The organism is Lysinibacillus composti (assembly GCF_016908465.1).
GTDB lineage: Bacteria > Bacillota > Bacilli > Bacillales_A > Planococcaceae > Ureibacillus > Ureibacillus composti_A.
Genome location: NZ_JAFBDY010000018.1, coordinates 1 through 57671, shown reverse-complemented (window position 1 = coordinate 57671; position 57671 = coordinate 1). Strand labels below are relative to the sequence as shown.

The window sequence follows — 57671 nt, the reverse complement described above, 5'->3', positions numbered from 1 at the left end:
AGAATGGGAAATAAAACAGATATCTGTGAAATCACTTGTGTTGATGGAGAAAAAGTAGCAAGTGTTCAGCAATTATTAAGTGATCAAAATCCTTTAGAAGTAGCGAAAGTTTTTAAAGCATTATCGGATGAAACAAGAATTAAAATTGCCTATGCTTTATCTATAGAAACGGAGTTATGTGTTTGTGATGTAGCCAATATCGTAGGAGCTACCACTGCAACGGCCTCACACCACTTAAGACTATTAAGAAATCTTGGCTTAGCAAAATATCGAAAAGAAGGGAAACTTGTATATTATTCATTAGATGATGAACACGTAAAACAACTAATACAAGTGGCTTTTGCACACCAAAAGGAGGGAGCGAAAGTTGAATGAAGTAAAAGAAGCAGACGATAAAATAATATACCGTGTTGAAGGGTTTTCTTGTGCAAACTGTGCTGGTAAATTTGAACGAAACGTAAAAGAGATTCCTGGAGTGAAAGATGCAAAAGTGAATTTTGGTGCATCCAAAATTTCAGTATACGGTGAAGCTTCTGTTGAAGAGTTAGAAAAGGCCGGGGCATTTGAAAACTTAAAGGTTACGCCAGAAAAAAAGAGACAAATCCCACAACATGTGGATGCAAATAAGGTATACCGTGTTGAGGGATTTTCTTGTGCAAACTGCGCGGGTAAGTTCGAACGAAATGTAAAAGGGTTACCCGGTGTAGCGGATGCAAAGGTGAATTTTGGTGCATCAAAAATTAGTGTAACCGGAAATGCAACAATTGAAGAGATTGAAAAAGCAGGGGCATTTGAAAATTTAAAAGTATTTCCAGATAGACTACCCCGACAAGAGACTGATTCTGGTTCTAGAGAGGTAAAGAAAGAAGTAAAAGTTCCATTTTATGAGAAACATCAAACGTTACTGTTCTCTGCTTTATTAATTGTATTTGGGTATATTTCTTCATTCATCAATGGAGAAGAAAATCTCATCACCGTGTTATTATTTTTAGCATCCATTGTCATTGGTGGGTTTTCATTATTTAAAGTAGGATTCCAAAATTTAAAACGCTTAGACTTTGATATGCGAACATTAATGACAATTGCCGTTATTGGTGCAGCAATTATTGGTGAATGGGCTGAAGGAGCCGTTGTTGTGATTCTTTTTGCCATTAGTGAAGCACTGGAACGCTATTCAATGGAGAAGGCGAGACAATCTATTCGCTCGTTGATGGATATAGCACCGAAAGAAGCCCTTGTACGCCGTAATGGGCAAGAACTATTGGTGCATGTTGACCAAATTGATGTTGGAGACCTTATGATTGTAAAACCTGGGCAAAAGATTGCTATGGATGGCACGGTGATCGGTGGTACCTCAACTGTAAATCAAGCAGCGATTACAGGAGAATCCGTTCCGGTTACAAAAACAATTGATGATGAGGTCTTTGCTGGGACATTAAATGAAGAAGGTCTTCTTGAAGTGAAAATTACGAAGCTTGTAGAGGATACAACGATATCAAAGATTATCGAACTGGTAGAAGAGGCCCAAGCAGAAAGGGCGCCATCTCAAGCATTCGTTGATAAATTTGCAAAATACTATACTCCTGTGATTATTGTGTTCGCAGCTTTAGTGGCGATTTTACCTCCATTATTATTCGATGGAGGCTGGTCGATGTGGGTGTACCAAGGACTTTCTGTTCTTGTAGTAGGATGTCCATGTGCGTTAGTTATTTCAACTCCCATATCCATAGTGTCAGCCATTGGGAATGCTGCAAAAAAAGGAGTTCTTATCAAAGGTGGCATTTATTTAGAAGAAATGGGCTCACTAAAAGCTATCGCCTTTGATAAAACAGGTACCCTAACAAAAGGTATTCCTGTGGTGACAGATTTTATCGTGTTGAATGATCGTGAAAATCAAGAACAATTACTATCAATTGTAACAGCATTAGAAAATCGCTCCGGGCATCCACTTGCTTCAGCTATCATGAAAAAAGCTGAGGAATCGAGTATTCCTTATACAAATGTTGTAATCGATGATTTTACTTCTATTACGGGCAAGGGAATTAAAGGTTCTGTTAATGAAAAGACCTACTATGTTGGAAGTCCAAAGCTTTTTGAAGAATTATCGATTTCACGTTTCACAGCTGAAAATAAACAATACGTATCGGGTCTCCAAAATGAAGGGAAAACCGTTATGATGGTTGGAACAGAAAATGAAGTTCTAGGTGTGATTGCCGTCGCTGATGAAGTTCGTGAATCAAGTAAACAAGTTATTCATCAGTTACATGAATTGGGGATTAAAAAGACGATTATGCTGACGGGAGATAATGGGGCCACAGCTAGAGCAATAGGCTCCCATGTTGCTGTTTCTGACATTCAAGCAGAATTAATGCCTGAAGATAAATTAAATTTCATTAAACGATTAAGATCAAAATATGGAAATGTTGCGATGGTAGGAGATGGGGTGAATGACGCACCTGCATTGGCTGCTTCAACGGTTGGGATTGCAATGGGTGGTGCTGGCACTGATACCGCGTTAGAAACAGCAGATGTAGCGTTAATGGGTGATGATTTAACGAAGTTACCATTTACAATCAAACTAAGCCGTAAAGCATTAACCATCATAAAAACGAACATTGCCTTTGCATTAGGAATAAAGGTAATTGCCCTGTTATTAGTCGTTCCCGGATGGCTAACTCTGTGGATTGCGATCGCTTCTGATATGGGTGCCACACTATTAGTTTCACTCAATAGTATGCGGCTTTTAAAAGTAAAGGAATAAAACGAAGAAGCATGTCTAGAGAGGAAACTAGGCATGCTTTTAGTTTGTTTTATTACAGCATTTATTAAGTTTATTTAAAGTATGTGTAAATAGGTAGGAATAGAGTCGATTTGTGTTGAAATAACTCTTTAAGATATAAATTGAGGAAAAGTGAGGAACTCCAATTATGAAAATTATCGCTCATCGAGGTTATTCTGCAAAATATCCAGAGAATACATTAGCAGCTTTTCGTGCGGCCGCAAAGTTGCCTATTTATGGAGTAGAATTTGATGTTCATTTAACAAAAGATCGTGAGCTTGTTGTTATACATGATGAAAAAATCGACCGTACCTCAAATGGTAGTGGCTTTGTGAAAGACATGACACTAGAGCAACTACGACAATTCGATTATGGTATTTGGTTTGGAGAAGAGTTCGCTGGAGAAAAAATCCCAACATTATCAGAGGTGCTAGAGGTTTTCGCAATTACGAACCTTCATATTAATATTGAAATTAAGTCTGATATTTTTATCTACGAAGGTATTGAGGAACTAGTATTACAAGAAGTGACTTCCCGAAAATTGGAAGACCGAGTGATTCTTTCGTCATTTGATCATGAGGCAGTACAGAAAGTGGCAGAATTAGCCCCAAATATAGAAAATGCTCCATTATTCGCAAATCCTGTATTAAATTTAAGGGATTATTTAATGCAAGTCCCTGCTAAAGCATTACATGTGTCTTTACCATCTGCCTTACGCTATCCTGTACGACAAGCCATCAAGGCAGGGGAAATTGTACGAGTTTACACAGTAAATGAGATTGAACATGCAGAACGCCTTCTACCATTAGGAGTTGACTCAATATTTACAGATGAGGTTGAGTTGATGCTCGAATTTATGAATAGGGAAGTTCGAGAACTGTAATGGGGAAAGGGAGTACAGCCATTTATCATATTTGTAAGGAATTGGGTTAAAATCCTAGGCTAAAGGTTAGGATAAATAATATATATAGTTAACCTTTATATTAATGAGGAAATAACCATACATGGAGCAAATATGGATAAAAAGTATAGTTTAAAAGTACTTCCAATTGTGAATTCGTTTGAAAAATCTCAATTTATTGGGGGCATTGCCGAACTATTTGATTTAAGTTTATTGGAAAATAGAACTGTTGTAATCTTGTGCATTGGAACTGATCAGTCAACAGGGGATTCGTTTGGTCCGCTTGTTGGAAGCCTGCTAGTTAAAGGACAATGTTTATTTCCGGTTTTTGGAACATTAGAATACCCTGTTGACGCATTAAACTTACAATATACAATTAAAAAGATTTATAAAAAGTTTGAAAACCCAATTGTCTTCGCAGTAGATGCTAGTTTAGGTAAAAAGGAACAAATAGGTACACTTTATTTCCGAGAAGGTAGTTTATGTCCAGGCAAGTCCACATATAAAAAGCTCCCAGCGGTGGGGGACTTTCAGTTATGTGCAGTCGTTAATGAGTGTGATTCACCTTTTTTTCCAAGCAAAATTAATGAGACTAGACTTTACCATGTTTATCTACTTGCAAACGAAGCGGCAAATATTATTATGCAGTGCTGTAAACTAACTACCAAAACATAAAAAATGAGCCACAATTAAGTGGCTCAAAGTCTGTTTATTGTTAATTAACTGTTTAGTTCGTAAAGCTAATCATCCCCAAGGTGTACCAATAACAACAAATAATAACCAAGCAACTAGTGGGGCAACAAGTACGAACAATCCTGCCATTACAAGAAGTTGACGGAAATAAGAACGCTCATCTTCTGGTCGTGCATTCGATAAAAGTAGGGCACCGTTTGTTGAGAATGGACTTAAATCGACGACGCTCGAAGAAACCGAAATAGCAGCAATAACGCCTGTTGATGAAACTGCTGGGTCTTGTAAGATTGGTGTAGCTAAAGGTATAATTGCTGATAAGAATCCAGTTGTTGAAGCGAATGATGAAATAATACCGCCAGTATAAGAAGCTACAAGTGAAGCAAGATATGAGTTATTTAAACTTGCAATAACATCCGTCATATATTGCAATGCACCGATTTCCTCTAAAACACTTACATAAGTGACAATACCCGTTACCATCAAAATAGCAGGCCAAGGCATTGATTTAATGACTTCACTTTGAATTTTAGGAGTCATAAATGCAAGAACTAGTCCAATCATAAATGCACAGAAGCCCATATTTAACTTTAAGACTAAAGCTAAAACAATTAATACAGCGATTGCTAATAAAGTAAATGTACGTTGCCAGTTTAACTTAACGTCTTTAAGATCTCCTTCTGCATCAGCTTCAACTGTTGCAGCCATACGTAACTGTACTTCTGAAGTACTTGAACGGAATAATTTCAGACCACCCATTGAGATATAGACGATTAAACCAATTAAGAAACAGAATAAGAAAGTATTTAAAAATAGAATAACTTCTTGATGGTCAAGTGCACGTGTTTCCATTACTCCACTAACAATAATACCGAATAGGTTCAATGGTGAGAATGCACCACCAGTGATACCGATAATTAACATGACACCCATCATTAATGCATTAATATTATATCGATAAGCTAATCGTAATACGATTGGGGCTAAAATAGATGCTAATGCAATTGCAGATGTACCAATTGATGCTAAAGCTGTTCCTAAGAAGAAAACTACCCATGGAATAAGACCAAGGTTTCCTCGTACTAATTTTAATCCCCAATTGGCAATTAAATCGATCGTACCAGTCTTTTGAACAATGGCGAACATGTAAGTAATACCAGCAAGTAATACAAATAAATCTGCTGGATATCCTGCAAAGATTGTATCAAGGTCAAGACCGCTAACCATCGTACCGATAATAAACGCAGCAACAAACCCTAACACCCCAATATTAATCGGGAAAATTGCCCCAATAACAAACATCAACAATAAAAAGATAATAGCGAACAATTCTAATGACATACTATTCCTCCCATCGCCCCATTATTTAATTAACTGAAACAGTATTTGTTGTATATGAAACGTTGTTTTTATATAATTCTTCAATTTCATCACTTGAGTAACCTAAACTTTTTAATATTTCAGTAGAGTGTTCGCCTAGAAGTGGTGGGGCAGAGTATACTTCACCAGGTGTTTCAGATAATTTAACTGGAATACCTGTTAGTTTTAACTCCCCAATTGTTGGATGCTGAACTGTTTGGACCATTTCACGATCATAAACGTGCTCATCTTCATATAAATCACTAAAGGTATTAACAGGACCTACTGGAATTCCTATTTCCTTAAATTTACTAATCCAATGTTTAGTAGTATTTTTCATAAAGATACTCTCTAATAAAGGAATGAGCTGATCTCGATTTTTGACTCTGGCTGCGTTTGTTGCGTATTGTGGGTCGACTTTAATGTGCTGGATATTTAATAAGTCGCATGTTTTTTCCCACAACTTTTCATTTGCAACACCGATGTTAAAGTATCCATCAGATGATTTGAATACTTGATATGGAACGATGGATGGATGAGCATTTCCTAAAGCTTTCGGATTTTCTCCGGTAGCAAAGAATCCTGTTGCTAAATAGGTTTGCCATCCAATAATCGTATCGAGTAGGGATGCATCAACCCATTGTCCTTTATTTGTCTTATTTCGTACTTGTAAAGCAGTTAAAATACCGATAATTGCCCACATACCAGATCCTAAGTCTCCCATTGAAAAACCAACTTTTACAGGTGGTCTACCTTCTTCACCTGTAACAGACATTAACCCTCCCATGCCTTGAGCAATTACGTCATAACCTGGTTCGCGAGAGTATTTCCCGAACTGACCAAAGCCAGAAATCGAAGCTAAAATAATTTTCGGATTAAGTTCTGATAAAACGTCGTAACCCAATCCTAATCTCTCCATTAGACCTGGGCGGAAGTTTTCAACTACTACGTCAGCTGTTTTAACTAAGTCTAAAAAGATCTTTTTCCCTTCATCAGTCTTTAAATTTAAAACTATACTCTTTTTGTTTCGATTGACACTTAAATAATAAGCGCTTTCATTTTCTAAAAATGGTGGGCCCCATTTTCGTGTATCGTCCCCACCAGGAGGTTCAATTTTAATTACATCTGCTCCCATATCTGCTAGAAACATAGTGCAGTATGGGCCACTTAGTATTCTTGTTAAATCTAAAACTTTGATCCCCTCTAAAGCTTTCAAGATAACACCCCCATAAAAATTTAACTATTCTGACATGTATACCATAATCAGGATATTTTGCTCCATTGTAAGATATGTAAATATTTTCTGTCAATTGTATATTTTCTTCTGTAATATGCATTATTATTCTAATCTAATGAGTTTTTGAGAGTGGGTTGGAAATTTAGTTTTAGTAGTAAAGTGATTTTGGAAGTTTTACATAGTAATGTCAGGTTTTTCCTATCAGAAATACTATTCTAAAATCGATGAGGAGTAAGCGAATTTCGGAATAAAGGTTATAATCAAATAATATAATTTCAAAAAAATTCTGAAAAAGGATTTTCGAAAATACATAAAAATAATCATTTTTAAAATACAGTCGACTAAATGTGAGTTTAGAAAAGATATGAAAATATTAATTTTTCGATTGAAATTAACTCTATTTTTAGTTAATATTGTTAAAAACACAGTCGACAGAATATTCGGAAACATAAAGGGTGTGAGTTTGATTGGATTATTTTAATGATGCACTAGATAATGCATTATCTAGTAAAGTTGCAGAAAAAATAATGGAACATATTTTGAATGGTGATTTAAAACCAGGGGATAAAATTGTTGAAGGTGTATATGCTGAAATGTTCAATACTAGCCGTTCTCCTATAAGAGAAGCAATTTATTTATTAGCCACTGAAGGACTAATAGAAAGAATTCCTCGAAAAGGTGCTTATGTAAAGGGTTATACGATTGATGATGTTCAAGATTTGTTAGATGTTCGGAATCATTTGGAATTATTAGCTGCACAAAGGATTGTAGAACCTCATACTAAAAAAACATTACTTGACGAGATGAAACGAATCTTACGGGATATGGATCGCTGTAAGGATAAAAAGGATTATACGCATTTAAATTATGAGTTTCATTTTACTTTATTAAAATTCAGCGAGAGTAGTGTTATTGAAGGAATTTATAGCAAAATTGTCCTTCCTCTTTTAAGAATTCAATCGATCCACTTTAAAAATGACCAAACCATTTCAAAATCAAGGGAAGACCATTATAAAATCTACGAATTTTTAATTAATAACCAAGTTGATGAGCTTGTTTCTATGTTAAGAAAACATACAGAAGATGTAATTCTTAATGTAAGAAATCAAGTATTTTGAGGTGATTAAAGTGAAAAGCGCCTTCTTATTTCCAGGTCAAGGCTCACAATATGTAGGCATGCTTCACGACCTGCCGAATAACAAAGAAGTTAAGGAAATTATCGAAGTGGCAACAGATTTATTAAAAGTAAAGATTAGTGACTTGGATAATGAAACTGCTCTTCGTAAAACGAAAGCAGTCCAACTTTCCCTTCTAATTTGTGGAGTTGCTTCATTTGAGATTTTTAAACAAGAGAGGGCGATTCCAGATTATGTTGCAGGTCATTCGGTAGGTGCATTTTCTGCTGCTGTCGCTTCAGGTGTACTTTCTTTTGAAGATGCATTGAAGATTGTTAGTTTAAGAGGAGAGTTAATGGAAACCTTTTATGATAGTGGTTTTGGAATGGGTGTTGTTTTAGGCCTCGATGAGAGTAAATTACAACAAATAGTAGAGCAGGTACATTCGGATCTGCAGCCTGTTTATGTCTCTAATCGAAATGCTCCTACCCAACTAACCATCTCTGGTTCGATTAATGGAATACAGAAAGTCATTGATTTTTCCCAAAGGGCTGGAGCAATGTCAGCAAAACTACTAAATGTTTCAACTCCTTCTCATTGTCCACTGTTTGACGAAGTAAGTTATGAGCTTTTAAAAGCGTTAAATGAAGTTGAAATTAATCGGCCTAAAATCCCATACTCTTCGAATTTAAGAGCTCGTTTATTAAGAAGAGGGGAAGATATAAAAGAAGATTTAGCTTTTAGTATTTCTCGACCAGTTCTTTGGCATGATGCTACCAATGTATTGTATGAAAATGGAGTCCGCTTATTTATTGAAATCCCACCTAAAGAAGTACTTAGTAAGCTAGCAATGAATGCATTTCCAGAAAGTCGATGCATGGCAGTTTCAAAAAGTGGATTTGATGATTGTATATATATTTTACAAAACTAATATCTAGGGGTGTATGGAATGGTTTTAATTAACGACTTAAATAAGAAATCATGGACAACAAGACACGACGCTAAGAAAAAACGTATTGAAAGTGTACAAAATTTAGTTGATGGTGTAATCATCCCGACTACTAAGATAGTAGAAGCTTTAGAGAAGCTTATACAACCAGGTGATCGCGTAGTTTTAGAAGGAAATAATCAAAAGCAAGCATCATTCTTGTCGCAATCTTTAGTACAAGTAAATCCCAAAAAAGTTCATGATTTGCATATGATTATTTCGAGTATCTCAAGACCAGAACATTTGGATATTTTTGAGGAAGGAATTGCAAGAAAAATCGACTTTTCTTATGCAGGTCCTCAAAGTCTTCGTATCGCACAAATGATTGAAGATGGGAAAATCGAGTTAGGTGATTTGCATACTTATATAGAGCTATATGGAAGATTGTTTGTAGACTTAATTCCTTCTGTTGCGTTAGTAGCAGCAGATAAAGCAGATAGACACGGTAATTTATATTCAGGACCAAATACTGAAGAAACACCAACATTAGTAGAAGCAACTGCTTTTCGCGATGGGATTGTCATTGTTCAAGTAAACGAAATTGTCGATGAACTACCTCGTGTTGATATTCCAAGTTCTTGGGTTGATTTCATTGTAGTAGCAGATCAACCTTACGAACTTGAACCGTTGTTTACAAGAGATCCCCGCCATATTACAGACATTCAAATTTTACAAGCAATGATGGTCATTCGAGGGATTTATGAAAAACATGGTGTCAAATCGCTAAATCATGGAATCGGTTTCAATACTGCAGCTATTGAATTACTATTGCCTACTTATGCAGAATCGTTAGGGCTTAAAGGAAAGATTTGTACTAACTGGGTGTTAAATCCCCATCCAACACTTATCCCTGCTATTGAATCAGGTTGGGTTGAAAGTGTTCATTGCTTTGGTGGAGAACTAGGGATGGAGAAGTATGTTGAAGCTAGAAGAGATGTGTTCTTTACAGGGAAGGACGGCAGTTTACGATCGAACCGAACATTGGCCCAATTAGCAGGACAATATGCTGTAGATTTATTTATTGGTTCGACTTTACAAATGGATGCGCTAGGCAACTCTTCCACAGTAACAAAAGGTAGAGTTGCGGGTTATGGGGGAGCTCCTAATATGGGTCATGATCCAGGTGGCCGTCGCCACTCATCAAATGCATGGTATGACTTAATGACTTCGGATGAGCCATTAGCGCGAGGGAAGAAGTTGGTCGTGCAAGTTGCGGAGACGTTCCAAGAAGCAAACAAACCTGTCTTTGTTGAATCTTTAGATGCAATTAAAGTAAAAGATCAAGCGAAATTAGCGGTTGCACCAGTCATGATTTATGGAGAAGACGTAACCCATGTTGTAACAGAGGAAGGTATCGCTTATTTGTATAAGTCGGATAGCTCAGCTGAGCGTCGAGAAATGATTGCTTCTATTGCAGGGGTTACTCCAATTGGAATGGAACATAATCCGAAAACAGCTGAACGCCTTCGCGAGAGAGGGTTAATAGCAACACCGGAAGATTTAAAGATTCGTCGTGCAGATGCTAAACGTTCGTTACTAGCTGCCAAAAATATCGATGAACTTGTGCAATTGTCAGGAGGCCTTTATACCCCACCAGCAAAATTCCGTAGTTGGTAAAAACGAAAGGATGAGGAGTATGGTAGATTCACATCAGTTATCTATGGCTTTAGCGGATTTAGCGGTTGAATCATTAATAGAGGAATTATCTCTTACTCCGAAACCTGGTCTAGTAGATCAAAATGATCAAGGGTCACATAGGGATTTAACTTATTCAATAATGATGACATCTGCTATTTCCTTACACGAAACGTTTTATCAAATGGCCAAGGTGTCCTTTAGCGAGGAGCCTTCTCAGTACTTACGAGAGAAAATTGGAGAAATTGGTCGTGCTGGGGAAAAGGTGATGTATGAAGCAACAAATGGTGTAAATACACATAAAGGAGCTATTTGGTCACTTGGATTATTAACGGCAGCAGCATCTATTCATAAAGGACAAGTAGATGAAACTAGATTATGTTTTACTGCAGGCGAGATTGCAAAATTTGAGGATCGCTTTATTCCAAACCAATTGACAAATGGAATAAAGGCAATCCAGAAATATAAAGTTCACGGAGCTAAAAGAGAAGCACAAATGGCGTTTCCACACATTCGTCAATTTAGCTTACCGATATTGAAGTCAAAACTATTGAACGGTTGTAGTTATGAAACAGCAAAAATTTATTCTCTACTAGCCCTCATTGCCAATTTAGATGATACATGTGTTTTGCATCGAGGTGGAATGGAAGGTTTACTTTTTTCAAAACAGTATGCACAAAGGTTATTAGACGCAGAAAATTTAGAGGAACTCCCTAAAATGAATGATGATTTTATCATACGTAATTTGTCACCAGGGGGAAGTGCTGATTTATTAGCTGCAACGATTTATTTATATAAATTAGCACAATTAAAAATAATCTATGAAGAAAATAATGTAAATGAAGTTTCTTTTAAATAACATGGGGGAGTGTGTTTGAAATGGACAAGTTGGTTTACTCATTTCCAGCAACAAAAAAAGTTAACAAAAGAGCACATGTCGGGGTTGTTGGTTCGGGAGATTTAGAAGTGCTAATCGAACCGACAAATGATCAAAAAACAGTGGTGGAAATTCGTACAGGAATTACAGGTTTCCAAGATACGTGGAAAAAGGTAGTTGAGCGTTTTGTTAGTCAGCATGATATTTCTGCTTTGATTACTATCAATGATTTCGGTGCAACACCAGGTGTTGTTTCAATTCGATTAGCACAAGCTGCGGAGGTGGTCACAAATGACATTATTCATTACTGAGAGTTTAGTAGAAAACCTAGCAAGAGAAAGAGCGTTTCAATTACTAGATCAAGACAGTGCTTATGAAATCTTAGGTCCATTTGATCGCCTAGAGTCTCCTCATTTAGCAGCACAAAATATAGTTCCACAATATGATGACGGAATGGTTATTGTAAAGGGAACATTAAATGGAAAACCAACTGTGGTGATTTCAATTGAAGGGAATTTCCAAGGTGGCGGTATTGGAGAAGTTTCGGGAGCAAAGTTTGCAGGGGCTTTAGAAAAAGTATTGAAAGAATGTAAGCAAGGAAACATTATATATCCTGTTATTATCTATGATACAGGTGGAGTGCGTTTACAAGAAGCGAACTATGGACTTCTATCCATCGCAGAGATTAGTGCGGCCATTGTTGAACTACGCAACTATGTACCGGTTGTAGGGGTAATACCTGGTAAGATTGGATCATTCGGTGGAATGTCTTTAACTGCTGGATTATGTAGTGCGTTAATTATGACGCGTGAAGGGCGACTAGGTATGAATGGTCCGGAAGTAGTTGAACAAGAAGCTGGTCTCCGTGAATTAGATGCAAGAAATAAACAACTAATTTGGCAAATGATTGGTGGCGCAATTCGGAAGGAAACTTTACTAGCTGATCTCATAGTTGAAGATGATGTATCGAAATTTAAAGAAGGTATAATAAAAATATGGGATGGAGAAATCCCGTTGCAACATCGAACGGAAAAATATAATGAGTTCTTGAAGCTCTTTAAATCATTATCAATAGAAGATAAGATTTCACCTGAACAGGCAAAAGAAATTTTATTAAATATGAACGCTGTAGAGGATACAGAGTTATCTATTCCGACTGAAATAGTTAATAGCAGAGGAAGAAAGTGGTTTGATTTATTAACTAATGGTCAACCTTCTATTAGCGAAGTACCATCTGTATTGGTCGCAGATTCGTTCATCAATGGAATTAAAGCAAGATTTATTGCCGTTGTTCCGAATAAAGAAAATAAATATTACCGTGCTCGTAATGGAGAAGTTGGGTTACTAGAAGGTTGGGCCATTGCGAAATATGTTCGGGAAGCAATCGAAGAAGACGCTGCTTCAAATGAAAAGCGCCTCATCGTACCGATTGTGGATGTACCGAGTCAAGCATTTGGTTATCATGAAGAATTGTTCGGTATTTATTTATCCTGTTCAGCCGCTGTAGATGCATATGCAACGGCACGAATTGCTGGACATCCAATCGTTGCAACGCTAGTAGGAAATGCAATTTCAGGTGCATTTTTATCACACGGAATGCAAGCAAATCGTTTAATAGCCTTGAATGATCAAGGGGTTAATGTACATGTTATGTCAAAACAATCGGCAGCTATTATTACTCAACGATCAATTAGAGATTTAGATGAAATTGCAAAAAGTGTTCCATCCATGGCTTATGATATCCAATCATTTAATAAATTAGGTGCACTTTATCAGCTATTAGATGAAGTAAATGCGGATGAGCCCGCTGAAGTTGATAAAAATCGTTTGATTGAACAGATAGTAAATGCTTATGAAGATATTAAAAGTGACGGAATTAGAGATTTATCTTGTCGATTAAAATCTGAAAAGGCAATTAGTTATGGAAGAAAAGCATCGATTAAAGCGCGTGAAATGATTGATTTACAATGGAAATAAAGGTTCACGACATTGTTGAATTTGCGAGTATAGAGAAGCTCACAGACCATACAAGTTTACCACCATGGGCAGTGAATTCACCCGAGGCTGCAAATTATGGAGTTGTTAGGAGAATGGCAACTTCTAAAGATATTGTACCAATTGGATTGCGCGGGAAAACACGGGAACAACGGGCAGGTACGTTTATTCATCAGCAAGAAATACTTCGAGTCATAACGCCTGAGAGTTTAATTAATCAAATTGATGAACATGAACAACAAATCTATTATTCTTCACTAAGAAAAATAAGAGAAGAATTTTTGAAGCTAAATTTAACTTGGGGACCAACTGGGAGTGTAGGGTTTGAAATGGCTACATCTCATAAAGTCACGTCAACAAACAGTGATATTGATATTTCTATTTATATAAAAGATATAGATCATCACTTACTTGTAGAAGTGAATCAATTTATTGATAAGCTAGAATTTCGAATTGATGCACAAGTAGAGATACCGCAGTTAGGTGCCTTCTTATTAAATGATTATGTTAAACATTCAGAAAGTGGTTTTATATTACGTACTCCATTTGGTCCACAACTATGTAACGTGCAGGATGAGCGAATCCGATTAAAGGTAAATGTATGATAGGTCTAGTATAACAAGTGCCCCGAATAGATTAACTGTTCGGGGAATTTGTGCTTAAAAGAGGTAATTTCTGAGAAATAGAGAATTTAGTAGTATATGATGCATAGAAAAGGGGAGTAAGGTATGAAAGAGGTAACAATTGCGGTGTGTCAATTTCGTATTGAACTAGTGGGGAAATTTGGAGATTTTCAAAAGCAAGTAGAACAATTACTAAATCAAGTACCTGCCCATGCAGACTATATTCTCTTCCCAGAACTACTGACATTTGGGTTAATTGGTACCTTTGAAGGCCATAAACAATTTACAACTGCAGATTTCACCAAGCTTGATGAATTTACCGACAAGTATAAAGAATTATTTTCGGTCTATGCAAAAGAGCGAAACCAAGTGATTATTGGGGGATCTCATTTAGAAAAAAGAGGGGATCAATTCTTCAATATTGCGTATATCTTTAAACCTAATGGTACGTATGTTGAACATAAAAAAACGCATATTTTCCCGGCTGAAGGCGAGTGGAAAACAGCTGAGGGAGATGAACTAGAAGTATTTGATATTGGTCCTGCAAAAATTGGAGTTGCCATTTGTTATGAAGCTGAAATACCTGAAATCTCCCGGATTCTAAGCCTAAAAGGAGCGGAAATCATATTCTGTCCGTCCTATACATTTACAGAAGCTGGTTTTTGGCGTGTTCGTCATTGCGCACAAGCTAGAGCAATTGAAAATCAAGTATATTTCGTTCATTGCCCAACTGTAGGTGAACCAGGTGCACCTGTCCAAAGAGGCTATGGTAAATCTTCTATTATTAGTCCGTGCGACCTAGCATGGAATGCAAATGGAGTAGTGGCAGAGGCTGAATTGAATGCGCATACAGTGATTACTGGAACAGTGGACATAGATGAGCTTTATCGAAATCGTAAAGCAGGTGCGGCGACAACTTTTAATGATCGCACTAGAAGAGCGGATTTATATAAAGAATATAATCTATTTGGTGAGAAAATCCATCAATAAACAAAAGAGGCAGGGACACAAGTAGAATTTTTAAGGAAAGCGACTATTATCTATAATAAGATATTGATAATTTTTTTTTGAGAGCAATAAGTGTTAGCCATTCTCCGAAAAAACGCGGCCTACCACTGTAAGCCGCGCCAGTTTCCGGAAAGTTTAGAAGGGCAAATTTTATGTGAGCGGACCTTGCACAAAGCCGGGGGCAAAAACGCCACGTCGCATGTCTTGCCCCCATGACCAAGCACGCGCGCGGCCTCAAAGACAAGTCGTAAAGACACGTACAACGTGGCTTTGCGGCTTGTGTGGGGAGCGAAAGCGCCACGTCCTGTGGCATCGCTCCCATGACCAACGTCGTGTTGGCCTCTTAGTCTGCTCTCACCGGATACTTAATAAGATTCATTATTAGAACTAACAGCGAAAAAACATCAGTTTCTCTTTGAGAAACTGATGTTTTTCGGATTTGTCCCGGCCTCTTTTTAAGAGCCAAAACGAGCAGGCTCCGCTTTTCTTATTACCATTTAGCTTCATGTTCTTCGACGCAGCCAAGCATTTGCTGAATAATTAGAGTCGTCCCATCATCAAGTTTTACTTTTCCATTATAGTAGCCTACTAACTGATGAGTTTCAGACTTTACTAACCTTACATCTGTTTTTGATACTTGTTCAAAGAATGGATGGAATGTAAGCAACACGCGATCCGAAAACTTAGTCGTAATATACCACGGCTTTTTATAGTTTGAACGGTCATATTCAAAAATTACATCTTCATGGATTTTATTCATTTCCCCATTTACAAATACTGCGTTTTCCGTCATTCCAGTTCCATCTGTCCATTTTCCACCAAAATTTAAACCAACTCGCTTGTCTCTCATTCGCTGCGAGGCCATCGCCCAATTCCAGACAGTTTCTCTTGGCCAAATCCCACGACTGAAATCAAGCACAGCATAACAGTCTTCATGATTAAATTCATATTTTCGATTACCAATTTGAACAAAACCGTTCGTAGGTAAAGTATGGTGTTTTGCTGTGAATTGGAATGTTTGTCTGTTCCAAGGTACAACGACATTTAATGAATCATCTTCTCTTGGATGAATAATGCTGAGGTCCGCGATAAGTCGCTCATCATCAAAGTTCTCTGATGATACGGATAAATTTGTAACATTTTGAAAATGAATCATATTAATATTCAACTCGTTATTTGAAAAACGGATTGGTTCTAACACCTTGGATGGCATTTTTAATTTTCCACCAATACCTAATGGAATGGTAATCGCTTTTTCAAAGGATCGTTGTGTTTCATATTCTAAAAAGTAGATGGAACAAACCGCAGCATAATCTAGATGGCTGATTGTAACAGAGAATAGAATTTCTTCTCCAAAGATGCACCAATAATTCCATTTTTTCTTTCTCATAAAATGGCCAGATAAATTACTATCGATAATAGGTTTGCGTGCAAAACCAATAGCTTCAGGATTTAGGTTACCTTTGTTGTCACATAAACGTGTTAGTTCAACTATTTCTCTCTCAGCGTGCTGCGTCAATTTCAACATCCTTTCACTCAAAACTCTATTAACGTTTTTAGATCTATGCCATGAAAATATGATTAAAAAATATAAAATATATCAACTTTATAGTAAATGTAATATTTTTAATAAACTTTAAGGAGAAATCAATATTTCCCTGTCATCTTATTGTATCAAAAACATGTACCTTGTTGGCATCAAAAGCTTAGCTATTTTAAAAACATTATTAAAAGTGTCTAATTTCAAGGAAAAGGTTCACCCTTCAAGCATATGATGGTTGGGAGGAGGGGTAAAAAATTCCAACTTATTATAACCGTGCGGCTGCAGTCGCATATGCCCAGGCTTGGTGGAATGGGAACAACCCGAATTATCCTGCGTTCACTGATGATTGTACGAATTTCATATCGCAATGCCTGAGAGCTGGAGGAGCACCTATGACAGGGTATCCGAACCGTGCAAGAGGATGGTGGATAACAGAAGGTTGGCGGTCAGGAGCAAGAGGAAATCATTATCCCAATGAAACGTGGAGCTATAGTTGGTCAGTTGCAAATGCCTTTATGTTGAATTTACAAAATTCGAAGTCAGGCTTAACGGCCAAACAAGTTCAATCTCCTTCTGAACTAGAGCCAGGGGATGTCATTTGTTATGATTTTGAAGGTGACGGAAGAATTAATCATACAACGATTGTTACAAGTGTATATAACGGTGTCCCTTATATCAATGCACATACAGTTGGTAGTGCAAATCGCCACTACTCTTATGCAGATTCCTATGCGTATACGCCAAATATTAGATATTACTATTTCAAAATAGATGACGTGTTTAATTAAGTCGATTTTTGGGGATATAACATTTAATATCTATTACTAGTTGTAATAAGTATGAAAATAATGGAAGAACCTATGTATATTTTAATTGCGTATTATTTATGTTATGGTTGATTGAAAGCAAAATTAAGACAAATGGTCTAGATTCATTCGATTTTAAGGAGCGAAACAACAAATGAACGAACAATCATTATCTGTAAGAGAAGCCATCATTGGGAGACGTTCAATTAAAAAGTTCAATGGGCAACCAGTAGACAGAGAAGATTTAATGAATATTATTAACGATGCTGTATGGGCACCGAATCATAAAAATAGAGAACCTTGGCGCTTAGTTGTAGCGAGCGAAGAAAATCTTGAAAAAATCCAAAACGTATTAAGAGATACAACAATACCAAATTGGCAAACGTTGAGTAATGAAGAAGTAGCAAACAAAATGCAAAAATTTACTACTCCAGGTGCTTATGTATTTGTTGTTGTTCCTGAAGATGTAAGACAAAAACAACGTTTAGAAGATTACGGTGCAGCGAGTACGTTTATTCAAAACATTCAACTGCTTGCATGGGATTATGGTATTGGTTCTTGCTGGAAAACTCCTGACTTTTTGGATGATCCAAAATTTCGTGACAAATTAGGGGTTCAGCACGGAGAGCGAATAATCTCTATGTTGCAGTTAGGGTATTTTGATGAGTTGCCAAAAGCAAAAGAGCGTAAAAAGGCAAAGGAAATCGTGACTTTCTTTGGAGAAACAAACCAAGAAGAAGATCAAGAAGATTAATATACCGAAATAACTTATTGGGCAATTTGACTCATTTTGTAGGCTTGAAAAGGAATGATCTAACATGATCGAAATAAATAAAGATGGGTACTCTTCTTCAAGTTTAATAAATCATTTAATTGTTTGAGTAGATTGTTAGAAAATTATATTAAAAAAGTTTAGAATAGGCGCAAAGACTGAATTGTCTTTGCGTTTTATTGTTTTAAAGGATAAGAGAATAACCTTTAATGTGAATTATTCTGTAATAAATTTTTATAATAATGGAAATTTATTAATTAGGTATTTTACATTAGGGAGATACTAAAAGTTAAGACTTTCGTAAATATCGCTATCAGAACGATTTAAAACGTTTAAGAATAGGAAAAATCCTGAAGCGAGAAGGAGTTATAACTATGTCAAAACACCCGTTAGATAAATGGGGAAGTTTAGTAGGAAATAAGCGTTCAAGATGGATTACGGTTATACTTTGGGTCTTAATTGTAGGAGCATTATCATCTTTGTTTCCTCAAATAAATAGCGTAGAAAATGCTTCTACAAGTGACTTACCTAAAGAAGTAATGAGCCAACAAGCAAGTGCAATCATTGAGGAACAATTTCCATCTGACTCAGGGCTACCACTTTTAATAGTCTGGTATAAAGAAGCAGGACTTCAGACAGAGGATTTGCAATCAATCCAATCACTTTATGGGGAATTAGAAGCCAATCCTTTAAAAGGGCAACAAACACTTCCTCCACTTTCACAGTTGCCTACGGAGGCACTACTAGGCAGTGTTTCTGAAAATGGAACTTCGATCGTTACACCAATCTTCTTCGATGAATCTTTAAATACGGATACATTAAAAGAGAACTTAGCTGAAATTAAAAAGGTGACAGAGGATCAATTTGGTGAAAATCCATATGAGACAAATTTAAAAGAGGATGTATTACATGCTCGTTTCTCAGGGCCAGCAGGAATTTCCGTTGATGCAACTGATCTGTTTATGCAAGCAGACGTACAGTTGTTAATAGCTACAGTTGTGCTAATTTTAGTGTTACTTGTTGTAATTTATCGTTCACCAATTTTAGCTATCTTGCCAATTGTTGTTGTAGGGATTGCATATGGTGTAATTAGTCCGCTACTGGGGTGGTTTGCGCAAAGTGGATGGATTAGTAAAGATGCTCAAGCAGTATCCATAATGACCGTATTATTATTTGGTGCAGGAACGGATTATTGTTTATTTTTAATTACAAGATATCGTGAAATGTTACTAGAAGTGGAGAATAAGTTTGAGGCTCTTCGACTATCTGTAAAAGAATCCGGCGGTGCCATTATGATGAGTGCACTTACGGTGTTTATCGGGTTAGGAACGCTAGGTTTAGCGGATTATGGTGCATTCCAACGTTTCGCTGTACCGTTTAGTTTCGCCATCTTTATTATGGGAATTGCTGCATTAACTATTTTACCTGCCTTCTTGGCAATTATGGGGCGTATTGCCTTCTTCCCATTTATTCCACGTACTGATGAAATGGAGAAAAAGCGCTCAGCAGAAAAAAATAAACCATATAAAGCACCGAAACCTAGACATCCTATCATGTTAAAAATCGGTGAGTTTGTTACAAGCAAACCATGGATCGTTATTATTGTGACCGGTGTAATCCTACTGGGCTTAGCACTTACATCAACTCAAATAAAATACAATTATGATTTATTATCATCATTCCCTGAAGATATGCCATCCCGTGAAGGGTTTACAATTATCGCAGAAAACTTCTCACCGGGTGAATTAGCACCTGTTCAAATTGTCGTAGATACAAAAGGAAAAGAAGTTAATCTAACTGAAGAAATTGCTAGTCTCAGCTATATTGATGTTGTTAATGAACCGATAATCGGTGAGAAAAACTCCAATATTCAGTTGTATGAAGCGGATCTAAATCACAATCCATATTCAAATGAAGCGATGGATTTAATGCCAGACTTGAAAAAAAGTGTGGAAACAATGCTAGCTGATGCTGGTGTTGAAGATGCCGATGAAAGTTTCTGGATTGGTGGAGAAACGAGCTCTCAAGTGGATACGCGAGATGTGCAAGAACGTGATGAATCGCTTATTCAACCAGTCATGATCGCGATTATTTCGTTATTGTTACTAATTTACTTGCGCTCTGTACCAGCAACAATTTATTTAGTCGGAACAGTTATTATTTCATTCTTTGCAGCATTAGGGTCAGGATGGTTAGTATTAACGACATTCTTTGGAGCAGAATCGATTGCAAGTTCAATACCTTTGTATTCCTTTGTTTTCTTAGTTGCACTTGGTGAGGATTACAATATCTTTATGATTTCTGAAGTATGGAAGAATCGTAAGACGAAGGGACTTAAGGAATCAGTTAAATTAGGGGTAACTCAAACTGGTTCAGTTATTACTTCAGCTGGTCTAATTTTAGCAGGAACTTTTGCCGTTTTAGCGACCCTACCGATACAAGTATTAGTACAGTTCGGTGTTGTTACAGCACTCGGAGTGTTAATAGATACATTTATAGTTCGCCCGTTATTAGTACCGGCAATTACAACTGTGTTAGGACGATGGTCGTTCTGGCCTGGAAAACTGTTTAAAAAGGAAGATTAAAAATAAATTATTAGCTTATTCACCTGTTCGTTCGGTGGGTAAGCTTTTTTATGTGGTTATCTTATAGATTTCAAAACGATCCCATAGATTCCTCAAGTAGGTTTTTACTAAGAAGATCCCCATGGTTTGCCGGTCATAGATTATAAACTCAACTCTAATATAATTAAACGCTAATCAGCAAATGTTTTTTTGTTAGCCTACTAGGTTCACACCTCATCTTTCACTAAGGTTTTGCGTTAACCTAAAATAAAAATAGGTTGACACAATTAGAGCCTATTCCTTAATATGGTTATGAAAGTTAGATAATTAATGAGGGGGTATTGAAATGACTACGCAAACGGCAAATTCAAATTCAAAATCAAAACTTAAAACCGTTGAGTTAGTGTATTGTGGTATTTTTGCAACTTTAATGATGATTGGGGCAAACATCACTTCCTTTGCACCGTTTATGGTTGTAGGGGGTGTTCCGATTACTCTGCAAGCATTTTTTGCGGTATTAGCAGGTTTAGTGTTGGGAAGTCGCTTAGGAGCAATCTCTGTGACGGTTTATATGCTTGTAGGCTTGGCTGGAGCACCGGTCTTTGCAAGATTTGGTGGAGGATTGTCATCGTTACTAAATCCAACTTTTGGGTTTATTGTGACATTCATTTTAGTTGCCTACATTGTAGGAAAGATAGTTGAGTATAAACGTTCGAAAAAGATGTATATTACAGCAGCCTTAGTGGGGACAATCATCAGCTATTTAGTAGGTACAAACTGGATGTATGCAGCTTACATGTTATGGTTTAGTGCACCAGAAGGGTTCTCATATAAGTTAGCTTGGGCATGGATGATGCCACCATTGCCAAAGGATATAATTTTAGCAGTTTTTGCAGGCATTTTTGGCTTTAGAATTCAAAAAATACTGAAAGTGGGGAAATAGAAATGGACTACGGATTACTTGCAACAAAAGTATTAGAAGGTCATGAGCTTACCGATACAGAAGCGCTTGCTATTTTAGAAAGTCCGGATGATGAGTTATTGTCTCTATTACATGCTACTTATCAAATTCGAAAGCATTATTATGGAAATAAAGTTAAGCTGAACATGATTATTAATACAAAATCAGGACTCTGCGCAGAAAACTGTGGCTATTGTTCCCAATCAATTGTTTCAAAAGCGCCAATCGAAAAATATCCGATGATGAAAAAAGATGAAATCGTAGCGGGAGCAGAACGAGCTGCCTCTTTAAACGTTGGTACATACTGTATCGTGGCGAGTGGACGAGGACCTGTAAATCGAGAGCTTGATATTGTAGTAGATGCTGTGAAAGAAATTAAAGAGAGACATCAAGAGATGACAGTTTGTGCATGTTTAGGAATCTTAAAACCAGACCAAGCAGAAAAGCTAAAAGATGCAGGGGTCGATAGATATAATCACAACATTAATACATCCGCAAATCATCACGCAAATATTACCACATCCCATACGTATGATGATCGTGTGAATACGGTTGAATTAGCGAAACAAGCAGGGATTTCACCATGTTCAGGTGTGATTGTAGGAATGCGTGAAACAAAAGAAGATATCATTGCGATGGCAAGAAGCTTACGAATATTAGATGCGGATTCAATCCCAGTGAATTTTTTACATGCCATTGATGGGACGCCGTTAGAAGGGACACGTGAGCTGAATCCTCGTTATTGCTTAAAAGTGTTGTGCTTATTCCGTTATATTAATCCATCAAAAGAAATACGAGTTTCTGGCGGACGTGAGGTAAACTTAGGCTCTTTACAGCCACTTAGTCTTTATGCGGCAAACTCTATTTTCCTTGGAGATTACTTAACAACAGACGGCCAACCGGGAGATAAAGACAAACAAATGCTAGAAGATTTAGGCTTTGAAATTGACTTAGAACCTCTTAAACGTGAAAAGGTAGAGGCTTAATTTTATATTAAAGTATAGTTGTAACAAGGTGATGTATTCGCGATACGTCGCCTTTTTTGTTATTATCTTTTACCAACTCTTTCTATATAATATGATAAGTTTGATTATATTTGAATATTAGGGGTGGGACAAATGAAAGTTCGGGATAGGGGAATACATATTGGGTTGCTGCCTACAGGGGAGAAAAATTGTATTACTGATGTAGAAGGGGTACTTGTTGGGCATGTGACGCTCGATTATCCACTGGATGAAAGTGGGAAATATGCTTGTACAGGGGTTACGGCCATATTACCTCATGGGGGAAATTTATTTCAGCAAAAGGTAACGGCTGCAAGTTGTATTCTTAATGGGTTTGGGAAAACAACGGGGCTTGTGCAGGTAAATGAGCTTGGTGTGATAGAATCCCCGATTATGCTAACAAATACATTTGGTGTTCCTGCTGTGACGCAGGGGACGTTGCAATATATGCTTGATAAAAATGAGGGAATTGGCGACACGACCGGGACGATTAATATTGTGGTAGGAGAGTGTAATGATAGTCATTTAAATTCGATTCGTGAATGTTCAGTTCAACCCAAACATGCCATGGAAGCCATCCAAAAAGCATCTAAAAGTAAAGCTTCTGAAGGGGCAGTAGGTGCAGGGAAAGGGATGGTTTGCTTTGGATACAAAGGAGGCATTGGCTCATCATCACGTATTGTCTCAGCAGAAGGCACAGAAGTTACATATACAATCGGATGTATGGTGTTAAGTAATTTTGGTGAAGAGTATGAACTGTTAGCAGAACGTTATGGCCTCAAAGGGAATGAGGAAAAGTCCACTATTACTCCAACTGATGGATCTATCATCATTGTACTTGCCACAGATGCACCACTTAGTAGTAGACAGTTATTGCGTGTCATTAAACGATGTGGCATTGGTCTTGGACGCATAGGTAGTCATTTTTCTCATGGAAGTGGTGATATTGTAATAGGGTTTACGACTGCCCACAACATACCCCATTCTACTAATAAATTAATAGAAACACGGCCACAATTACGAGAAGATCATCCAATGATGAATAGGTTATTTACTGCAACAGCAGAAGTAACAGAGGAAGCTATTTTAAATTCGCTTTCTCAGGCAGAAACAACTGTTGGCCGAGATGGAAATGTAGTTAATGCGTATTTATTTAACTTCAATCAATAGAAGTAAAGAGTAAAAAAGTAGGGAAATTGGAGTAACACCTGAGTAAGTAGCTCATAGTCAATCAGCAATCCTACCAATTTAAGGTGCATTTCATTAGAAAATAACAAAAAGTGATGAGTAGCTATTGAAGCAGGATATTTATGCTTAAATAGCTTTTTTTTATACCTTTATCTAGAGAAAATCCCGAAATATAGGGCAATATATCGTGATTTTAATATATCTAAACTTTAATAATGAAATATAAAAATAGAAAAATAGGTATTATTTGCCTATCCAAAATATTGCTATTATGATAGATTATTATTTAATTACAGAATTATCTAAATAATCACTTTATTGATGTTAAAAATCTCTTACTAAAGTGGGGTTGGTACATATTCAAGCGAAGATATCTGAACCAATTGAGTTATTAGTCCCAAAACAGCAACATGAACCACCTGTTTCAGAAAACAATGAACCACTGATTTTAATGAAAGAAGAGCACCCAAGGATCTTTATTAAGTCAATGTACTATATCCAAGACATTCCTAATAGTCTTAAATTTATATATTTGCGCAAAGGTGTCTATGAACGTATTCAACAGGCGTTAAACATTTTGCCAAAGAATTTAAGTTTCATATTGTACGATGGCTATCGACCATTTGAGGTGCAAAAACATTTATTTACTCAATTTTTGGATGAAACCAAGAAAAAACATCCGGAATATACGCAAGAAGAAGTATTAGAAAAAACATTAACATTTGTCTCGTATCCGAGCACGGAATCAAAATACCGTTCCCCTCATTTAACAGGGGGAGCTATTGATTTAACCCTAGGCGATTTAGAAGGAAATGAACTAAATCTTGGGACAGTTTTTGATGCAATGGATGTAAAGTCGGCAACACGTTATTTTGAACTTCATCCAAAGGAGAATGGCGAAGCATTAAAAAATCGTCGAATTTTATATAACAGTATGATTGCAGTTGGCTTTACAAATTACTCTGAAGAATGGTGGCACTATGATTATGGCAATGTCACTTGGGCAAGAAGAGTGGGAGCACCAGTATGTATTTATGGTGCCATTGAGGCGGATGTTCACGACAATATCATAAAGGGGTATCGATATATATGAAGGTTTATATTAGTGCAGATCTTGAAGGGATTACAGGAACAACCGCTTGGATTGAAACCGAATTGAACACACAGGATATTCAGCCATTTTTAAAGCAAATGACAAAAGAAGTGGAAGCTGCAATTGAAGGGGCTATTGCAGGAGGAGCAACAGAAATACTACTAAAAGATGCACATGATTCAGCGCGTAATCTTGATATTTCAAATTTACCAGTAAACTGCAGGGTTATTCGTGGTTGGACAGGTGAACCGATGTGTATGGTCGCAGGACTTGATGAGAGCTTTGACCGTGCCATTTTTATCGGATATCACAGTAAGGGCGGTAGCGAACGTAACCCGTTAGCTCATACACTTGCCGTTAATACGGATGTCAAAATAAACGGGGAATATGCAAGTGAGTTTTTAATTAATACATATGCTGCGGCATTACATGGAGTGCCGGTAGCATTCGTGAGTGGAGATGTTGGGTTAACAGAAGAAATCCGAACTGTAAATGAAAATATCGTTACTTTTGCTACTAAAGAAGGTATTGGTAGTGCAACGGTAAGTGTGAGCCCACAGTTAACAATTAAAGAAACGAAACGATTAGTAGAAGAAGCGATGAAGGTTGAGCGTGAAGTTTTACAAGTGAAACTACCTGAACGTTTCGTCGTTGAAATTGTTTACCGCGATCATACAAGAGCATTCCGGAATTCATTTTACCCAGGAGCGACGTTTAAACCGCATAACATGGTCGAGTTTGTAACGAATGATTATTATGAAGTTTTACGTGTCCTACAGTTTTTAACATAATGTAACGGCAGGCGGGGTGATGGGATGAAAATAACAGATATTGTTGTAGGGGAAGTAGAGGCTCCATTAATCACGCCCTTTAAAACGGCGCTTCGGACAGTTTATAGCATTCGGAATGTAGCGGTGTATGTGCATACCGATAACGGACAGGTTGGAATTGGGGAGGCTGCACCAACAGCAGTTATCACAGGTGAAACAAGGGCATCCATAAAACGAGCCATTGAGGGATATATTAAACCAGCAATTGTCGGAATGGATCTAGATGATATCGCTCAAATCATGGATCGACTCGATAAAAGTATTTATAAAAATACAAGCGCGAAAGCAGCAGTTGATATGGCTGTATATGACCTTTTTGGAAAACGCTATCAAACACCGCTGTATAAAATACTTGGAGGCTATCGTAAAGAGTTGGTCACTGACATCACAATCAGTGTCAATGATAAGGAAGAAATGGTCAAAGATAGTCTGGATGCAGTAAAGAGAGGGTTCACCATTCTAAAGGTTAAAGTCGGAAAAGACCCAATTGGTGATGTGGAGCGTGTAGTAGCTATACGTGAAGCGGTCGGACCAGATATTACATTGCGAGTTGACGCAAATCAAGGGTGGACGCCAAAACAAGCAGTACGAATTATTCGAGCTCTTGAAGATGCGAATACGAATATTGAATTAGTTGAGCAGCCTGTTCATCATGATGATTTGGCAGGGATGCAATATGTAACAGCTAATACATTTACGAATATTTTGGCTGATGAGAGTGTCTTTTCTTCAAAGGATGCCTTCACAATAATTGAAAAACGAGCTGCTGACTTCATTAACATTAAGTTAATGAAAACAGGGGGAATCTTTCAAGCACAAAAACTTTGTCAAATAGCAGAGGCAAATGGCATTGGCTGTATGATTGGCTGCATGCTTGAAACGAAAGTTAGTGTTAGCGCGGCAGCTCATTTTGCTGCATCCCAGAAGAACATCACAATGGTGGATTTGGACGGGCCTAGTTTATGTATGAAAGATCCGATTGCTGGTGGTCCTTTGTTCGAAAGTGAACGAATTACAATGACAGATCATGCTGGTATTGGGTTTTCATTATAAAAAGAAGAAACAAAGGGGAGGGTTTTTATGAAGAAATACTGGTTAATTTTAATGTGCTTCATTGCTATTCTTTTAGCTGCATGTAGCGACAAAGAATCTGAAGGCGGGGGAGAAAAAAGCGGAGATGCAGTTGAGTACAAACTTGTTTATTCTGGGGAGATCAAAACATTAAACTACTTAAAAACTGCTGAAACAAATGAGTTTGCTGTAGCTGCTAATTTAGTAGACGGTTTGATTGAGTATGATAAATACGGAATTGTAAAACCTGGCTTAGCAACGGAATGGTCTTCAAATGAAGATGCCACTGTGTGGACATTTAAATTACGTGAAGGTGTGAAATGGGTAACACATGATGGGGAAGAATACGCTGATGTTGTCGCACAAGACTTTGTTGACGGATTAGCTTATGTGCTTGACGCTAAAAATGAATCCGCAACATCGTGGATTGCGACAGTTGTAAAAAATGGGGATGCATTCTACAACGGAGAGATTACTGACTTCTCACAAGTAGGTGTGAAAGCAATCGATGAACATACTTTGGAGTACACATTAGAGGCACCAGCACCTTATTTCCTTTCAATGCTGAACTATGTATGTTTCTTCCCAGTAAATGGTGAGTTCATAGCTGAAAAAGGTGACAGCTTTGGTACAACTCGTGAAAACTTCCTTTATAATGGGGCGTATATTTTAGATAAATTTGAGCCTCAAAACCAACGTGTACTTGTGAAAAACGAAACATATTGGGATAAAGAAAATGTATTTATCGATCGCATTCGTTACAAATACAACAAAGAAGCAGCAACAGTAGCGCCTGAATTATTCTTACGTGGAGAAGTTGATTATGCTGGAATTCCATCGTCAATTCTTGATGAATGGTTCAATGATGAAGAGAAAAAATCGCTTGTTCGTCAAAGTAAAACAGACTTTTATTCATATTTCTATGCACTCAACTTTGACCCACAGTTTGATGCTGAATTTGAACCAGAAAATTGGAAAGTTGCAGTGAATAACAAAGATTTCCGTAAGTCGCTGTTCCATGCGCTGGATCGTGAATCGGCTATGTTGACTTTAGAGCCATATAATCCAACAGCATTACTAAAAAACACAATTACACCGAAAAACTTTGTTGATGTTGACGGTGTAGATTATACACAATTGGAACCATTAAAAGACATCTCAAATAACGATTCATTTAATAAAGACCTAGCACTTGAGTACAAGGAAAAAGCTTTGGCAGCACTTACAGGAAAAGCAACTTTCCCAGTGAAAGTATTAATGCCATACAATTCAGGTGTTCCTGATTGGGCAAACCGTTCTCAAGTAATCGAGCAACAAGTTGAGAATTTATTAGGTGCAGATTATGTAGATATTATTTTAGAGCCAGGTCCATCAACAGGCTTCTTATCTGAAGTACGTCGACCAGGTAAATTTGCTCTATTAGAAGCAAACTGGGGCCCAGACTATGCAGATCCTTCAACTTACACAGATCCATTTACTGAAGGAGGCACATACAACAAGCCAGAGCTTGCTGAAGGCTATGCAGATGAAAATGGAAAGAGTAAGTATCAAAATCTAGTAGATGCAGCAAAAGCTGAAATTGATCCGGCAAAACGTTACCAATTATTTGCTGAGGCAGAAGCTTTCTTAATCGATGAAGCGTTTGTTATTCCTTATGCAGTGGGTACATCTGGTGGGGTAGGTTATGTGGCTTCTAAATTGAATCCATTTGAAGCACAATACTCTCCGTTTGGTGTAACGGCTGAGAAATACAAAGGGCAACATCTATTAGATAAGCCAATGAGTAATGATGAGTTTAAAGATGCTCTTGCGCAGTGGGAAACAGAACGTGCAGAGGCTTTAGCAAAATAGTAAGTAGTAGAAGAATTTAGTAGAGAGGAGATGCTTAATACCTATGGGGTAGCATCTCCTCATTCTTTCTAACTCCATCTCCATTTTGCGAGGGACCAAAACCCTTGATGTATAACGAATTAATCGCAGCAAGTCATGCGATTTTGAGAGGAAGTATAGATGGTAAGCTAAAGTGCCTTTTCGATAAAAAGATAGGAGGATCCAAATATGTTGAAGTACATAGGGAAACGATTATTACAGTCTGTATTCACTTTATTTGTTATTGTCACGATTGTTTTCTTATTACTGCGCTTAATGCCAGAAGAGGGGTATTTAGGAGCTGCAGCAGATAAGATGTCACCAGAACAACAGGAAATATATTTAACAAATTTAGGCCTTCGGGACCCAATCCTAGTTCAGCTAGGAAACTTTTATACGAATTTAATTTCAGGTGACTTTGGAAAGTCCATCACATATCGTCAGGATGTTCCTGTTCTTGATATCATTGCGGATAAATTCATGTACTCCGTGTCATTTGGATTAGGCGCTGTTGCTTTGTCATTAATTATTGGGGTACCACTTGGTATTTTAATGGCACAAATGAAAGGGAGATGGCTTGATCGACTAGGGACTGGCTACATTGTATTCGTAGTTGCTGTACCGGCGATGGTGTATTACTTAATTATTCAAATGTATATAACAGAGATTTTCGACTTACCAATGCTTTTTGATGAGTATGACCCTATTAGTTGGGTACTTCCATTAATATCGTTGGCCTTAGCACCGACTGCATCTTACGCGATGTGGATGCGTCGCTACATGGTTGATGAACTAAACAGAGATTATATTAAACTTGCAAGAGCTAAAGGGGTAAAAGAACGTACATTAATGTTCAAGCATGTTCTTAGAAATGCATTTATTCCGTTGGCACAATACTTACCAGCAACCATTCTTTTTACAATTGCAGGCTCCATCTATGTTGAGTCTTTGTACTCGATCCCGGGGATGGGAGGGTTACTTGTTGATGCAATCCAACGTCAAGATAATAACGTTGTACAAGGCCTAGTTCTAGTATTCTCATCACTAGGAATTATTGGTTTGATATTAGGTGATCTTGCAATGGCCCTTGTTGACCCACGGATTAAGTTAGGGAAAGGGGAGAGTGTACGCTAATGGGTATCTACACGAAAGAGATTTCAAATATTTCCGACAAGTCTAGTGAGCAATTATTTCAGTTTGCTGTATCTGATGACCATCAAGCAGAGGAAACAGCTTACTCTAATTATTCTTATTGGCAATCGACATGGAAGTCCTTCTTGAAAAATCGAGTTGCTGTGTTTTTATTAGCGCTTGTGTTGATCATTGTATTCTTTACACTCCTCCAACCATACTTACCGGGTCAAAAGTCGCCAACGGAAATTTATCTTGATGAACAAACGGGTTCGCAGGCGCGGAATATTGCACCAGGTTCAGAATTTTGGTTTGGAACGAATTCAATTGGACAAGATTTATGGTCACGTATTTGGGCAGGAACACGTACATCCTTATTGATCGGATTTGTCGTAGCATTAGTCGAAGTCGTGGTTGGGATTGCCATCGGTGCCATGTGGGGGTTCTCGCGAAAACTAGAAGCACCGATTACGCAAGTCTACTACATTGTGGAAAACATCCCAACGACTATTGTTCTAATTTTAATGTCATATATATTACGTCCAAGTATATCGACAATTATTATCGCCATGTGTATTACCGGTTGGGTGGAGATGGCTCGGTTTATTCGTAATCAAATTGTCATTCTGCGTGATCGTGAATATAACTTAGCTTCAAAATGTTTAGGAACACCAAGCTATCGAATTATTCTTAAAAACTTATTACCATACTTAATCTCCATTATTATGTTACGAATGAGTTTAGCCATCCCGTTTGCCATTGGGTCGGAAGTATTTTTAACCTATATAGGATTAGGGTTGCCTGTTAGTGAGCCTTCTTTAGGAAATTTAATAAACGAAGGTCGTGTACTAATGATGTCACCCGATTTGCGTTATCAATTATTCTTCCCAAGTATTGTATTAAGTGTGATTACGATTGCGTTCTATATTATTGGAAATGCGTTTGCCGATGCTGCAGATCCAAAAAATCACGTGTAAAGGGGGATAACGATGGGGGAACTACAAACAAAAGAACGTGTCCTATCAATTCAAAACTTGATTATCAAATTCAAACTTCGTGGACAAGTGTTAACTGCTATTCGTGATATATCACTAGATTTATATAAAGGTGAATGTCTAGCTATTGTAGGGGAATCAGGCTCGGGGAAATCTGTTCTTGTGAAATCGATTATGGGTTTACTCGATAAAAACGGTTATATCGACCAAGGACAAATTTTATATCAAAATATGGATCTAGCTCAATTTACTACTGAAAAGGATTGGCTTAAGATTCGTGGAAAAGAAATTGCCATGGTAACGCAAGATCCGATGACTTCATTAAATCCACTCAAAACGATTGGAAAGCAAATTGAAGAATGTGTTGTATTACATCAAGGGCTAAAAGGTAAATCCGCATATGAAGAGACACTAAAATTACTTCGAGATGTTGGAATTCACGATGTTGAAAAACGGTACAAACAATATCCCCATGAGTTCTCAGGTGGGATGAGGCAGCGTATCGTAATAGCAATTGCTATTGCATGTAATCCTAAAATTTTAATTTGTGATGAACCGACAACAGCGCTTGATGTAACAATTCAGGCCCAAATACTACAGCTTTTAACAAACCTTCAAAAGAAATATGGTTTAACAACGATCTTCATTACTCATGATTTGGGGGTTGTTGCCAAAGTAGCGGACTGCATTGCTGTTATGTATGCTGGCGATATTATTGAGGTTGGCAAAACAGAAGAGGTATTTTTTGATGGAAAGCACCCTTATACATGGGCGTTAATTTCATCCCTCCCACAGCTTGGAACGAAGGGAGATCAGTTGTATTCGATTAAGGGGACACCGCCGAACTTATTCAAAGAGGTGAAGGGAGATGCTTTTGCTCCACGGAATCAATTTGCCCTTGAAATTGACTTTGTAGAACGCCCACCATTCTTTAAAGTGAGTGAAACACACTATGCACGCACATGGCTTTTAGACCCTAGAGCACCTAAAGTAGAGCTCCCGAAAGCTTTGCAAGCATTCTTTGAAGAGGGGAGACGTTTAGCAAATGAAAAATAGAGAAGTGTTACTTGAAGTGAAAAACTTGAAAGTTGAATTTGGTAAAGGGAAAAGTAAATTCACTGCCATTGACGATGTGAGCTTTGAAATCTATAAAGGAGAAACATTCGGATTAGTTGGAGAATCAGGTTCTGGTAAAACTACGATTGGTCGAGCAATTATGAGGCTCAATGAAGTAACAGATGGACAGATTTTATTCCATGGCAAACCGATTAACGGCAAAATCTCAAAGGATTGGGAACGTGAAATCATCCAAAAAATTCAAATGATTTTCCAAGATCCAATGGCTTCTTTAAATGAACGTGCAAAGGTAGATTATATTATTTCGGAAGGTCTTATTAATACGAAGAAATATAAAAACGAAAAAGAGCGTGAGGAAAAGGTACGTAAAGCTTTACTTGCAGTTGGGCTACTTCCTGAGTTTGCAAGCCGCTTCCCACATGAATTTTCAGGTGGTCAACGTCAACGAATAGGGATTGCCCGTTCATTAGTAATGGAACCGGAGTTTATTATTGCCGATGAACCGATTTCAGCATTAGATGTGTCTATCCGTGCGCAAGTATTAAACTTACTATCAAGTCTGCAGGAATCAAACAATTTAACCTATTTATTTATTGCTCATGATTTATCCATTGTTCGCTTTATTACAGATAGAACAGCCGTCATTTATAAAGGAAACATCGTAGAGTTAGCTGAGACGGAGAAGCTATTCAACAATCCACTTCATCCGTATACACGGGCATTATTATCTGCTGTACCTGAACCAAATCCCTTTAAGGAACGGGCTAAAGTGGTGGAAATCTATGATCCAAGCCAGCATGATTATGACCGAAATCCACCTTCGTTTGTTGAAGTTGAGGAAGGACATTTTGTACTAGCAAATGAAGAAGAAACAGCGCGGTATCGTGAAAAAATAAGTTTGGGGGTTTCATAGAATGAGAATACCAAAGTCACTGAAAAAGGGTGATACAATCGGGCTAATCAGTGCATCTAGCCCAACTCCACCCGAAGTCTTACCTGAAGCGGTTAAACGTGTTGAAGCACTAGGATTTAACGTAGTTGTGGGGGAAACTTGCCGAGAAAAACATGGTTACTTGGCGGGGACAGATAAACTTCGCGCCCAAGAAGTGAATCAAATGTTTAGCGATCCAAAAATTGATGGGATCTTTTGTATTCGAGGTGGCTATGGAGCAACAAAAATACTCCCATACCTTGACTATGAAATGATTAAGGCTAATCCGAAAGTATTCGCGGGTTATAGTGATGTAACGGCATTACATATCGCTTTTCATCAAAAATGTGGCTTTGTAACTTACCATACACCTATGCCTTCAACTGAATTTGTAAAGCCGGAGATGGATGAGTATTCCTGGAATAGTTTCATAAGTACTGTAATGAATACAGAAGCTTCAGGATATCGTTTAGAAAATCCGGAAGGTGAACCACTAACAACCTTGGTGGGGGGAGAGGCAACGGGACAGTTAGTTGGCGGGAACTTAACTTTAGTTGTTGCTTCTCTTGGTACGCCATATGAGATCGATACAAAAGGGAAAATTTTATTTTTAGAAGATATTGATGAGTACGAGCGAAGCATTGACCGTATGCTAACCCATTTAAAACTCGCTGGGAAGCTTGATGATGCGGAAGGGCTATTGTTAGGTGCTTGGACAGATTGTGGTCCGCAAAATCCAAAGCGACCCGAGCAAAGCTTGCGGTTACAAACTATTTTTGACGAGATTTTAATTCCTATAGGGAAACCGATTTTAAAGGATATGGTTTGTGGTCATTGTTTACCAACGATGTCGCTTCCGCTAGGTCGAACAGTTACATTTAAAACTGACTCTCAAATTATTGAAGTAATTGAGTAGGTGCTCGTTATGAAGCAGATCATTCGTCAAATGATTCAAGATGTACCGTACAATGTGCATTTATTTGTGAAAGAGGCAAAGGAGAATCAGTTTTTAATTGGTGAGCAACTGGATGCAGTTTTTTCGAGCGCTAGTCTAATTAAAGTGCCAATTCTACTTGCGGTTTTAGATCATCTTGAGCGAACAAACCAATCGCTGGATCATAGACTTGAAATTACACCAGAAAATGTAGTGGAGTTTAGTGTACTTACAGAGCAGAAAGTAACTACTTGTACAATATACGAACTGTTAGTATGGATGATTATTACGAGCGATAATTCAGCAACAAATGTGCTGATTGATTATATCGGAATGGAAGGACTAAACCACTATTTTAGTAATTTTGGGCTTACACAAACGAAGCTACAGCGTAAGATGATGGATTTTAAGCGACTCGAGCAAGGGTTTGATAATGTTACAACTGCGCGTGATATGGCCCATGTTTTTACTAGCTTGTATCGACAGACATTACTGTCCCAGCATAATAACACCATTGCCATTGATATATTGAGTCGCCAACGCATTTATGAAGGTTTAAAACGTTATTTAGTGGGGGATGTAAAAATTGCCCATAAAACAGGTGGACTTGAAACAGTTGATCATGATGTTGGAATTATATATACCGAAACGGTGGATTACATTATTGGCGTTTTTGTAACAGAAGTCTCAAATAATGATGAGGCTAGACAATTGATTGGGCGTATTTCAAAAGTTGTTTATAACGAATTCATGGGAAAGGAGCGAAATGGTAAATGAAAGCAATTGTGACGAGGATGATTGCCAACTTACATAAGGCACCAAGTGAGTTGTCTGAGCTAATTGATGAAGCATTGTACGGAATGACAGTCAACATACTAGAGGATGTGGATGCTAATTGGGTTCGAGTTCAGACAACCTACCGTTATGAAGGGTATTGTAAAAAAGAGTATTTATTAATTGATGAAACAAGAACAGACGCATGGCTCAATGAAGCAACCTTTGTGATTAAGCAAAACTTTGCCGATATTTTAATAAAGCCAAAAATTCAAAGCACCAAAGTTACAACACTCGTAAAAGGTTCCATCGTGCGTTTCCTTGAACGAGATGATTTAGAAGCTGAGTGGGCAGCAATCGGATTGCCGACAGGGGAAATTGGCTATGCGAGAAAGCATTGGATTCAAGAAAGAACCGTAGAAAAAAATAGGTCTGAGGATGAATTACGCGAGAACATTGTGCAAACAGCACTCAGTTACTTAAATACTCCTTATCGTTGGGGTGGGAAATCTCCGGTAGGCATTGATTGCTCTGGCCTTTGTTCAATGGCTTATTTATTAAATGGGATTATTATTTATCGAGATGCAAAGATCATGGATGGTTTCCCAATTAAAGAGATTCCCCTTGAGGAGATCAAAAAGGGAGATTTACTGTACTTCCCTGGACATATTGCCATGTATTTAGGCGATGAACAGTATGTTCACTCATCCCTTGGTGGGAATGAAGTAAGCATCAACAGTTTAAATGAAAACCACTTGAACTATCGAAAAGACTTAGCTACTACAATTACAGCTATAGGAAGTTTCTTTGCTCCTGAAAGGGTGCATCCGTAATTAGGAATGAATATGAGACAAAAAATGAAGGTCTGAACAAATGTGGCTAATGCTAATGGTTCAGACCTTTGTATTTGGGAGCTTACATCTTTTTCTTCGGCGTCTTTACTTCTGCAAATCTCTTACGCCAGTCTTTGTATATAGTAATGATTTGTCCGAATGCCTCTGGATTTTCTCTACGAATGTGCAAAATCATGTCGTAATAAACCTCAACAGCTTCACAAAATTCTCGTCCACATAGTTTAATAAAGATTTCTTGATCTAGTTGGCCGTGTAAAATGGCAGTGGCGATAATATCGAGATCATGTAGTGATTTCTCAACATTCATTTTTTTACGTTCTACTACTTGTAGTATTGTGAGAGGGTATTCCTTCTGAAAATCATGTATTCCAGTGTAGTCAGAGATGTGGTCAAAATCGTCATAAGCTAAGTTTGATACGTTTACTTTGTAGTTTTGGTAATGGGGGAGAACTGTACTGTTAAAACGATCGATATAATAGATGGACAGTTCTACGGCTTCTCGCTGATTTTTCATTGCTTCTGTTTTAAAAACCCGACTTAAATAAATCCAAATAATTATTAGAGTTATGGCCAGTAATGATACGGTAATGATTTCTAAATTTGCTTTAATTATTTCTGAAATCCTGTTCGCTTCCAATCTCCATCCCTCCCATTCAAGCTTGGTTATTTATATCATAATACAAATAAGTTGGATGTGTAGCAAATTTAAATGGATTTTTGTTTTAGGGTAAATTGGTATAGGGATCTTCACTTTTTTTTAGGTTGTTTAATATGTAACATCTGTATGGCATGCTTTTTGTCATTCTTCTCTTTCGATAAATTCTCTTTTTCATTCCAACAATCCTTTTACTTCAAATAATAGAAAGCCATTTTTACAAATTGTAGAAATACAAGATGATTAATTTTACATAATGTCCAACCAATAACCTTACACAATGATGTTAAATTGTTAATAGTCAGAATTATATAAATTATGAATAGGAGGATGCAAATGGAAGTTAGAGATGATCAGTTACAAAGAGGCTTGAAAAAACGACATATGACGATGATTGCTATAGCTGGGGTAATCGGTGCAGGTTTATTTATGGGTAGTGGTTCTGTCATTAATTTAGCTGGTCCAGGTGCTGTATTGTCTTATGCGTTAGCGGGGATGATTGTAATCTTTGTCATGAGAATGCTTGGTGAAATGGCTGCTATGAATCCAACAAGTGGTTCGTTTGCTCACTATGCACACGAGGCAATTGGTCCGTGGGCGGGGTTTTTGATTGGCTGGTTGTATTGGTTTTTCTGGGTCATTGCCATCGCACTAGAAGCAACCGCCGCCGCGGCAATTATTCAATATTGGTATGACGGTGTACCACTTTGGCTATTAAGTCTAATTTTAACTGTTGCGTTGACACTCACAAACATCATTTCGGTGAAATCGTTTGGTGAATTTGAATATTGGTTCTCACTTATTAAGGTAGTTAGTATTATTGCATTCCTTGCGATGGGAGCAGCTATTATATTTGGTGTTGTACCGAACTTTGAAGCAGTAGGAATGACAAACTTAGTTGGACAAGGTGGCTTTTTACCCAATGGTTTTGGGTCAGTTCTCATGGGGGTTGTCATAGTCATTTTCTCATTTATGGGGACTGAAATTATTGCCATTGCAGCCGGTGAATCAGAAGAGCCGAAGGAAGCGGTTACAAAGGCAACAAATTCTGTTACGTGGCGTATATTAATTTTTTACGTAGGATCAATTGCAGTCGTTGTGACATTACTTCCTTGGAATTCGTCTGATATTTTGACAAGTCCATACGTGGCGGTACTTGATTATATTGGTATTCCTGCAGCTGCGCAAATTATGAACTTTGTCGTACTTACGGCGGTTTTATCATGCTTAAATTCTGCATTGTATGCAACTTCTAGAATGGTCTTTTCACTAGCTGAAAAAGGAGAAGCACCAAAAAGTTTCTTAAAGTTAAATAAACAAGGCGCACCCGTAATTGCAATTTTAGCAGGTACTTTCTTCTCTTATATTGCTGTCATTATGAATTATGTTTCACCAGATAAAGTATTTATGTTTTTATTAAGTTCATGTAGTGCGATTACATTAATTATGTATTTGATGATTGCAGTATCTCAATTAATTGTGAGAAAAAGGGTAGAAAAAGAAAATCCTGAGCTATTATCGGTGAAAATGTGGTTATTCCCATATTTAACATACTTCACAATCATAGCAGTTTCTGCATTATTAATTGCGATGTTCTTTATTGATTCAATGCGATCTCAAATTTTATTTACTTCAATTATTGTAATCGTCGTAATGTTAGCTTACGTTATTACGCAAAAAGGTAAAAATCGAGTCGAAGAATCTTCTGCTATTACTATTAGTGATGAAGCAGCGGAAGAAGGAATTTAATATAAAAATGTAAACGTAACGAATTAAGCTACCCCGGTAAATGTTAGACACAACATTTTTACGGGGTTTTTTGTTTGTGGTAACTTAAGTTTTTAGGGGAAGTAATTGAATATGGACGTTAAATTGGTTCATGTAACAAAATGTGAAAAGAATAAAGTACTTTCTTTACTATGTGTCCATTTAATCAACTACCCAAATAATGTTAAATTATTATTGAAGAGATTGAAGGAATCTTCTAAACTTTTGGAAGATACTTAAATAAAAATAAGGGGTGTATGTGCAATGGCAGTTGAACAAAAGGTAAGAGAATTACAACATTTTATTAATGGAGCACTTGTGGCGGGTACAAGTGGACGTTTTTCAAATGTGTTTAATCCTAGTACAGGAGAAGTAATTGCACGCGTTCCATTAGCTACAAAAGATGAAGTAAAAGATGCGATTGAAAAAGCGAAAGCAGCATTTCCAGCATGGAAAAAAACATCTGCAGGGAAAAGAGCAGAAATCGTTCAACGTTTCCGTCAATTAGTGACAGAAAATATAGATGAATTAATTGAAGTGATTTGTGAAGAAAGCGGAAAAACAAAAGAAGATGCAAAAGGCGAAATTACGCGTGGGTTAGAATCCGTAGATCTAGCAATTAACGCTGCTCATATGACAAAAGGAGAATACTCTGTAAATGTAGGTGGAGGCATTAACGCGTTTTCAGCTAAATATCCATTAGGTGTAGTAGCTGCGATTGCTCCATTCAACTTCCCAGTAATGGTTCCACTTGCACAAACAAGTATGGCAGTAGCAGTTGGGAACTCTGTTATTTTAAAACCATCTGAAAAAGTACCTGTATCTGCACTTTATATTTCAAACCTATGGAAAGAAGCAGGTCTACCAGATGGCGTTTGGACGGTTATTAATGGTGATAAAGAAGCGGTTGATGAACTACTAGAAAATAAAACAATCGAAGCGATCTCATTTGTTGGTTCAACACCAGTTGCTGAATACATTTATCAAACGGGAACAAATTACAACAAACGCGTTGCAGCATTTGGCGGAGGTAAAAACTTCATGGTCGTAATGCCAGATGCAGACTTAGAGAAAACAGCAAATGCATTCCTAGGTGCAGCGTATGGTGCAGCTTCTCAACGTTGTATGGCGATTTCTGGTGCAATCCCAGTTGGAAAAGAAACGGCTGATAAATTTGTTGCGATTTTAAAAGAAAAAATTGAAAACTTAAAAGTAGGCCCTTATACAGATGCTGAAGTAGATTTTGGTCCAGTGATTACACAACAATCGAAAGATGTAGTAATTGCCGCGATTAATAAAGGCATTGAAGAAGGCGCACAAATAGTTGTTGATGGACGTAATCCGAAAATCAGTGAAACTTCAAAAGGTTTCTATGTAGGCCCAACTTTACTTGACTATGTTACGCCTTCAATGGAAATCTATGAAAATGAAGTATTCGGCCCAGCTCGTATTATCGTTCGTACAGAATCTTTACAAGAAGCAATTGATTTGATTAATGATCATGAGCTAGGAAATGGTGTTACAATTTTCACAAATAACGGAGCAGCTGCTCGTAAATTCCAAGAGGAAATCGAAGTGGGCATGGTTGGGGTCAACGTTCCGATTCCAATTCCTGTTGGTTATCATAACTTTGGTGGTTTAAAACGCTCTAAATTTGGAGAAGGTTACATGTTCGGTCCAGACCAAGCGCGTTTCTTCACGAAAGTTAAAACAATCTCTGAGCGTTGGTTAGAAGCTGATGATGAAACAACATCATCATTCTCATTCCCAAGTAACGATAGTGCGAAATAATCTTTTGGAGTAACCATCTTATTAAATATAAATATGTTTCATTCATTTAAACAAAATCACCTCATCTCTGGGAAATTTAAGAGTTGAGGTGATTTTTTATTGATCTCACTGGATGATGTTTGCAAATAAGACAATTAATTGTGGGAAAAGTACATAAAACAACGATGAAATTTATAAAAAGTACCTTCGCTTTTATGAAACTGTAAACTTTAATACGATGTAATATTTTCAAAATATGACATCAATCGAGGCTTTTCTTCATACTATGATTTTGAGGTGAAAAAATGCCAAGAGTAAAATTCCGAGATGCGGACATTGACTTAGTAGCGAGGATGATGAGAGCGGAAGCTGAAGGTGAAGGAAACCAAGGGATGCTATATGTTGGAAATGTTATTGTTAATCGTGCTGTAGCAGATTGCGCAGATTTTACTGATGTAAGAACAATCGAAGATGTTATTTATCAGGTGCAAGGAGGAAATTATTCTTTTGAAGCTGTTCAAAAGGGTAATTTATTTTATTCACCAGCGCGGGAAAATGAACGAAGATTAGCAAGGCAAGTTTTAAATTATTGGAGAGACCACCCAGCGAAATATGCCCTTTGGTACTTTAATCCATATGCACCATGCCCTCCACAATGGTATGGTCAACCATTTACTGGTCAATTTAAAGATCACTGTTTCTATGAGCCAGCAGCAGGAACATGTGCAAGTATTTATTCGTAGGAGTTATTAATAATACAAAAATGGGAACTACCTGATATTCAGGTGTTCCTTTTTTATATATTAATTCTTTCATATCATTGTAGCGATGGAGAGTGAAAATGAGAAAAATAATAATAAGGATTCTTGGCAGTATGAAGGAAACGTTATTAACGGTTCTTGTTGCAGATACACAAGAAAAAAGAGAGAAAGGGTTAATGTTTGTAAAAAAATTACCTGAAGACCATGGGATGTTATTCGTATTTTCAGAAAAGGTTTATGATGGTTTTTGGATGAAAAACACATTAATTCCACTTTCCATTGCTTTTATAGATTCTGATGGTGAAATTCTAAAAATATTAAATATGTGGCCTTGTTTAAATGATGAATGTCCAACGTATGATCCACAGGTTTTTTATCAATATGCTATTGAAGTGAATTATGGATGGTTTGAAAGAAATCAGGTTAGAGAGGGCGATTATGTAAAATTCGATTTATTCTGAATACTATGAATATAGAGTTTGGAAGTGTTTATTAAATATTCTATCGAAATTTGTTTTAGTATAATCCGTGCAGTTATACAAAAATTTAGATTATCTAACTTTATGTTAAAATACTATTCAGTTGATCTGTCATTGCTTTGGAGTGTCTTTTAAATTACACTCAATAATTTTTGATCTATGCCGGAAGTTATTGCGATATAGAAATTAGTCGAACTGACCCTCAAATGGGAAAAGTTCTTATTCTACAAAATGCAAAAAATAGTTTAAGAATTAAATATATATGTTATAATTCTTTGGTGTAAGCGCATTGTCTATATTAAAGTCAGAGAATTTTAAAAATAGAGAGGACTGTGTGAATTTGACTAACGGAATTTTTAAAATCCCAACACCTACTAACGAGCCAGGTAATACTTATGCTCCGGGTACAAAAGAAAGAGAAACATTAAAAGCTGAATTAAAACGCCAATCTGAAATCGTAGTGGATATCCCTGTGATTATTAATGGCCAAAATATAAAAACTGATACAGTGAAGCAAGTGGTAATGCCACATGCTCACCAACATGTACTAGCTAACTATTCTGAAGCTGGTGAAAAAGAATTACGCGATGCAATCGAAGCTGCAATGGATGCTAAAGAAGCATGGGCTAATATGCCATGGGAACACCGTGCAGCGATCTTCTTAAAAGCTGCTGATCTAATTTCTGGTCCATACCGTGACGTTATGAATGCAGCGACAATGTTAGGACAATCTAAAACAGCGATTCAAGCTGAAATCGATTCTGCACAAGAATTAATTGATTTCTTACGTTTCGGTGTTGAATATGCGAACCAAGTATATGCTATTCAACCTGCAAGCATGAAAAATGTATGGAATCGTACAGACTACCGTCCATTAGATGGATTCGTACTAGCGATTTCTCCATTCAACTTCACAGCGATTGGTGGTAACCTACCAGCAGCTCCAGCAATGATGGGGAACGTTGTCGTTTGGAAACCAGCAACAACTTCTTTACTAGCAAACTATTACTTCATGCGTATTTTAGAAGAAGCTGGATTACCAAAAGGTGTTATTAACTTTGTTCCATCTCGTGGTTCACAAGTATCTGAAATTGTACTAACTGACTCACGTATGGCAGGTTTCCACTTCACAGGTTCAACAGCTACATTCCAAACAATTTGGAAAAATGTTGGAGAAAATATTGCAAACTATATTTCATACCCACGTTTAGTTGGGGAAACAGGCGGTAAAGACTTTGTATTTGCACACGAATCTGCACAAGCAGATAAAGTAGTAGCAAGCATTGTTCGTGGTGCGTTTGAGTACCAAGGTCAAAAATGTTCAGCTGCTTCACGTGCTTATATCCCAGCTAGCCTATGGGAAGAAGTGAAAGCTGGTTTAATTGAAGAAACTGCTAAACTTAAAGTTGGGGATGTTCGTGACTTCCGTAACTTCATGGGTGCGGTCATTGACCAAGCTTCATTTGATTCAATTAAAAACTATATTGAATACGCAAAAGCATCTGAAGAAGCAGAAATTATTGCGGGTGGTACGTATGATGATTCGGTTGGTTACTTCGTTCAACCAACAATTATCGTTACAACAAATCCAAACTTCAAAACAATGGTAGAAGAAATCTTTGGACCAGTGTTAACAATTTATGTTTACGAAAATGATCAATTAGAAGAAACATTAACAGCGGTTGATACTGCTTCTATGTACGCTTTAACAGGAGCAATCTTTGCACAAGATCGCCAAGCGATTCTTCACTTAGAAGAACGTTTATCAGGCGCAGCTGGTAACTTCTATATTAATGACAAACCAACTGGTGCGATGATTAACCAACAACCATTTGGTGGTTCACGTGGTTCTGGTACAAACGATAAAGCAGGATCAGTACTTAACATGATTCGTTGGACAACTCCTCGCGTTATCAAAGAGAACTTTGCACCAACTACAGATATCACATATCCATTTATGGATGAAGAGTAATTTATAATACAAAAGAGGTTGAAGTCACTACTTCAACCTCTTTTTTGTGTTATTGCTTTATGTTAATGTGATGAATGAAAAAAAGTAAACAGATTAATAAGTGTTAGCCAAACTCCAGAAACCGCGGCCTACCACTGTAAGCCGCGCAAATTTTCCGAAAAGCTTAGAAGGGGAAATTATATGTGAGCGGACCTTAAACAAAGCACATAGACAAGTCGAAAAGACATGTTTCAACATGGCTTTGCGGCTTGTGTGCTTAGTCCGCTCTCACCAGACAGTTAAATAAGAGTCATTATTAGAATTTCCTTTTAAAAAGGCGTTAGACCATTTTATGTCCCTCTATGCTTTGTAACTTCTTGTGGGGCATTATTATGAATGACTTGGTTGAGCTCTTTTGAATATTCTTCACGGTGATTTGTATCTTTCGTTTGCTTCTTTTCTTTTCTAAAGGTTGTTTTGCCTTTCTTCGCCAATGTTTGTCACCTCCGATTTATAAATCCAAAAACTAAAATTAATGTGTGCAAAATAGTTTGAACTATACAAATAAATAAATCCGTGAAAGGGGCGTATACTGAATTAGAGGGAACTAGTAGCTTTTAGAATTCCTTGATGATTAAAAGACCTTACGATGATTTTCTTCATCTGGATTCTTGTCATTTTGTTCTGATCCTTGTTCATCATCATTAGTTGTACCGCAGCCAAAAAGTAGACCCACGGATAGGATGGTAATAAATGTACCTAATCTTATCTTTTTAGACTTCATTGATCTCACCTCATCTAATAATTTTTATTTTTCTTATTATGTCTAAATATATTTTTTTAAACCTGTAATTCTAATGGTTAAAAAGAGTGAACCTTCCTAGAAAATACAAAAAACCCGGAAATAAATTTCCGGGTATGATCATCACTTACTATCTTCCTCCATGACACACTGCCTCGCTTTCCGCTTGGCTCTTTAGAGAACCGTGCTTTAGCTTTTTCAGTATTGATGGTCCTTCAGAGCTAACAATGATGCCCACTCATCGGGTTAACCCTCCTAGTCACTTGGATTCGAAGTGAAATCTTTTATAGTATAGTTCAAATTAATTTTTTCATACAATTTTTTTGTGAAACTTGAGCATTTTACTACTCAAAAAATAATGCATTGATTAACAAGCCATTCTATTATGTAATAAAAAGTATCTAACGCGTGAATGTTGTGGAGATTTCGAAACTTATACCAATTTAATGCGTATACAAATGTAAATACATTCTTCAAAATTTGTAATTGGATTCTGATTTTTCAGTAATCCATTGACTTGGGTAGTAGGGACAGAGAGTTTATAAAGTGTAACCATATGAAGTTGTGAGGTGAAGTGATCATTGAAAAACAAAAAAACATGGGGAGTCTTGGTTGGTACAGGGTTATTAATTTTATCAAAACTAAAATTTTTACTCGTAATATTGAAGATATTAAAGTTGCAGACGTTAATCAGTATGGCAATCTACTTATGGATGTATGCGCTCATATACGGGTGGAAGTTTGCAGCCGCATTCGTATATTTAATTTTTATACATGAGATGGGACATACATATGCAGCGCGAAGACTTAAATTGCCGGTTAGTCCAGCGATTTTTATACCGTTTGTTGGAGCTGCTATATCTATGAAGGAAATGCCAAAAAGTGCGAAGGATGAGGCGTATTTAGCTTATATGGGGCCAGTATTCGGATTACTTGCCTTTTTGCCAGCGTTTCCATTGTATTTTTATACTGAAGATCCTTTTTGGGCGCTAGTCATTTTTCTAGGGGGATTACTAAATTTATTTAATTTAATTCCTATTACGCCTTTAGATGGAGGACGGATAGCTGCTGGAATCAGCACAAAGCTATGGGCTGTAGGTTTAATTATCCTTATTGGCTATTCACTTTATACTTTTAATATTTTAGCCATCATTATAACAATTATTGGTGCAATCCAGTGGTATAAGATTTATAAACAACAAAAAAATCTAGTGGAAGATGAAAAGGAAGTAACATCTTACATGACGATTTATAGACAGTTAAAAGAGCACGCCGAGCATGCCTCGGTTGGTAACTTTACTTATTATGCTAGGTCGTTTAAAGGGAATATTATAAACGAACACCTGAGAGACGTATTTCTAATTTTGAATAATGTTGAAGAATTGGAAGAGACGGAAGAACAAGATCGATTAATAATCGATGAATTCCTCTTCCGATTTAATGAACAGGTTCAAAAAATAAAAGGTGAGTTTGAGCAAACAGCCTCATATTATAAAACTGACACTAAAACGAAACTAAAGTTATTTATGATTTATTTAGGATTAGTTGTAGTATTAGCAGCAAGTACTTACTATGGAAACACGATAATTATGGAATCTGAGGCAATGAAGACAATCATTGGTGAGTAATATTTTGTGAAGAGGCTGGGACATAAGTAGAATTTTTAAGGAAAGCCACAATTATCTATAATAAGATATTGATACTTTATAGTTTGAGAGCAATAAGTGTTAGCCATTCTCCGAAAAAACGCGGCCTCAAAGACAAGTCGTAAAGACACGTACCACGTGGCTTTTCGGCTTGTGTGGGGAGCGAAAGTGCCACGTCCGCATGTCTTGCTCCCATGACCAACGTCGTGTTGGCCTCTTAGTCCGCTCTCACCGGATACTTAATAGGATTCATTATTAGAATTAACAGCAGTTTTTTGGATTTGTCCCAGCCTCTTTCTTACGATTAGTCAAGTGTATTTCATTAATTTCCTTTATATTTTATGATTTAGTTGTAGGTGGGAGGGGTACCCCTCCCACCTACAACTAAATTTTCCCACGCTAAAAAGACCTAACGATTTTTCATTCTTTCGCAAGGTAGGTTATGTTATAGTAAATGTATTCGATTATATTTAGTTCGTAGCTGTCTTATAATCGTAAAGGATGCCATGTGTCAGTAACTGAAACGTCATTTTCAGAAACTTATTGATACAGGCGATGATCGCAACCTTATGAGGCTTTCTCTGAGGTTGCGTTTTTAATTTATAATAATAATCCACAAAATGATTCGGTTTTCCTTTTGCCATAAGCATTGCGCATACCATAAAATATAAAATCTTTCGCAGATGTTTGTTTCCTCGTTTATTAATGCGGTCACGGTACTGTGTATTCCCAGACTGATAGCGCATAATATCAATTCCTACATAGGCATTCAATTGTTTCGCATTTTTAAAACGGCGAATGTCACCCATTTCACCGATTAATCTACAAGCAGTTGAATTACCGATACCAGGAATAGAACGTAAAACAATATACTCTTTGCGTTCTTTCGATAACTCAATCATTTGTTTGACGAGTGCTTCCTTCTTTTCCTTTAAATCGGCTATCCGAGCTGCGTAATCGCGTACTTGATCACATCGAACATCCGTACATTTAATCGCTGGATAACTATTTTTAGCTGCGGCTAATAACTCAATTGCTTTTGCCTCAGCACGGGCAAGAGATAAATTCTTTTTCGTATTTGTCTTCAATCGATTCTTGATGACAGTTTTCGAATGAGCTAATACAAGTGCAGGATGTGGATATAGCTGAACTACATTTAAAAATAGTGCTGAACCTGGTGTCAGTAATGTTTCTAATTCTGGAAAACTCATATGTAAAATCGCATGCATACGACTTTTTATTAAAATCATTTCTTCATCAATTTCATCGTAATAACGTGTCAAGGCTCGCATCTGTTCATAGTACTCATCTTGAATATAAGTAGATTCACGCTCCATTTTGAAATGAGTTTTGGCCAATTCATGGGCATCACTACGATCGGTTTTGTGTCGGCGCATCTTTGCCATTTGTAAATTCGCTTCAAGTGGATTCATGCGACTGTATGTATATCCATAATCTTTCAAAAAAGATTCTACAGGTTTCGAATAGATACCTGTTGCTTCAAAAACAATCTCCGGAACCTGTCCATCAAGTTTGGTGATTTCTTTCATTCGTGTATGTAATCGCTCAAAATCCACCCGTGTATGATTTAATTCACCTTCAAACTCACATCGACGATAACTATCGTAAATTACCATCGTACTTTTTCCTTTACTTACATCTAACGCAATGACATGTTTCACATATATCCTCCTTTTTAGCCAATCATAGAAGTCTTCACAGTACCTTATCGATTCCACTTTCTTATACACGATCTCTTTGGACCCAACATACTAATCTGATTCACATAAGGGTGTGAAGTTAGCCGGTTTTTGTTACGGATTCTAAATTGATCCCAGAGGCTGGTCGGCTTTCCTTCACTTCTACTATAAAAAATAGTAGCACAAACCATGGCCTTGGTTTGTGCTACTAATGTTAGTATGTTTTTATTTTCAAATTTCCTCCCGATCAGGTCGACTACGATAGGCACTTTCATACCACCACACACAAAGGATAAACCAACTATATCCCAGCATCCATCCAGCTAATACATCCGATGCAAAGTGGCGTCCTCCAGCTATTCTGGAAAGTCCTGTTAATAGGAAAAGTATAATTGCAATTGTCCATATGATACGGGAAGTTGTCTTTGAAATAACAATCTTTTCAAATACGTATGCGACTGTGACAAGATACAGAAATCCATGTAATGCGTGTCCAGAAGGAAAACTAAAAGTATTTAGTTGATCTACAATTTCTGGACGAGGCCTTTCGACGATCCGTTTTAAAGCGTGATATAAAGCATATCCAAAACCAATTGAAAGTAGTTCAAAAAGCATCAATTTATAGTCTTTTAGTCGAATCAAAATGACGAGTAGAAGAATAATGGCCACTGAAAAAATAAACTTTGTTTCACCAATGTAGTGAAAGACTGTAATATACTCACGCTCATAAAATAAATCAGATGCTCCCTTATCAAAGGCTTGAATAAAAGGAGTCTCATAGGTCATCCATAAAATACAGAAAATAATGAAAGCACAAACTGCAGATATATAATGCCACTTGTTCATTTCTATCCTCTTTGTATTAGAATAAAATTAATGTTAGGGAAGAACATATTTAATATGGCTTAGTGTGAATGAAAAATACTACTATGAGGCAATTGTTATCATTCTAAAAATTATTTTTATCTTTAAATAATAGGTGATTTGGGGTTCGGAGTGTGTGCTGCTAAAAGAGTACATGATAGAAGACATTGCCAACTCGAGTAGGTTCTACTATAATTGCCTTTAGGACAATAACTAAATATTAGAATAAATAGGTTTTTTAGATGGGGTTCATCTAAGACTAAGAGGGAAGTTGGTGTAAATCCAACACGGTCCCGCCACTGTAAGCGTGGAGACTGGTTTCAATATCCACTGTGTTTTTAACATGGGAAGGAGTAACCAATCGTTGATGCGTAAGTCAGGAGACCTGCCTATTTTGATTGTTTTAAACTTCCTCGAGGAAAGGACGGTTTAAAGTGCAGAGTCGAGTACATATGTATTTTATTTAAAAATTCATAGAAATTACTAGATTTATAATGAACCTGCCTTTTTACTTAACGCTTTCCGAAAAGGAATAGCGTTTTTTTATGTTCAAAAAATAGAAGGAGGTAATAAAGGTGGTAAAAGATATGTTAAAAAAATGGGGGTTTTTCAGCACTGTACTTCTGTTAAGTATTGGTGTTATAGTTGGCTGTGGTTCACAAGAACAAAACACACAAGATGAGGAAGGTACGGCTTCAAACAACAAGACGGAAGAAGTGGAAAAGGTTAATGGTGGACAATTCCCTGTCACAATTACAGATGATGCAAATCGTGAAGTTACGATTGAAGAAGAACCTGAAACTATTGTTTCTATTCAAGCAAGTAATACTGAAATCGCGTTTGCCCTTGGATTAGGCGATAAAATCATTGGCGTATCCGATTACGATAACTATCCAGAAGAAGCACTAGAAATTCAAAAGGTTGGTGCACAAGATATTAATGCAGAGCTAGTTCTTTCACTTCTTCCAGATATAGCACTTGTAACTGATTACCATTACGAATCACATCCCGAAATATTAAAGCAATTTGAGGAAGCGGGAATTGATGTAATTGTTGTTGGTGGTGCAGAATCCTTTGAAGACACTTATGACAAAATTGAAATGATTGCTTCGGCTACAGGAACGACCGAAGAGGCTGATGAAATCATTACGGATATGAAAGAGCGTCTCCAAGCAATTAAAGATAAAGCAGCAGAGATTAAGGATAAAAAACGAGTTTGGGTAGAGGTTTCACCAGCGCCTGATATTTTTACAACAGGTCAAAATACGTTTATGCACGAAATGCTAGAGTCGATCAATGCAGTGAATGTGGCTGAAGATCAAGAAGGTTGGGTTAAAATGAATGAAGAAGAAATCGTCAATTTAAACCCAGACGTCATTATTACAACTTACGGCTATTATGTAGAAAACCCTTCTGAACAAGTGCTGGCACGTCAAGGGTGGGCAGAAGTACCGGCTGTAAAAAATAAAAAAGTGTTTGATGTTGATAATGATACGGTGACACGACCAGGTCCTCGTTTAGTTGAAGGAGTCGAGACACTTGCGGAACTTATCTATCCGGAGGTTTTTAAACAATAATATAGGTTGGCTATATATTTTAAGCGGAGGGCTCTTACTTTGTACGAGCCTTCTTGCCTTATTTGTAAGTAGTGTACAAGTTCCAGTACCTACAATTTTACATATTATTTTAGGAAATACTTTAAATAGCGGTTGGCTAGAAAATGTTCCTAAAAATGAGGTAATGATTATTTGGAATATTCGTTTGCCAAGGGTTCTTTTAGCCTTTTGTGTAGGTGCATCTCTGTCGTTAGCGGGTGCAGCTTTTCAAGGGCTTTTACGTAACCCACTAGCTGACCCATATACGATTGGTGTTTCATCTGGTGCCTCTTTAGGTGCAGTTATTGTTATATTTTTTCAAATTACAATTATCGGATTAGGTAGTTTTACATTACCGGTTGTAGCGATTATCAGTGGGTTACTCACATTACTTGTCGTTTTTGGACTTGTACGTTTAAGTAGTAGAAGTTTGGCGGTTGAAACGATTGTGTTAGCCGGTATCATTGTCAGCTCCTTTATTGGTGCACTCGTCTCTTTAATTATTTCGTTAGGGGACAAAGATGCGATGACACAAATTATGTACTGGCTATATGGAAGTGTCGGTATGAGGGGATGGGAATATGTTCAACTGATCATACCGTTTATGATAATAGGTGCGTTTATTCTTTTCTATCACTATCGAGAATTAAATGCACTAGCTCTAGGTGAGGAAGCTGCAGATCATATTGGCGTGGATGTTAAAAAAGGAAAGAGATTCGTACTAGTTGGTGCTTCTTTACTAACTGGAGCTTCAGTTGCTGTTTCAGGTTCTATTGGATTTGTGGGGCTTGTTATTCCACATCTCGTCCGCCTTGTCATTGGTCCGAACCACCGTCATGTTCTTCCACTCTCGCTATTAACGGGAGGAACATTTTTAATTTTAGCAGATTTACTAGCTAGAACATTGATTTCTCCAAATGAACTTCCAATTGGTGTTGTTACGGCTTTAATTGGTGCACCTGTTTTTGCATTTCTTTTAATTAGAGAACGATTAGGAAAGAGGGAATAAATAGTTATGATTAAAGTTCACAACTTAACAGGTGGTTACACCCATTCCCCAATTATTCAAGGATTGGATTTAGAAATTCGAAGAGGCGAGTTTTTTGCGCTTCTTGGGCCAAATGGAAGTGGCAAAACGACACTTTTTAAATTGATAACAGGTCAGTTGCAGAAAAAAAGTGGGAACATTTTGTTAGATGGTAAAGAGATTTCAACTTATTCAAAACTTGCAAAAGCAAAGAAGGTGGCCGTTTTATCACAGGAGGCTAGTGTATCCTTTGATTATACGGTTGAAGAAATTGTAAGTCTTGGTCGTTATCCTCATCAAAAAGGGATCTTGAAAAACCTTTCAAAGGAAGATCGGAAAATAATCGAAGAGGTAATGGACATTACAAAAGTCAGTGCCTTTCGAAAAAAACAATTCCGTATGATTAGTGGAGGGGAAAAGCAACGAGTATTACTTGCTAAAGCATTAGCACAGGAGCCAGAGCTTTTACTTCTAGATGAACCAACTAATCACCTAGATATTAAACATACTTTTCAACTTTTAGATTTGTTAAAGGAACGGCAGCAAACAATGGGGTTAACCGTCTTTGCGATCTTACATGATTTGAATGTAGCTTCGCTGTATGCAGATCGCTTTGCACTTTTACATGAAGGGAGCCTTTTAGAAGTTGGAGATGTAGAAATGTTAAGGAAAGTAGAACAGTTGCAGAAGGTTTACCAGGTTCAAGTGAACGCCCAATCACATCCAACTGTCCCGAAACCACAGCTTCTTATGACGCCAAACTATGCGAAAGCAGGGGAATTCCTGAACTTTGAAGGATCTTTTGAAATAAACCAAGACAATCATTCTATTCATATCGAATTTAAGAAGGCTCTAAGGACGATTAGTAATTGTGTTTTAGGTGATGGGATTCAGTGGTTAAAACATTTTAGTCATGTGTATGAGGCGGAAAGTAGAGTTTCCTTCGACTCGAAAGCCAAGTTGCAAAAATGGTTAGAAAATAACTTAATACCGTATGAGCAAGCAGCTGGCATGATTGTAGAGGGGAATCTAGAGGAAATCATCATCTTAGAAGAAATCGGTGCTACTCAAATGATGGTAATCGTGACGGTAGGAACAGCAAATGGAGACATTCTAATAGACCCTCAATCAGATCAACCGAAACATACAATCAACATTATGCTGTTCATAGATGCTCATTTTACAGATGGTGCTCTTGTAAATGGATCCATGTTGGCAACAGAGGGGAAAGTGAAAGCGTTACAAGAACATGGTGCTAAAGAATTCCCTTCTTCAAATGATACGTTACTTCTTGGTCTGACTCAGCAAGGAGAGAAAATATCAACTGCTGATTCCCAATCAGATATTGGAAACGCGATTAGCCAATTGGTGTATCGTGCCGTACAAAAGGTACTTAAAAAGCAAAACAGACAGCTACATTAAAAGTGAAAGTAAGTAATGATGAGCCCAATATTGCTATTGAAGGAACTGATAGTGGTAAGAGGATTTTGCTAGGTGATCTGTAATATGGCAGTGGATAGAAGGTTTAGAGAATAGAAATTGTGGGAGGTAATTTACATGGGTCAAAAAAGAGGGTTAACACTTGTTTACACAGGTGATGGAAAAGGGAAAACGACTTCAGCTTTAGGGCTAACTCTTCGTGCGGTTGGAAGAGGGCTAAATGCAAAGATATTTCAGTTTATCAAATCACCTCAACGTTCTTACGGTGAACAAATTGCACTAAAAAAGCTAGGGGTTGAAATGGTTCAGCTAGGAATTGGTTTTACTTGGACTAAAACACCTGAGGAACATCGAGAAGCGTTGAAGCTTGGTTGGCCAATCGCAAAGGAAACGGTAATGAGTGGCGAGTATGACTTAGTAATTTTAGATGAACTGAATAATGCTTTAGCAATTGACACATTCCCAATTGACGATGTGCTACCACTTGAAGAGGTAATTGATTTAATTAAAAACAAACCAACTCACGTCCATCTTGTCATTACAGGAAGAAATGCAAAGAAAGAAATAAAAGATATAGCGGATTTAGTTTCAGTAATTGAAGCAGAAAAACATTATTACGATGAAGGTATACCAGCTGTTAAAGGGATAGAATTTTAGTCTATATAAAGGGTAGGGGGGAATCCTTATGAAAAGTTGCGTTCCTTTAATGATTCAAGGGACACATTCAGATGCTGGCAAAAGTGCACTTGTTACCGCTTTGTGCCGAATCTTCGTTCAAGACGGATTTAAAACAGCACCTTTTAAATCACAGAACATGGCGTTAAATTCTTATATTACATTGGATGGAAAAGAAATTGGTCGTGCTCAAGGGGTACAAGCTGAGGCTTCAGGCATCATAGCGTCCACTGATATGAATCCAATTTTAATAAAGCCGAGTGGGGAATACAACTCTCAAATTGTTGTTCACGGTAAGCCGTATAAAAATATGAAGGCTGGCGAGTATCGTCAAGATTTTTTTGAAGATGGATTAAAATTAATTAAAGAATCGTACAAAAGATTGGCTTCTAGCTATGAACAAATTGTCATTGAGGGGGCAGGGAGTCCTGCAGAGGTAAATTTAAACGATCGAGAGCTTGTGAATATGCGTGTTGCCCAAATTGCCAACGCACCAGTTATTTTAGTTGGGGATATTGAAAAGGGTGGCGTTTTTGCAAGTTTAGTTGGAACGTTGCAGCTACTTGAACAGGAAGACCGTAAAAGAGTAATTGGGGTCATCATCAATAAATTTAGAGGAGACGTTTCCTTATTACAGCCTGGGCTTACTTGGTTTGAAGAATACACGGGTGTTCCGGTATTAGGGGTTGTTCCATACATAAATAACTTACTCATTGAAGCAGAAGACTCGGTGGTATTAGACAGCTATTCATCCCAAAAAAATACTTCGAAGGACCTTGATATTGCCGTCATCCGTTTCCCGTTGATATCAAACTTTACTGATGTCGATCCTTTCATTGAAGAAGAAGATTGCCACGTTCGTTATGTGAAATCTGTACAAGAATTAGGGGAGCCTGACTTACTCATATTGCCGGGAAGTAAAAATACAATTGAAGATATGATGTTTTTAAACAAAACAGGCCTAGCAAATCGAATCAACGATCTAGTGGATGAGAATGATTTAACGGTCTTTGGAATTTGTGGTGGATATCAAATGTTGGGTGAAAGCATAAGTGATCCATATGAAGTGGAGTCAACACATCAGCAGGTTGAAGGATTAGGATTGATTCCGATGAAGACTGTTATGACTAAACATAAGACAACAGTTCGATCTGAAGGAGTTGCTCATTTTGGAGAAGATAGCATCCCTGTTTCAGGTTATGAGATTCATATGGGCGAATCTCACTTTGAAGCGGGATATCAGCCTTTTATTAGGTTAATGGATAAAAACGATGGTGTAATCACGCCTAATCAGAAAGTAATTGGTACTTACTTACATGGCATTTTCCATAATGATCATTTTAGAGAAGCAATCTTAAATGAAATAAGAGGAAAGAAAGGGCTAGAGCCCATTCTGAATCGATCTTCTTTTGCGCAGAAAAAAGAAGAGGGCTTTGATTTATTGGCTAACGTTGTTAGGGAAAATATTCAGTTAGAACGAATTTATCAAATGATAACGGATTTTCAAGAAGGGCATGATCAATAAGGAGTGGATTTGATATGAAATTGATTTCCATATGTCCAAGTAATACTGAATTACTCGCATATTTAGGATTGACTTGTTCGCTTGTTGGAGTTGATAACTATTCCGATTGGCCAGAGAATGTTCTTAGCCTGCCGAGATTAGGTCCGGATTTGAATATTGATATGGACAAAGTGGAAGAGCTCCAACCAGACCTAGTGTTAGCATCCCTTAGTGTCCCAGGAATGGAACGCAATATTGAAGAGTTAGAAAAGCGAAACATTCCCTTTGTCATTGTTCCAAATCCGAAGACACTAACAGAGGTAGGGGAAAGTATATTGTTTGTTGGAGAAGTCACGAAAACTTCTGATAAAGCAAAGCAATTGGTTGAGAAATATCATTTAATTCTTGAAAATTATAGGAACTTATCTCAGAAAGTAGAACAGAGGCCAACTCTTTATTGGGAATGGTGGGCCAAACCAATTTTTACACCTGGGTCAACAAATTGGATTACGGAAATAAGTGAGCTTGCTGGTGGTAAAAACATTTTCGCAGACGAGCCCGAGTCTAGTGTGAAAACAGATTGGGAAGAGGTAAAAAGAAGAAGTCCGGATGTTTTCTGTGTCATTTGGGTTGGGGTACAAAAAGAAAAGGTGAATCCCAAAGTGATTCTAAAACGCGTGGAAGCAGAGCAAATGAAAGCAATTAAAGACAATCGTTTATATATATTAGATGAACCATTGTTTTGTAGACCTTCACCAAGACTGCTTCTCGGCTTAAGTAAAATTGCAAGTATTCTTCACCCTAATATTTATCCACCATTTAATGAGGAAAGTGACCCATTATTGGAAGACGCATGAAATATTTAGACGTTTCAAATCAGAAAAAGTTTGATTTCGGAACCAAATAAAACTTAATACGTTTTAATATATATAGTTCAGCCTACACAACTCGGGTTGAACTTTTTTATTTTAAAGTTTTTACAATTAATTTCTGTGAATAGGGCAGTTTAATTAAGATTCTTTAGAAGTGTTAATTGGAATTCTTTAGATGTGTTAGGAAGTGCAAAGTTAGCCGATTATTGTCATTCCTAAAAACGGAAAATTTATGAGGTAGATAAAAATAGGATTAGGTAGTATCATTGTTCAGAGACTCAGTAATACTAATTAATTTCGTAGGATCTGACTAGACTTGACAAAAGTGAGAACTGGGTTTATTATATAGCAGCTCGAAAAAATAAATAAATTATATTTTACTAAGTTAATATATATTTTACGTTTTGCTTTTGTAAAGTTTTTACTTAACTGAAGGTGGGTGTAAAAAAATTGAAGAATTTATATAATAAAGAAACTGGTCTTTTGAGCAGGTTTTCTGGACTATATTTATTAGCAGTTTTTATGTTATGGATTAAAACATATATTTCTCAGATAACGCAATTTAAATTAGGTGTAGAAGGGACTCTTCAACACTTTCTTTTATTTATAAATCCATTAGGATCAGCACTTGCTTTTTTAGGCTTTGCATTCCTTTTTAAACGACGCAGACGATATACATCTCTGGTCGTCATTTACTTCCTAATGTCGATTCTTTTATATGCAAATATTGTTTATTATCGATTCTTTAGTGACTTCATTACATTACCAACTATTTATCAAACACAAAACTTTGGTGACTTAGGTGGTAGTATACTTTCGTTACTAAAGCCTTACGATTTCTTATTCTTTATTGATGCATTCTTATTGATTTACCTAGTTGTATCGAAAAAGGTGAAAAAAGATACGAGTGCAGTTGGATATAAAAAGGCAATTGCTGTTATTACTCTAACATTAGGGTTCTCTGCATTAAATTTAGGATTAGCAGAAGCGGATCGACCACAACTATTAACTCGTGGTTTTGATCGAAACTATATCGTTAAATATTTAGGAATGTACAACTATACGATTTACGACACTGTGGAAAGTATAAAAGTATCTTCACAAAGAGCTTTAGCCGATAGTAATGATATTACAGAAGTCATTAACTATACAAAATCCAACTATGCTGAACCAAATCCAAAATATTTTGGTGTAGCTGAAGGTAAAAATGTTATCTATTTACATTTAGAATCATTACAAAACTTTATTATCAACTATCAATTAAACGGTGAAGAAGTAACGCCATTCTTAAATTCGTTAACAAAAGATCCGAATACGCTGTATTTTGATAACTTCTACCATCAAACAGCTCAAGGTAAAACTTCAGATGCTGAATTTATGCTAGAAAATTCACTATTTGGTTTACCACAAGGATCAGCATTTATTACGAAGGGTCAAAATACCTTCCAAGCTGCTCCTGCAATATTAAAAGACAAAGGTTATACTTCAGCAGTATTCCATGGTAATGGTGGAAGTTTCTGGAACCGCAATGAAATATACAAATCATTCGGTTATGATCGCTTCTTTGATGCTGAATATTATGATACAAGCTCGAAAGATGATATGGCTGAATATGGTTTGTTAGATAAACCATTCTTTGATCAGTCAATGGATTTATTAAAAACATTACCACAACCGTTCTATACGAAGTTTATTACGGTTGGAAACCACTATCCATATAAGATTGATCAAGATTTAACTACAATTGGTAAAGGTGCTACAGGTGATGCAAGTGTGGATAATTACTTCCAAACAGCACGTTATGCCGATGAAGCCATTGAAAAATTCTTTACTGATTTAAAAGAGTCTGGCTTATATGAAAACAGTATTATTGTTATGTATGGTGACCATTATGGTATTTCAGAGAATCATAATAAAGCCATGTCAGAAGTAATGGGAAAAGAAATTGATGCTTTTGAAAGTGCTAAATTACAACGTGTTCCATTCTTTATTCATATGCCGGGAATGGAAGGTGGAGTTAATCATACTTACGGAGGTCAAGTAGACATTCTTCCAACTTTATTACACTTATTAGGTGTCGATTCACAAAAATATGTTCAATTTGGTACAGATGTATTATCAAAAGAACATAATGAAGTAGTGGCATTTAGAAATGGTGATTTTGTAAGTCCAACAATCTACTCGATTGATGAAAAGCTATACAATGCAACAACTGGTTTACCACTAGATGAGGGTCAAGTGGAACTTGCGGATCACCTCAAAAAAGAAGTGGATTATAAATTACAGTTATCTGATAAAGTAGTAAATGGTGACTTATTGAGATTCTATACACCAGTAGAATTTACACCAGTTGATCCATCGCAGTACAATTATAATAAAGAAACAATTGAAGAAGAAGTGAATAATTAGGGGAGTTAGAACTCTTCTAACGAAAAAGGAGGCTATTCTTAAGTGAATAGCCTCCTCAGATTGTCGACAAAAGGCCTTCAGAATGGTTTCATTCTGAAGGCCTTTTGTCTTTTTGAGATTTTTCGGGTATTTTTCAGTCTTATTTTAAGC

General features: G+C 37.0%; 50 protein-coding genes and 1 riboswitch. Of the genes, 42 read left to right on the top strand and 8 right to left on the bottom strand.

Annotated features, from left to right (window positions below; translation table 11 throughout):
- Nucleotides 1-3: 3 nt before the first annotated feature.
- The 4 genes from JOD29_RS15650 to yyaC all read left to right on the top strand — a co-directional run bounded on the left by JOD29_RS15650 (nt 4) and on the right by yyaC (nt 4355).
- Nucleotides 4-375, top strand: coding sequence for an ArsR/SmtB family transcription factor (locus JOD29_RS15650; RefSeq protein WP_124766363.1), 372 nt, complete (start codon nt 4-6; stop codon nt 373-375).
- Complete coding sequence (locus tag JOD29_RS15645) at nt 368-2761, top strand: heavy metal translocating P-type ATPase (RefSeq protein ID WP_124766364.1); 2394 nt, start codon at nt 368-370, stop codon at nt 2759-2761. Before JOD29_RS15650 ends, JOD29_RS15645 begins: the two co-directional genes overlap by 8 nt.
- 166 nt (nt 2762-2927) lie before the next feature.
- On the top strand, nt 2928-3662 hold the full coding sequence (locus JOD29_RS15640) for a glycerophosphodiester phosphodiesterase (protein ID WP_124766365.1): 735 nt from the start codon (nt 2928-2930) through the stop codon (nt 3660-3662).
- Between the two features lie 132 nt (nt 3663-3794).
- Nucleotides 3795-4355, top strand: a complete 561-nt coding sequence (yyaC, locus tag JOD29_RS15635) for a spore protease YyaC (protein WP_124766366.1) — start codon at nt 3795-3797, stop codon at nt 4353-4355.
- 69 nt (nt 4356-4424) lie between these two features.
- Here the strand turns inward: yyaC and JOD29_RS15630 are convergent, their stop codons facing one another.
- Nucleotides 4425-5711, bottom strand: coding sequence for an SLC13 family permease (locus JOD29_RS15630; RefSeq protein WP_124766367.1), 1287 nt, complete (start codon nt 5709-5711; stop codon nt 4425-4427).
- Nucleotides 5712-5736: 25 nt separating this feature from the next.
- Complete coding sequence (locus JOD29_RS15625) at nt 5737-6945, bottom strand: CaiB/BaiF CoA transferase family protein (protein WP_124766368.1); 1209 nt, start codon at nt 6943-6945, stop codon at nt 5737-5739.
- 488 nt (nt 6946-7433) lie between these two features.
- On the opposite strand from JOD29_RS15625, the gene JOD29_RS15620 reads away from it, so the two are divergent.
- From JOD29_RS15620 to JOD29_RS15585, 8 genes are all read left to right on the top strand, one after another.
- Nucleotides 7434-8084 carry a GntR family transcriptional regulator gene (locus JOD29_RS15620; RefSeq protein WP_124766369.1) on the top strand — a complete coding sequence of 217 codons (651 nt, stop codon included), beginning with the start codon at nt 7434-7436 and terminating at the stop codon, nt 8082-8084.
- Between the two features lies 1 nt (nt 8085).
- The gene (locus JOD29_RS15615) at nt 8086-9012 is read left to right on the top strand and encodes an ACP S-malonyltransferase (RefSeq protein ID WP_338088329.1); all 927 of its coding nucleotides are present in this window, start codon (nt 8086-8088) and stop codon (nt 9010-9012) included.
- Nucleotides 9013-9030: 18 nt separating this feature from the next.
- On the top strand, nt 9031-10686 hold the full coding sequence (mdcA, locus tag JOD29_RS15610; RefSeq protein ID WP_124766371.1) for a malonate decarboxylase subunit alpha: 1656 nt from the start codon (nt 9031-9033) through the stop codon (nt 10684-10686).
- A 19-nt stretch (nt 10687-10705) separates the two neighbouring features.
- Nucleotides 10706-11563, top strand: coding sequence for a triphosphoribosyl-dephospho-CoA synthase (locus JOD29_RS15605; RefSeq protein WP_124766372.1), 858 nt, complete (start codon nt 10706-10708; stop codon nt 11561-11563).
- A 20-nt stretch (nt 11564-11583) separates the two neighbouring features.
- On the top strand, nt 11584-11892 hold the full coding sequence (locus JOD29_RS15600) for a malonate decarboxylase subunit delta (RefSeq protein WP_124766373.1): 309 nt from the start codon (nt 11584-11586) through the stop codon (nt 11890-11892).
- Complete coding sequence (gene mdcD / locus JOD29_RS15595) at nt 11873-13558, top strand: biotin-independent malonate decarboxylase subunit beta (protein ID WP_124766374.1); 1686 nt, start codon at nt 11873-11875, stop codon at nt 13556-13558. Before JOD29_RS15600 ends, mdcD begins: the two co-directional genes overlap by 20 nt.
- A complete protein-coding gene (locus JOD29_RS15590) occupies nt 13549-14181 on the top strand; it encodes a malonate decarboxylase holo-ACP synthase (RefSeq protein WP_124766375.1) in 633 nt (210 codons plus the stop codon). The genes mdcD and JOD29_RS15590 overlap by 10 nt, the downstream gene beginning before the upstream one ends.
- A 123-nt stretch (nt 14182-14304) precedes the next feature.
- Nucleotides 14305-15189, top strand: coding sequence for a carbon-nitrogen hydrolase family protein (locus tag JOD29_RS15585; RefSeq protein ID WP_124766376.1), 885 nt, complete (start codon nt 14305-14307; stop codon nt 15187-15189).
- Between the two features lie 508 nt (nt 15190-15697).
- On the opposite strand, the gene JOD29_RS15580 is transcribed toward JOD29_RS15585, so the two are convergent.
- On the bottom strand, nt 15698-16726 hold the full coding sequence (locus JOD29_RS15580; RefSeq protein WP_124766377.1) for a DUF2804 domain-containing protein: 1029 nt from the start codon (nt 16724-16726) through the stop codon (nt 15698-15700).
- A gap of 278 nt (nt 16727-17004) precedes the next feature.
- Here JOD29_RS15580 and JOD29_RS15575 point away from each other — a divergent pair, with 278 nt between their 5' ends.
- The 17 genes from JOD29_RS15575 (at nt 17005) to JOD29_RS15495 (ending at nt 35583) form a co-directional block, all read left to right on the top strand.
- Nucleotides 17005-17538: an amidase domain-containing protein gene (locus JOD29_RS15575; RefSeq protein ID WP_124766378.1), complete on the top strand. Its 534-nt coding sequence runs from the start codon at nt 17005-17007 to the stop codon at nt 17536-17538.
- Between the two features lie 172 nt (nt 17539-17710).
- Complete coding sequence (locus tag JOD29_RS15570; protein WP_124766379.1) at nt 17711-18310, top strand: nitroreductase family protein; 600 nt, start codon at nt 17711-17713, stop codon at nt 18308-18310.
- Nucleotides 18311-18702: 392 nt separating this feature from the next.
- Nucleotides 18703-20913 carry an MMPL family transporter gene (locus tag JOD29_RS15565; RefSeq protein ID WP_124766380.1) on the top strand — a complete coding sequence of 737 codons (2211 nt, stop codon included), beginning with the start codon at nt 18703-18705 and terminating at the stop codon, nt 20911-20913.
- Nucleotides 20914-21238: 325 nt separating this feature from the next.
- Complete coding sequence (locus tag JOD29_RS15560; protein ID WP_124766381.1) at nt 21239-21835, top strand: biotin transporter BioY; 597 nt, start codon at nt 21239-21241, stop codon at nt 21833-21835.
- Nucleotides 21836-21837: 2 nt separating this feature from the next.
- On the top strand, nt 21838-22839 hold the full coding sequence (bioB, locus tag JOD29_RS15555; RefSeq protein ID WP_124766382.1) for a biotin synthase BioB: 1002 nt from the start codon (nt 21838-21840) through the stop codon (nt 22837-22839).
- Nucleotides 22840-22971: 132 nt separating this feature from the next.
- Nucleotides 22972-24027: a DmpA family aminopeptidase gene (locus JOD29_RS15550; protein ID WP_124766383.1), complete on the top strand. Its 1056-nt coding sequence runs from the start codon at nt 22972-22974 to the stop codon at nt 24025-24027.
- 361 nt (nt 24028-24388) lie between these two features.
- Nucleotides 24389-25138 (top strand): M15 family metallopeptidase, encoded by a 750-nt coding sequence (locus JOD29_RS15545; protein ID WP_338088328.1) that lies wholly within the window; start codon nt 24389-24391, stop codon nt 25136-25138.
- Nucleotides 25135-25929, top strand: a complete 795-nt coding sequence (locus JOD29_RS15540; protein WP_124766384.1) for a M55 family metallopeptidase — start codon at nt 25135-25137, stop codon at nt 25927-25929. The genes JOD29_RS15545 and JOD29_RS15540 overlap by 4 nt, the downstream gene beginning before the upstream one ends.
- A gap of 24 nt (nt 25930-25953) precedes the next feature.
- Nucleotides 25954-27021 (top strand): dipeptide epimerase, encoded by a 1068-nt coding sequence (locus JOD29_RS15535; RefSeq protein WP_124766385.1) that lies wholly within the window; start codon nt 25954-25956, stop codon nt 27019-27021.
- 27 nt (nt 27022-27048) lie between these two features.
- Nucleotides 27049-28890 carry a peptide ABC transporter substrate-binding protein gene (locus tag JOD29_RS15530; protein ID WP_124766386.1) on the top strand — a complete coding sequence of 614 codons (1842 nt, stop codon included), beginning with the start codon at nt 27049-27051 and terminating at the stop codon, nt 28888-28890.
- A gap of 207 nt (nt 28891-29097) precedes the next feature.
- The gene (locus JOD29_RS15525) at nt 29098-30042 is read left to right on the top strand and encodes an ABC transporter permease (RefSeq protein WP_124766387.1); all 945 of its coding nucleotides are present in this window, start codon (nt 29098-29100) and stop codon (nt 30040-30042) included.
- Nucleotides 30042-31016: an ABC transporter permease gene (locus tag JOD29_RS15520; RefSeq protein WP_124766388.1), complete on the top strand. Its 975-nt coding sequence runs from the start codon at nt 30042-30044 to the stop codon at nt 31014-31016. The genes JOD29_RS15525 and JOD29_RS15520 overlap by 1 nt, the downstream gene beginning before the upstream one ends.
- 12 nt (nt 31017-31028) lie before the next feature.
- Nucleotides 31029-32090 (top strand): ABC transporter ATP-binding protein, encoded by a 1062-nt coding sequence (locus JOD29_RS15515; RefSeq protein ID WP_205101711.1) that lies wholly within the window; start codon nt 31029-31031, stop codon nt 32088-32090.
- Nucleotides 32080-33024, top strand: a complete 945-nt coding sequence (locus JOD29_RS15510; protein ID WP_124766390.1) for an ATP-binding cassette domain-containing protein — start codon at nt 32080-32082, stop codon at nt 33022-33024. Before JOD29_RS15515 ends, JOD29_RS15510 begins: the two co-directional genes overlap by 11 nt.
- A 1-nt stretch (nt 33025) precedes the next feature.
- Entirely contained in the window at nt 33026-33958 is a 933-nt protein-coding gene (locus JOD29_RS15505) for a S66 peptidase family protein (protein ID WP_124766391.1), read from the top strand.
- Nucleotides 33959-33967: 9 nt separating this feature from the next.
- The gene (locus JOD29_RS15500) at nt 33968-34753 is read left to right on the top strand and encodes a serine hydrolase (protein ID WP_124766392.1); all 786 of its coding nucleotides are present in this window, start codon (nt 33968-33970) and stop codon (nt 34751-34753) included.
- Nucleotides 34750-35583: an SH3 domain-containing C40 family peptidase gene (locus JOD29_RS15495; protein ID WP_124766393.1), complete on the top strand. Its 834-nt coding sequence runs from the start codon at nt 34750-34752 to the stop codon at nt 35581-35583. Before JOD29_RS15500 ends, JOD29_RS15495 begins: the two co-directional genes overlap by 4 nt.
- Before the next feature lie 82 nt (nt 35584-35665).
- Here JOD29_RS15495 and JOD29_RS15490 read toward each other — a convergent pair whose 3' ends face one another.
- A complete protein-coding gene (locus tag JOD29_RS15490; protein WP_124766394.1) occupies nt 35666-36241 on the bottom strand; it encodes a DUF4760 domain-containing protein in 576 nt (191 codons plus the stop codon).
- 354 nt (nt 36242-36595) lie between these two features.
- Here JOD29_RS15490 and JOD29_RS15485 point away from each other — a divergent pair, with 354 nt between their 5' ends.
- The 5 genes from JOD29_RS15485 to pruA all read left to right on the top strand — a co-directional run bounded on the left by JOD29_RS15485 (nt 36596) and on the right by pruA (nt 43008).
- Complete coding sequence (locus JOD29_RS15485; RefSeq protein WP_124766395.1) at nt 36596-38008, top strand: amino acid permease; 1413 nt, start codon at nt 36596-36598, stop codon at nt 38006-38008.
- A gap of 282 nt (nt 38009-38290) precedes the next feature.
- Complete coding sequence (locus JOD29_RS15480; RefSeq protein WP_124766396.1) at nt 38291-39817, top strand: CoA-acylating methylmalonate-semialdehyde dehydrogenase; 1527 nt, start codon at nt 38291-38293, stop codon at nt 39815-39817.
- 284 nt (nt 39818-40101) lie between these two features.
- Nucleotides 40102-40539 (top strand): cell wall hydrolase, encoded by a 438-nt coding sequence (locus JOD29_RS15475; protein ID WP_124766397.1) that lies wholly within the window; start codon nt 40102-40104, stop codon nt 40537-40539.
- A gap of 98 nt (nt 40540-40637) precedes the next feature.
- Nucleotides 40638-41018, top strand: a complete 381-nt coding sequence (locus JOD29_RS15470) for a DUF192 domain-containing protein (protein ID WP_124766398.1) — start codon at nt 40638-40640, stop codon at nt 41016-41018.
- A 358-nt stretch (nt 41019-41376) separates the two neighbouring features.
- Nucleotides 41377-43008, top strand: a complete 1632-nt coding sequence (gene pruA / locus JOD29_RS15465) for an L-glutamate gamma-semialdehyde dehydrogenase (protein WP_124766399.1) — start codon at nt 41377-41379, stop codon at nt 43006-43008.
- 329 nt (nt 43009-43337) lie between these two features.
- Here the strand turns inward: pruA and JOD29_RS15460 are convergent, their stop codons facing one another.
- Both JOD29_RS15460 and JOD29_RS15455 read right to left on the bottom strand, forming a co-directional pair.
- A complete protein-coding gene (locus JOD29_RS15460; RefSeq protein ID WP_192894249.1) occupies nt 43338-43481 on the bottom strand; it encodes a hypothetical protein in 144 nt (47 codons plus the stop codon).
- Nucleotides 43482-43621: 140 nt separating this feature from the next.
- Complete coding sequence (locus JOD29_RS15455; RefSeq protein ID WP_192894250.1) at nt 43622-43771, bottom strand: hypothetical protein; 150 nt, start codon at nt 43769-43771, stop codon at nt 43622-43624.
- Nucleotides 43772-44370: 599 nt separating this feature from the next.
- Here JOD29_RS15455 and JOD29_RS15450 point away from each other — a divergent pair.
- Nucleotides 44371-45417, top strand: coding sequence for a site-2 protease family protein (locus JOD29_RS15450; RefSeq protein WP_124766400.1), 1047 nt, complete (start codon nt 44371-44373; stop codon nt 45415-45417).
- 488 nt (nt 45418-45905) lie between these two features.
- Here JOD29_RS15450 and JOD29_RS15445 read toward each other — a convergent pair whose 3' ends face one another.
- Entirely contained in the window at nt 45906-47117 is a 1212-nt protein-coding gene (locus JOD29_RS15445; protein WP_124766401.1) for an IS110 family RNA-guided transposase, read from the bottom strand.
- A 249-nt stretch (nt 47118-47366) separates the two neighbouring features.
- Nucleotides 47367-47981 carry a phosphatase PAP2 family protein gene (locus JOD29_RS15440; protein WP_124766402.1) on the bottom strand — a complete coding sequence of 205 codons (615 nt, stop codon included), beginning with the start codon at nt 47979-47981 and terminating at the stop codon, nt 47367-47369.
- A 232-nt stretch (nt 47982-48213) separates the two neighbouring features.
- Nucleotides 48214-48406, top strand: a riboswitch (cobalamin riboswitch).
- A gap of 180 nt (nt 48407-48586) precedes the next feature.
- On the opposite strand from JOD29_RS15440, the gene JOD29_RS15435 reads away from it, so the two are divergent.
- The 7 genes from JOD29_RS15435 (at nt 48587) to ltaS (ending at nt 57521) form a co-directional block, all read left to right on the top strand.
- Nucleotides 48587-49576, top strand: a complete 990-nt coding sequence (locus JOD29_RS15435) for an ABC transporter substrate-binding protein (protein WP_124766403.1) — start codon at nt 48587-48589, stop codon at nt 49574-49576.
- Nucleotides 49539-50603, top strand: coding sequence for a FecCD family ABC transporter permease (locus JOD29_RS15430; protein WP_124766404.1), 1065 nt, complete (start codon nt 49539-49541; stop codon nt 50601-50603). Before JOD29_RS15435 ends, JOD29_RS15430 begins: the two co-directional genes overlap by 38 nt.
- A 6-nt stretch (nt 50604-50609) precedes the next feature.
- Nucleotides 50610-52043, top strand: coding sequence for an ABC transporter ATP-binding protein (locus JOD29_RS15425; RefSeq protein WP_124766405.1), 1434 nt, complete (start codon nt 50610-50612; stop codon nt 52041-52043).
- 135 nt (nt 52044-52178) lie between these two features.
- Complete coding sequence (locus JOD29_RS15420) at nt 52179-52718, top strand: cob(I)yrinic acid a,c-diamide adenosyltransferase (protein WP_124766406.1); 540 nt, start codon at nt 52179-52181, stop codon at nt 52716-52718.
- 28 nt (nt 52719-52746) lie between these two features.
- Nucleotides 52747-54261, top strand: coding sequence for a cobyric acid synthase (locus tag JOD29_RS15415; RefSeq protein ID WP_124766407.1), 1515 nt, complete (start codon nt 52747-52749; stop codon nt 54259-54261).
- Between the two features lie 14 nt (nt 54262-54275).
- Nucleotides 54276-55097: a cobalamin-binding protein gene (locus JOD29_RS15410; protein ID WP_124766408.1), complete on the top strand. Its 822-nt coding sequence runs from the start codon at nt 54276-54278 to the stop codon at nt 55095-55097.
- A gap of 465 nt (nt 55098-55562) precedes the next feature.
- A complete protein-coding gene (gene ltaS / locus JOD29_RS15405; protein WP_124766409.1) occupies nt 55563-57521 on the top strand; it encodes a lipoteichoic acid synthase in 1959 nt (652 codons plus the stop codon).
- The last annotated feature ends 150 nt before the right edge of the window (nt 57522-57671 follow it).

What these genes read in the sequence shown, in the direction of transcription:
- JOD29_RS15650 (WP_124766363.1), top strand. Translation starts at nt 4, where the DNA reads ATGGGAAATAAAACAGATATCTGTGAAATCACTTGTGTTGATGGAGAA.
- JOD29_RS15640 (WP_124766365.1), top strand. Translation starts at nt 2,928, where the DNA reads ATGAAAATTATCGCTCATCGAGGTTATTCTGCAAAATATCCAGAGAAT.
- yyaC (WP_124766366.1), top strand. Translation starts at nt 3,795, where the DNA reads ATGGATAAAAAGTATAGTTTAAAAGTACTTCCAATTGTGAATTCGTTT.
- JOD29_RS15630 (WP_124766367.1), bottom strand. Translation starts at nt 5,711, where the DNA reads ATGTCATTAGAATTGTTCGCTATTATCTTTTTATTGTTGATGTTTGTT.
- mdcA (WP_124766371.1), top strand. Translation starts at nt 9,031, where the DNA reads ATGGTTTTAATTAACGACTTAAATAAGAAATCATGGACAACAAGACAC.
- JOD29_RS15605 (WP_124766372.1), top strand. Translation starts at nt 10,706, where the DNA reads ATGGTAGATTCACATCAGTTATCTATGGCTTTAGCGGATTTAGCGGTT.
- JOD29_RS15600 (WP_124766373.1), top strand. Translation starts at nt 11,584, where the DNA reads ATGGACAAGTTGGTTTACTCATTTCCAGCAACAAAAAAAGTTAACAAA.
- mdcD (WP_124766374.1), top strand. Translation starts at nt 11,873, where the DNA reads ATGACATTATTCATTACTGAGAGTTTAGTAGAAAACCTAGCAAGAGAA.
- JOD29_RS15590 (WP_124766375.1), top strand. Translation starts at nt 13,549, where the DNA reads ATGGAAATAAAGGTTCACGACATTGTTGAATTTGCGAGTATAGAGAAG.
- JOD29_RS15585 (WP_124766376.1), top strand. Translation starts at nt 14,305, where the DNA reads ATGAAAGAGGTAACAATTGCGGTGTGTCAATTTCGTATTGAACTAGTG.
- JOD29_RS15570 (WP_124766379.1), top strand. Translation starts at nt 17,711, where the DNA reads ATGAACGAACAATCATTATCTGTAAGAGAAGCCATCATTGGGAGACGT.
- JOD29_RS15565 (WP_124766380.1), top strand. Translation starts at nt 18,703, where the DNA reads ATGTCAAAACACCCGTTAGATAAATGGGGAAGTTTAGTAGGAAATAAG.
- JOD29_RS15560 (WP_124766381.1), top strand. Translation starts at nt 21,239, where the DNA reads ATGACTACGCAAACGGCAAATTCAAATTCAAAATCAAAACTTAAAACC.
- bioB (WP_124766382.1), top strand. Translation starts at nt 21,838, where the DNA reads ATGGACTACGGATTACTTGCAACAAAAGTATTAGAAGGTCATGAGCTT.
- JOD29_RS15550 (WP_124766383.1), top strand. Translation starts at nt 22,972, where the DNA reads ATGAAAGTTCGGGATAGGGGAATACATATTGGGTTGCTGCCTACAGGG.
- JOD29_RS15540 (WP_124766384.1), top strand. Translation starts at nt 25,135, where the DNA reads ATGAAGGTTTATATTAGTGCAGATCTTGAAGGGATTACAGGAACAACC.
- JOD29_RS15535 (WP_124766385.1), top strand. Translation starts at nt 25,954, where the DNA reads ATGAAAATAACAGATATTGTTGTAGGGGAAGTAGAGGCTCCATTAATC.
- JOD29_RS15530 (WP_124766386.1), top strand. Translation starts at nt 27,049, where the DNA reads ATGAAGAAATACTGGTTAATTTTAATGTGCTTCATTGCTATTCTTTTA.
- JOD29_RS15525 (WP_124766387.1), top strand. Translation starts at nt 29,098, where the DNA reads ATGTTGAAGTACATAGGGAAACGATTATTACAGTCTGTATTCACTTTA.
- JOD29_RS15520 (WP_124766388.1), top strand. Translation starts at nt 30,042, where the DNA reads ATGGGTATCTACACGAAAGAGATTTCAAATATTTCCGACAAGTCTAGT.
- JOD29_RS15515 (WP_205101711.1), top strand. Translation starts at nt 31,029, where the DNA reads ATGGGGGAACTACAAACAAAAGAACGTGTCCTATCAATTCAAAACTTG.
- JOD29_RS15510 (WP_124766390.1), top strand. Translation starts at nt 32,080, where the DNA reads ATGAAAAATAGAGAAGTGTTACTTGAAGTGAAAAACTTGAAAGTTGAA.
- JOD29_RS15505 (WP_124766391.1), top strand. Translation starts at nt 33,026, where the DNA reads ATGAGAATACCAAAGTCACTGAAAAAGGGTGATACAATCGGGCTAATC.
- JOD29_RS15500 (WP_124766392.1), top strand. Translation starts at nt 33,968, where the DNA reads ATGAAGCAGATCATTCGTCAAATGATTCAAGATGTACCGTACAATGTG.
- JOD29_RS15495 (WP_124766393.1), top strand. Translation starts at nt 34,750, where the DNA reads ATGAAAGCAATTGTGACGAGGATGATTGCCAACTTACATAAGGCACCA.
- JOD29_RS15485 (WP_124766395.1), top strand. Translation starts at nt 36,596, where the DNA reads ATGGAAGTTAGAGATGATCAGTTACAAAGAGGCTTGAAAAAACGACAT.
- JOD29_RS15480 (WP_124766396.1), top strand. Translation starts at nt 38,291, where the DNA reads ATGGCAGTTGAACAAAAGGTAAGAGAATTACAACATTTTATTAATGGA.
- JOD29_RS15475 (WP_124766397.1), top strand. Translation starts at nt 40,102, where the DNA reads ATGCCAAGAGTAAAATTCCGAGATGCGGACATTGACTTAGTAGCGAGG.
- JOD29_RS15470 (WP_124766398.1), top strand. Translation starts at nt 40,638, where the DNA reads ATGAGAAAAATAATAATAAGGATTCTTGGCAGTATGAAGGAAACGTTA.
- JOD29_RS15455 (WP_192894250.1), bottom strand. Translation starts at nt 43,771, where the DNA reads ATGAAGTCTAAAAAGATAAGATTAGGTACATTTATTACCATCCTATCC.
- JOD29_RS15440 (WP_124766402.1), bottom strand. Translation starts at nt 47,981, where the DNA reads ATGAACAAGTGGCATTATATATCTGCAGTTTGTGCTTTCATTATTTTC.
- JOD29_RS15435 (WP_124766403.1), top strand. Translation starts at nt 48,587, where the DNA reads ATGTTAAAAAAATGGGGGTTTTTCAGCACTGTACTTCTGTTAAGTATT.
- JOD29_RS15425 (WP_124766405.1), top strand. Translation starts at nt 50,610, where the DNA reads ATGATTAAAGTTCACAACTTAACAGGTGGTTACACCCATTCCCCAATT.
- JOD29_RS15420 (WP_124766406.1), top strand. Translation starts at nt 52,179, where the DNA reads ATGGGTCAAAAAAGAGGGTTAACACTTGTTTACACAGGTGATGGAAAA.
- JOD29_RS15415 (WP_124766407.1), top strand. Translation starts at nt 52,747, where the DNA reads ATGAAAAGTTGCGTTCCTTTAATGATTCAAGGGACACATTCAGATGCT.
- JOD29_RS15410 (WP_124766408.1), top strand. Translation starts at nt 54,276, where the DNA reads ATGAAATTGATTTCCATATGTCCAAGTAATACTGAATTACTCGCATAT.